The organism is Streptomyces sp. NPDC055013, assembly GCF_053608645.1.
On sequence record NZ_JBSGVW010000030.1, the window covers coordinates 68,057 to 124,834 of the forward strand.

The window sequence follows — 56,778 nt, forward strand, 5'->3', positions numbered from 1 at the left end:
CACCCGCAGTCCCCGCCTCAGACCGCCCGGCGTCGGCGGCAGACCCCGCATCCAACCCCCCGAGGCCGGCGGCAGCCCCCGCGCTCGATCGCCCAGGGCCCGCCAGGGTCTCGGGCTCCCCGCCTCCCGGCGCACCCGTGACCGGCGCGGGCCTCATGACCGGCATCGTCGGTGTAGGGGCAGGGAACGCCACCGGCTCCAGGGCCGTTTCCAGGGTGTCCAGGCCGGGGCGGAGGGTCGGGTCCTTGTCCAGGAGGGCGGCGAGGATGGTGCGCAAGGCGCCTGCCGTGGGCGGGAGTTCGGGCTCCTCGTACAGGACCGCGTGCAGGGTCGCGAGGGTCGTGTCGCGGGAGAAGGGAGAGCGGCCGGCGAGGGCCGCGCACAGGGTGGCGCCCAGGGACCAGACGTCGGACGGTGGGCCCTGGGGGCGGCCGGAGATGCGCTCGGGGGCCATGTAGTCGGGGGAACCGACCAGCATGCCGACCATGGTGAGCGCCTTCGCGTCCTGGATCGCCGCGATGCCGAAGTCGGTCAGCACCACCCGGCCCCGCCCGCGCGCCACCTCCGTCTCCACCAGGACGTTGCCCGGCTTGATGTCCCGGTGCAGCACCCCGCGGTCGTGGACCTGGCGCAGAGCCGCGAGCAGGCCGATGCCGATCCGGGCCGTCTCGCACGGGCCCAGCGGGCCCTCCTCCGCCATGATGCGTTCCAGGGAGCGGCCGGCCACCAACTCCATGACGATCCAGAGGCGTTCGCCCTCGTCGACCACGTCGTAGACCCGTACGACGTTGGGGTGGTCGATCCTTGCCGTCGCCCTCGCCTCGCGCAGGGTGCGTTCACGGCGTGTGCGTGTGTCCTCCGGGTCGAGGCCGTCGATGCGCATTTCCTTGACGGCGACCAGACGATCGAGTATTTCGTCGACCGCTCGCCACACACGCCCCATTCCCCCCTGCCCGATACTCTCGACCAGTCGATAGCGCCCCGTCACCAGTAAACCTGGAACCCCACCGCTCCTCGTATTTCCCATATTCCCCGGCAATCCACTGCACCCCCCTCGATGCCGCATCAGACATCCGCCATTGAAACACAATGGTCACACTTCAGGCCGTACCAGCATAGTGCGGAGAAATCTTGTGGTAGCTCTTCAAGTACTGCGAACTCAGGCGCAGGCAAGGGGGACGAACATGAGTTCTCGTCGCACGACGGCCATCGCGGGATCGCTGGTCGCGACATCTTTCTCGGCAGTGATGATCCTTTCCTTCACTGCCAGTGCGGACGACCAGGGACCCGGGAGCAGCAAGGGGGGAAAGGTCATCGACGAGGCACCGGCGGGAGTGAAGCTCACCACCGAACTGCCCGAGAAAATCTCGGTGAACAACAGTTCGCAGGAAACCGAGATCACTGCCACCGTCAAGAACGAAGGGACCAAGGACAGCGGAAAGATCCAGCTTCTGGTCGTCGGGTTCGACGGCCTGACGGTCAAGAATGTCGAGGGCTGCTCGGCAATCGAGAAGAACAATCTTCCGGAGGGCTCGAACAGCGGTTTCGCCTGCCCCGTCGACAATCTCCCCGCCGGTGAGTCGAAGTCGTATGCCGTGGACGCGACCTACGACCTGGGCAAGGAGGGCAATATCTGCCTCCCCGTCCAGACCGGTGACGGCAAGAAGACGTACTGGCAGCAGGGCCCGGTGCCGTTCGGTACGACGAACCCGTCACCGGACGCTCCGGCCACCCCCCTGCTGCTCGGCACCGACAACAAGCCGGTCGCACCGGGTGCCGACGAGCTGCCCAAGACCGGCCTCGGCCGGGACGTCCTGCCGCTGGGCGCGGCCGGCGCGACGCTGATCGCGGCGGGCGCGGCCGGGCTGTGGTGGTCTCAACTGCGCCGCCCGCGGCGGTCGCAGGAGGGCTGAGCCGACGGGCCCTGTCCGACGCGGAACGGGCCCTGTCCGACGCAGAAGCACGTAGAAACATGAAGAGGCTCGCCGGGTGCGGTACTTACCCGGCGAGCCTCTTCCGCGAGGACCGCGGCGTCAGCGGTTGGCGAACTTCCAGGCGGTGGGCAGCGCGCCCATCGCGAGAGCCGCCTTGAGGGCGTCGCCGATCAGGAACGGGGTGAGGCCCGCCGCGATCGCGGCGGTCGCCGACATGCCGGTGGCGAGGGCCAGGTAGGGGACGCCGACGGCGTAGATGATCGCCTCGCCCAGCAGCATGGCGCCCGCGGTGCGCAGGACCGTGCGGTCGGCGCCGCGGCGGGCCAGGGCGCCGACGACGGTGGACGCGAGGATCATGCCGAGGATGTAGCCGAAGGACGGGGCCGCGGCGCCGGAGGTGCCCTCCGCGAACCACGGCACGCCCGCTATGCCCGCCAGCGCGTACAGCGCGAGGGAGAGGAAGCCGCGACCGGCACCGAGGGCCGTGCCGACCAGCAGCACCGCGAGGGTCTGGCCGGTCACCGGCACCGGGGAACCGGGCACGGGCACGGCGATCTGGGCCGCGAGGCCGGTGAGCGCGGCACCGCCGACGACGAGCGCGATGTCGCGGACGCGGGAGGCCGGGAGCAGGTCGGCGAGGACCTGTCCGGTGCGGGCGGGGGCGGCGGCAGCGGTGCTCATGGGGACTCCGCGAGGTGAGGGTGGTACGGGACGCTGTGACGCTATCCCAGCGTGTGCATGCCCATCACCGTCAGTGGTCGACAAAGGGCGGATCACGGGGTTGGTGGGCTCCGGACAAAGGATGGGGGTTACACCGGGTACGAGGTGATGCCGGTCACTGAGTCGAGGACGCCCAGCTCACAGGCCGGTCGGCCGTCTCGCCCGTCGGTCTGCCGTCTCGCCCGTCGGTCGCCGTCTGGGCAGCGGTGGGCCGTTTTGCTAGCTTCGAGCGCATGGTCGCCCAGTCCCGGAACTTCTCGTCGCGTCGCCACGTCGACCTGCGACGCGTGGGCGCGGCCGCCTGTCGCCGTCCTGGGTGAGTCGGCCGTCGGTTCGACTCGCCCGCATCAGACGGCGCAGTGTCGGACCGGCTCCCGAGGAAGTTCCCCATGCCCCGTATCGCGGCACCCACCCTTTCGACTCCAAGCTCGACCTCGACCTCGACCTCGACCTCGACCTCGACCTCGACCTCGACCTCGACCTCGACCTCGACCTCGACCTCGACCTCGACCTCGACTTCGTCTCCGATCCCCCGTGTCTCCGACAGTGACCGGCGCCGTACCAGCGCCAGCGTCATCCTCCGGTCCGTCCTCGAGCACGGGCCGGTGGCGCGCAGCACCATCGCCCGGCTGACCGGCCTGTCACCGGCCTCGGTGACCGACCACTGCGCCCGCCTCACCGAACTCGGGTTCGTCCGGGAGGCCGCCGCGCCCCGGCGGTCCAAGGGCGTCGGCCGGCCGCACGTACCCATCGACCTGGACCACTCGCGCTTTGTGGTGGGCGGGGTGCATGTGGCGGTGCCGTACACCACCGTGGCGCTGCTCGATCTGCGGGGACGGGTCGTCGTCGAACGGGAGTTGAAGCACTCGGGGGCCACGGATCCGTACGCCGTCCTGGCCCGCGCCGCCGACGGGCTCGCCGCGCTGCTGGACGCGGCGCCGGGCAGCCTGCCGCTCGGCGTCGGCTTCGCCGCGGGCGGCTGGGTGGACCGGGATTCCGGGACCGTCGTCGAGCACCCGATGCTGGGCTGGCGCGAGGTGCCGGTGCGGGAGGTCCTCGGCGCGCACACCGGGCTGCCGGTCCATGTGGACGGGCACGCGCGGGCGTTGGTGAACGCGGAGCGCCTCTTCGGGCGGGCGCGCGGCAGCCGGAGCGTACTGCATCTGTTCGTCGGCAATGTGGTCGACGCGGCCTTCGCCACCAACGACGAGGTGCACCACGGTCCCCGCTCCCAGGCCGGCGCCATCGCCCATCTGCCGGTGCCGGGCGGCACGGAGACCTGTGACTGCGGGCGGGTCGGCTGCCTCCAGGTCGAGCTGAGCGAGCGGACGTTGTGCCGGCGGGCGCGGGCCGCGGGCGTCATCCACGGGGCGAACCCGATGCATGTCGTGCACGCGGCGGCGGGCGGGGACCCGGTGGCGGTACGGCTGTTGACCGACCGGGCGCGGATGACCGGCCGGGCGGTGGGGCTGCTGCAGGACGTACTCAACCCGGAGACCGTCGTCGTCACCGAGATTGGCGTCCTGAGCCGGGAGGACTGTCTCGGCGCGCTGCGCAAAGCGGCCGGGACGGAGCGGGCGGCCGCGGTCCTGCCGACAAGTTTCGCGGATTCCGTCCTTGCCGTGGCGGGCGGATCGGTGGCACTGGACGTGCTCTACCGGGATCCGTTGGCCGCGTCACCTGAGGCTATTTAATTCAGAAACTCGGAATATTGACAGGGACCACCGATGACCAGGAACATCCTGCTCATGAGCCCGTTCGTGAGCTGTCGCACCCACTGTTGCTGACACGTTGCCGCGTGTGAAGCGCTCATTTCCTCCTGCGTGAATTCCCTTTCTCCGGCTTCTCCTGCCCGGAATTCCGCATGCCTTCTTGCCCTTTTTCTCACTCACGGAGTCCTCCCATGTCCTCTTCTCCTGTGCCGGGTGTCGACCGACGGCTCTTCCTCACCTCCCTGCTCGGCGCCGCGGCCGGCGTCGCCGGACTCAGCGGCTGCGCCGACGGCAGCGCGGCCGCCGCCGGCGAGGGCTCCTCGACCGCCCCGCTGGCCAAGAACGTGCCCGCCGGTACGAGCCTGAAGATCGCCTCGTACCAGAACACCCAGCAACTCCAGTTCAGACTGGCCAAGTTGGGCGATCCGCCCTTCAAGGTCGGCAACTGGCTGAACATCGGCGCCGGGCCCGATGTCATCAACGCCTTCCGGGCCAAGTCCCTGGACCTCGCCAACAACGCGGGCATCCCGCCGATCCAGGCGTACTACCAGGGCTTCGACGCGAAGATCGTGGCGATCAACATCACCCGTAAGCCCAACTACCTCTTCGCCACCAAGCCCGGCAGCGACATCCGGTCGGTCGACGACTTCAAGGGCAAGCGGCTCGCCTTCTCGCAGGGCCAGGCGCAGGGCGTCGTCCTGCTGCGCGCGCTGAAGAAGGCGGGGCTGAAGTACGACGACGTGGAGCTGGTCCCGCTGACCAGCAACCAGTTCCTCACGGCCCTGCAGTCCGGGCAGGTCGACATCGCCCCGCTCGGCAACACCCAGGCGCCCGCCTACCTGGCGCAGTACGAGGCCAAGGGCGCCCGCATCATCAACACCGACGTCGTCGACCTGCTCAACCTGCTGTGGGCGCCGGTCTCGGTGCTGAACGACCCCGCGAAGGCAGCGGCGATCGCCGCGTACATCCCGTACTGGGCCAAGGGCCAGGTGTGGGCGTACGAGCACCCCGACGTCTGGAACCGGGAGTTCTACGTCAAGACGCAGAACCTGACCCTCCCCCAGGCCGAGGCCATCACCGAGCTCGCCAACAAGCCCCTGTACCCGCCGAGCTGGGACGAGGCCATCAAGTGGGAGCAGGAGACCGCGGATCTGCTCGCCGAGGGCGGGTTCGTGAAGAAGTTCGACGTCAGCGAGCTCTTCGACCACCGCTTCGAGGGCATCGCCGCGAAGTCCGTACCGGCCGAGTACCGGAAGTGACCGCCATGACCACGACCACCCTGCACAAGGCCGCCGACGTCGTCGTCGCCGACGAGCGGCCCCGTAAACGCCGCCGCGGGCTCGCCCCCGGCAAACGCCTTCCCGCCGCCCGGCTCACCGGGCCCCTGCTGGTGCTCGTCCTGTGGGCCGTCGCGTCCGCAGCCGAGGCGCTCGACCCCGCCGCGATTCCCGCACCCTGGACGGTGGTGGAGACCGGCGCCCAGCTGTGGAGCGACGGGACCCTGATCACCGACATCCTCACCTCGTTGCAGCGGGCCGCGTCCGGCTTCGCGATCGGTCTGACCGCCGGCATCGTGCTGGCCCTGGCCTCCGGGCTCACCCGCACCGGAGAGGCGCTGATCGACGGCACGGTCAACCTCAACCGGGCCATCCCGACCCTCGGTCTGATCCCGCTGTTCATCCTCTGGCTGGGCATCGGCGAGACCTTCAAGATCGCGATCATCGCCATCGTCGTCTACATCCCGATCTACCTCAACACGCATGCCGCGCTGTCCGGCATCGACAACCGGTTCGTCGAACTCGCCGAGGTGCAGGGCCTGTCGAAGCTGCGCTTCATACGGGAGATCGTCATCCCCGGCGCGCTGCCCGGGTTCTTCGTGGGACTCCGGCTCGGCGTGACCGGCTCCTGGCTGGGCCTGGTGGTCCTGGAGCAGATCAACGCCACCAGCGGCCTCGGCTACATGATGTTCCAGGCCACGAACTACGGCCAGTCGGACGTCATCCTCGTCGGCCTGGTCGTCTACGGCATCTTCGGCCTCGCCTCGGACAGCACGGTCCGCCTCATCGAACGGAGGGTGCTGTCGTGGCGCCGCACACTGAGCAGCTGACCCGTCCGGCCGTCCAACTCCGGTCGCTGACCCGTTCGTTCGACCGGCGTGTCGTTCTCGACGGCATCGACCTGGACATCCCCGCCGGCCAGTTCGTCGCCCTGCTGGGGCACAGCGGCTCAGGCAAGAGCACCCTGCTGCGTGCGGTCGCCGGTCTCGACCACGAGGTCACCGGCAGCGGACAGCTCACCGCCCCGGACCGAGTCTCGGTCGTCTTCCAGGACTCCCGGCTGCTGCCCTGGCGACGCATCCTCGCCAACGTCCTCCTCGGGCTCGACGGCCGGGAGGCGGAGCGCAAGGGCCGCGAGGCCCTCGCCGAGGTCGGGCTGGAAGGCCGCGAGGGCGCCTGGCCCAACGAGCTGTCCGGCGGCGAGCAGCAGCGTGCGGCACTGGCACGCTCGCTGGTCCGCGAGCCCGAACTCCTGTTGGCCGACGAGCCGTTCGGGGCGCTGGACGCGCTCACCCGGATCAAGATGCACAACCTGCTGCGGGAGCTGTGGGAACGCCACCGCCCCTCCGTCCTACTCGTCACTCACGACGTCGACGAGGCGATCGTGCTCGCGGACCGGGTGCTCGTGCTGGAGCGGGGGCGTATCGGGCTCGACCTGGCCATCGATCGCGATGCGGGGGCGCGCGGCGAGTACCGGTCGCGGCTGCTGGCGGCGCTGGGGGTGACCGAGGACGTCAGGTGACCGCCGGTCGCCGTGCATTTCTCGCCCCCGCCGCCCCTACCCGTCCCGTACCTGGGGGCTGCCGCCCCCAGACCCCCGCTTCGGCCTGAACGGCCTCGTCCTCAAACGCCGGACGGGCTGAAATGCCTGGACCGGCGCTCAATAGGCCTCCCCGACTGCCACCGTGAAGGACACGCATGCCCCGGCAACTCCACCTCAACGCCTTCCTCATGAACACCGGCCACCACGAGGCCTCCTGGCGGCTCCCCGAGAGCGACCCGTACGCGCACGTGGACCTGGCCCACTACGTCACCCTGGCCCGCGTAGCCGAACGCGGCACCTTCGACTCCCTGTTCCTCGCCGACGGCCCCCAGCTGTGGAACAACCTCGCCCAGCGCCCCGCCGGCGCCCTGGAACCGCTCACGCTGCTCACCGCGCTGGCGACGGCCACCGAGCACATCGGGCTGATCGCCACCGCCTCCACCTCTTACAACTCCCCCTACAACCTGGCCCGCAAGTTCGCCTCGCTCGACATCATCAGCGGCGGCCGGGCGGGCTGGAACATCGTCACCACGGCGGGAGCGGAGGCCGCCCGCAACTTCGGCCTTGACGCGGAGCCCGCGCACGCCGAGCGGTACGCCCGCGCCTCCGAGTTCCTGGACGTCGCCCTGAAGCTCTGGGACAGCTGGGAGGACGATGCGATCGTCGCCGACAAGGCGGCCGGCGTGTGGGGCGACGACGCCAAGATCCATCCGCCCCGGCACCAGGGGACGTACTTCAGCGTCGAGGGCGCCCTCAACGTCCCGCGCAGCCCGCAGGGCTATCCGCTGCTCGTGCAGGCCGGTTCGAGCGAGGACGGCAAGGGCTTCGCCGCCCGGTACGCGGAGGCCGTGTTCACCGCGCAGCAGACGATCGAGGACGCGCGGGCCTTCTACGCCGACCTCAAGGCACGTACGGCGGCGGCCGGCCGCGACCCCGAGCACATCAAGGTGCTGCCGGGCATCGTCCCGGTGATCGGCTCGACGGAAGCCGAGGCACGGGCGGCCGAGCAGGTCTTGGAGGACCACATCGTGTACACGCACGGGGTGGGCCGGCTGGAGAGCTTGCTGCAACTGCCGTCCGGTGTCCTGGAGCTGGACTCCGAACTCCCCGCCGATCTGCCGCCCGAGGACGCCATCGAGGGCGCCAAGAGCCGCTACACGCTCGTCGTCGAGCTGGCCCGGCGCGAGCGGCTCACCGTGCGGCAGCTGATCGGGCGGCTCGGCGGCGGCCGTGGGCACCTGACGTTCGCCGGTACGCCCGAGCAGGTCGCCGACGCCATCGAGACCTGGTTCACGCAGGGCGCCGCCGACGGCTTCAACATCATGCCGCCGGTCCTGCCCTCCGGCCTCGACACCTTCGTCGACCACGTCGTCCCGATCCTGCGCGCCCGCGGTCTGCTCCGCACGGAGTACGGCCCGCGCCGCACCCTGCGCGAGCGCTACGGCCTCCCGCGCCCCGCCAACCAGTACGTCAGTTCCCCCGCAACCGGCACCCCCGCCCTCGTCTGAAAGGACCGCACATGTCCCTCGAGATCCAGAAGGTCACCGCCAGCATCGGCGCTCGCGTCTTCGGCGTGGACATCTCCCGGCCGCTCGGCCAGGAGACGGTCGCCGCGCTGCGCGAGGCTCTCACCGCCCACAAGGCGCTCGTCTTCGACGACGTGAACCTCGACGACGAGACCCAGCAGTCCTTCGTCCGGCACTTCGGAGACGTCACCACCGCCCACCCGACGGTCTCCTCCGTCGCCGGCACCCCCAACGTGCTGCCCGTCGACAGCGAGCGCGGCCGTGCCGCCAACCACTGGCACACCGACGTCACCTTCGTCCTCAACCCGCCGCAGGCCACCACCCTGCGCAGCATCACGATCCCGCCGTACGGCGGCGAGACCCTGATCGCCAGCTCGGCGGCCGCCTACCGGCAGCTGCCCGAGCCGCTGCGGAAGCTGGCCGACTCCCTGTGGGCGGAACACACCAACGACTACGACTACGCCGTGCCGGACGAGGACGTCGACGAGCAGCAGGCCGCCAGTCGCGCCGAGTTCACGTCGATCAAGTACCGCACGGTCCACCCGGTCGTCCGCGTCCATCCGCTGTCGGGTGAGCGCGGCCTGTTCATCGGCGGGTTCGCGCAGCGGATCGTGGGCCTCTCGCCGGGCGAGTCCCGCAGGATCCTCGACCTGCTCCAGGCGTACGTCACCCGGCCGGAGAACATCCTTCGCCACCGCTGGTCCGAGAACCAGCTGGTCGTCTTCGACAACCGCATCACCCAGCACTACGCCGTCGACAACTACGACGGGCTGCCGCGCCGCCTGCACCGGGTGACCGTCGCCGGTGACGTGCCCGTCGGCATCGAGGGCAAGGAGAGCTACTCGATCGAGGGGGACGCGTCGCACTACACACCCGTCGCTGCGTAGCCGGAGCGTCACAGTAGGTGCGGTAAGTGTCCGCATAGTGGGCAGCCTCTCCTCCTGAACGGAGAGGCTGCCCAGACTGTGGGCGTTTTTGCCCTCCTTCTGCATTGGACGAGCCGCGCCCATGCCCAACAGCACCACGGAGACGCCCCCGCAGGCGGACGACGTCTCCCCCGGACTGAATCACGGCCTCAAGCAGCGCCACCTGTCGATGATCGCCCTCGGCGGTGTCATCGGCGCGGGCCTGTTCGTCGGGTCCGGCGCCGGCATCGCCGCCGCCGGTCCCTCGATCGTCATCGCGTACGTCCTCTCCGGCCTCCTCGTGATGCTGGTGATGCGGATGCTCGGCGAGATGTCGGCCGCGTATCCCTCTTCCGGCTCCTTCTCCGCGCACGCCGAGCGGGCGATCGGCCCGTGGGCCGGCTTCACGGCCGGCTGGTCGTTCTGGGTGCTGCTCTGCACGGCCGTCGGCCTGGAGGGCATCGGCGCCGCGAAGATCGTCACGACCTGGCTTCCGCACACTCCGGAGTGGGCCTGGGTGGCCCTCTTCATGGTCGTCTTCTGCGGTGCGAACCTCGCCGCCGTCAAGAACTTCGGCGAGTTCGAGTTCTGGTTCGCGGCCCTGAAGGTCGGCGCGATCGCGCTGTTCCTGGTGCTGGGCGGGCTGGCGATCGCCGGCGTCCTGCCGGGCACGGACGCGCCGGGCACCGCGCACCTCACCGGTGAGGGCGGATTCCTCCCGAACGGCACCGAGGGCCTGATCATCGGCCTATTGGCATCGGTCTTCGCCTACGGCGGCATGGAGACGGTCACCATCGCCGCCGCCGAGTCGGAGAACCCGGTCAGCGGCGTCGCGAGCGCGGTCCGCACGGCGATGTGGCGGATCGCCCTCTTCTACATCGGCTCCATGGCGGTCGTCGTCACCCTCGTCCCCTGGGACTCCAAGGAGGTCGTCGAGAAGGGCCCGTACGTCGCCACCCTCGACCAGCTCGGCATCCCCGGCGCCGGTCAGCTGATGAACGTCGTGGTCCTGGTCGCCCTGCTGAGCGCCATGAACGCCAACATCTACGGCTCCTCGCGCATCGCGTACTCGCTCGTCCAGCGCGGCCAGGGACCGAAGACCCTGGGCCGGGTGTCGGGCGGCGTCCCGCGCGTCGCGGTCCTCGCGTCCTCGGTGTTCGGCTTCGTGTGCGTGGTGCTGAGCTACTGGCGGCCGGACGACGTCTTCCCCTGGCTGCTGAACATGATCGGCGCGGTCATCCTGGTCGTCTGGATCTTCATCGCCGTCTCCCAGCTGCGGCTGCGCCGCCGGCTCGAGCGCGAGACACCGGAGAAGCTGGTCGTGCGGATGTGGGCGTTCCCGGTCCTGACCTGGGTCGCGCTGGCCGGCATGGCGACCATCTTCGTCCTGATGGCCCGGGAGCCGGACACGCGCGTGCAGCTCTACTCGACCGGCGGCATGACGCTGTTCCTGGCGGTCGTCGGGTTCGCCTGGCAGAAGGCGCGCGCCAAGAGCTGACGCATCACGGACGGCAGTCCGACCGCATCGAAGCCCCCGTGTCATCCACACGGGGGCTTTTTGCTGTTAGCTTGTTGTTGCAAGACACTTGCAACAAGGCGTCCTGCCTCGTGATCGTCTTCTCACCCTTCACGATGCAGGCGGAATGAAGGAAGCCCCCGCGAGGACCTGACTCGCGGGGGCTTTCCCGTGCCGCCGGAGGGCGTCAGGGCTTGCGGCCCAGTCCGCCGTGCTGGCCGATCGGCTGCGGCCCCTCGTCGGACGGCTCCGGGTGCCAGAGCGGGACGGAGACGATGCCGGGCTCGACCAGGTCCAGGCCCTCGAAGTACGCGGTGATCTGGTCGACCGGGCGCAGGAAGTACGGGACGGCGCCGGTCTCGTTGTAGGCGTCCTGGGCCTGCTCGTAGGCCGGGTCGGTACCCCGGGAGCCCTCGTTGAGGGAGAGGTAGCTGCCGGAGGGCAGGCCCGCCAGGAGGCCGCGGACGATGCCGCGGGCCTGCTCGTAGTCGGTGACGTGGCCGAGGATGCCGCTGAGGATCAGGGCCGTGGGGCGGGAGAGGTCGAGGGTGCGGGACGCCGCCTCGAGGATCTTCTCCGGCTCGTACAGGCTCAGGTCCTCGTACGCCGTCACGCCCTCGGGCGTCGAGGTGAGCAGGGCGCGGGCATGGGCCAGGACCAGCGGGTCGTTGTCGACGTAGACGATCTTCGACTCGGGGGCGAGACTCTGGGCGACCTCGTGGGTGTTGTCGACGGTGGGCAGGCCCGTGCCGACGTCGAGGAACTGGCGTACACCCGCCTCCGTGACCAGGTACCGGATGCTGCGGCCCAGGAAGGCGCGGCTGCTGCGGGCGATGGTGACGATGCCGGGGTACACGGCGGTGTAGGCGTCGCCGGCGGCCTCGTCCACGGGGTAGTTGTCCTTGCCGCCCAGCCAGTAGTTCCAGATCCTGGCCGAGTGCGGTACCGAGGTGTCGATCTCCGTCATGGGCACATGGTCCTACGACACGTCCGGCCCGCACGGCACATTGAGGGAGAGAAGTGCCGCAGAACCGTCGGTTTTCATGTGGAGTTCGCTGATCGCCACGTTGCGCAACTTCGGGAACACTCTGCGGTACTCCCCGGCCGGGATCGACAGCAGGGTGCACAGCACCAGTCGGAAGAGGGTGTTGTGGGCGACGACGAGGACGCGTTCGCCGGGGTGGGCGGCGGCGATGCGGCGCAGGGCGGCGGCACCGCGCTCGGCGGCGGCGACGGGGTTCTCGGCGTCCGGGAACGGGTGGGCCACCGGGTCGGCGCGGAAGGCCTCCGCCGCATCGGGATCCTCGGCCGCGAATTGAGCGAGCGTCCGGCCCTCCAGCACGCCGAAGTCGCATTCGCGCAGGCCGGGTTCGCGGTGCGGGGTGATGCCGAGGGCCCGGCAGGCGGGGTCGGCGGTGGCCACGGCGCGGGACAAAGGCGAGGTCCAGATCGCGTCGACCGGATGGGCGGCGGCCCAGCGGCCGAGGGCCTCGGCCTGGGCGCACCCCGTGTCGGTGAGGGGCACGTCGCTGATCCCGGCGTAGCGGTTCTCGGCATGCCAGATCGTCTGTCCGTGCCGGACCAGCAACAGCGTCGTACTCATGACCGGCTCCACACCCATGCCCGTTCCCTTGCCTCTGCTTGCCTGCGCCCGTGTCCGTGCCCGCGTCCGTGCCCGTGCTCATCAAGCCGAAGTATCCGCGTCCAGGCGCGCGAGTGCGTGCGCCGCGACCGGGGGCGGGAGCCAGCCCCGGGCGGTCAGTTCGTCGATCAGGCGGGCGTACGGCTCGGCGAAGCGGGCGGCGCGGCCGGGGCGGGGTTCGACGGTCGTGCCGATGCGGACCATGCCCTCCGCGGCCTGCGCCAGACCGGGCGCCGCGCCCGCTCCGTACGCCGCCAGCGCCGCCATCCCCAGGGCCGGTTCCGTCTGCTGCGGTACGCGGGCCGGGCGGCCCAGGATGTCGGCGCGCAACTGGTTCCAGTACGGGCTGCGGGCGGCGCCGCCCGTGAAGGTGAGGGGGCCGTCGAGGGGTGCGCCGAGGTGGTGCAGATAGTCCAGGCACAGGCGTTCCGTGAAGGCGATGCCCTGGAGCAGCGCGGCCCACAGGTCGGCGTCCGACTCGGGTTCACCCAGGACGATCGCGACGGCCTTCGGGGCCAGGAACGGGAACCGCTCGCCGGGCGACACGAGGGGGTAGGTGATCGCGCCGGACGGCTCGTAGGAGGCGGCCAGCGTGTCCATGGCCGCCGGGTCGGCGCCCGCGAACGCCGCCGTGAGCACGCCCGCGCCCACGCTGGAGGCGCCGCCGGGCAGCCAACTGCCGTCCGGGGCACGGTGGTTGTAGACCACGCCGGTGGGGTCACGGACCAGGGTCGGGGACGCGCCCTTGAGGACCAGCGTGGTGCCGAGCACCGAGTTCCAGGAGCCGGGCCGCAGGGCGGCGGAGGCGATCTGGGCCGCGCAGCCGTCGGTCATCCCCGCGATGACGGGGGTGCCGGCGGGGATGCCGGTGGCCTCGGATGCGGTCGCGGAGACCTCGCCGAGGGGGGTGCCCGGGCGTACGACGTCCGGGATCACCGCGTCGGACAGGCCGAGCCGGGCCGGCATGGCCGGCCAGGCGTCCCGCTCCAGGTCGTAGCCCGTCTTCAGGGCGTGGCTGGAGTCGGCCGGGGGCAGTTCGCCGGTGAGCAGGGAGACCACGAGGTCCGGCTGATGGGTGACCCGCCCCTGCCCGTACGTCTCGGTCAGCCACAGCGCCTTCGGCAGCGCCCAGGTGTCCTGCACCTTGAGCCCCGCCATCCGCGCCCGCGCCGCCTGAGCCGTCGCCCGCCCGTCGTCGTACATCAGCGCGGGGCTCTTCGGCCGGCCCGCCCCGTCCGTCAGGAGCACGGTCCCGGACGTCCCGCACACCGCGAGCCCGCCGATCCGTACCCCCCGCACTGAACCGAGCGCGGCCCGGGACGCCGTACACACCGCGTCCCACCACTCCCCCGGATCCTGCTCGTGCCGCACCCCGTCCCGCCGCCCGCCGAGGGGCGCCGAGCCGCTGCCGAGCACGGCGCCGTCCCCGGTGACCAGCAGGACCCTCACGCTCTGGGTGCCGAGATCGATCCCGAGCCATGCGTCGTCCTGATCGTGCGTCATACGGGGTTGTTCGTGTGCCATACCGGACCTCCAGCACATCTCGATCCGTGAACTTCACACTCTGCACTGAGATTTTCCCTTGCGCGAGGGATTGACGCCCAACTTCCGTCGTTCCACCCTCTGTTAACGAGTCGACTCGCCGTGTTAACCCGAGCACCCGGATGGCCCAACCCCACGTGGAGGTCACGGATGGACATGCACGTGCACGACCGCCGGCGCTTCCTCGCCCTGACCGCCGCGGCCGCGGCGACGCCGCTGCTCGCGGCCTGCGGGGCCGGGTTCGGCGGTGACGACGACAAGAGCGACGGCTCGGCGGCGGACGACGTCACCGGCTCCTTCGACTGGAAGCGGGAGAAGGGCACGACCGTCAAGGCGCTGCTCAACAAGCACCCGTACACGGACGCGCTCATCGCCGACCTGAAGTCCTTCACCGAGAAGACCGGCATCAAGGTCGAGTACGACGTCTTCCCCGAGGACAACTACTTCGACAAGCTCACCGTCGACCTGTCCAGCGGCCGGGCCTCGTACGACGTCTTCATGCTCGGCGCGTACATGGTCTGGCAGTACGGGCCGCCCGGCTGGCTGGAGGACCTCGGCCCCTGGATGCGCAACTCCGCGGCGACCGGCGCCGAATGGGACCAGGCCGACTTCTTCCCGAACCTCCTCCAGGCCGACCAGTGGTCCCTGAAGGCGGGCGCGCCGCTCGGGCAGGGCGGACAGTACGCGCTGCCGTGGGGCTGGGAGACCAACGTCGTCGCCTACAACACGGACGTCTTCAAGAAGCTCGGCCTCAAACCCGCCGAGACCTTCGACGAGCTGCGCGAGACCGCCGGGGCCATCAAGCAGAAGGCGCCGGGCGCGGGCTTCGACGGCATGTACGGGATAGCCGTACGGGGATCGAGGAGCTGGGCGACCATCCACCCGGGCTTCATGACGATGTACGCCCGCAACGGGCTCAAGGACTTCACGGTCGAGGGCGGGAAGCTCACACCGGCCATGAACAGCCCCGAGGCCGTCGCGTTCACCGAGGACTGGGCCGGCATGGTCAAGCAGGGCGGGCCGCCGTCCTGGACGTCGTACACCTGGTACCAGTGCTCGAGCGACCTCGGCGCGAAGAAGGCCGGGATGCTGTTCGACGCGGACACGGCCGCCTACTTCCAGGCGGTCGAGGGGGCGAGCCCGGCCTCCGGGAAGATCGCCTTCCACCCCGGTCCGAAGGGACCGGACGGGTCACTCGCCACCAACATGTGGATCTGGTCGCTCGGTATGAACGCCAAGAGCAAGAAGAAGAGCGCCAGTTGGCTGTTCCTGCAGTGGGCGACCGGCAAGGAGCATCTGCGCAAGAGCGCGATCACGCACAACCACATCGACCCGGTGCGCAAGTCGATCGCCGACGACAGCGCCTACAAGGACAAGATGCGGCACCTGCCGGGCTTCATCGAGACCTTCGAGACCGTCGTCGACCAGACGAAGATCCAGTTCACCCCGCAGGCGCAGTTCTTCGACGCGACCACCAGCTGGGCCGCCGCCCTCCAGGAGATCTACGGCGGCGGCGGTGCCGAGTCGGTGCTCGACGGGCTGGCGGGCGACCTCGCCGACAAGGTGGGCTAGCCGATGGGATGGCGGCTCGCCCTGCGCCCGTACCTCCTGATCGTCCCCGCCCTGCTGTTGACCTGCGGAATCCTCTACCCCTTCGGGCTCGGCCTCTACTACACCCTGTTCGACTTCTCGGCGAGCAAGCCCCAGCCGGACATGGTGCGGTTCGAGAACTACGAGACCGTCTTCACGCAGGAGGCCTTCTGGAACTCGGCGTGGGTGACGGTGCTGTACGCGGTGGGGGCAGCCGCCGTCGAGACGGTCCTCGGGGTCGCCGTCGCCCTGCTGCTGCACCGGTCGTCGCTGGTCGGACGGGTGCTGGAGAAGATCCTCATCCTGCCGCTGATGATCGCGCCGGTGATCGCGGCAATCATCTGGAAGCTGATGCTCCAGCCGTCGGTGGGGGTGATCAACTACCTGCTGAGACCCTTCGGGCTCGGCGGCGTCCAGTGGACGGACACACCGACCGGCGCGCTGCTGTCGTCGATCGCCGTGGACGTCTGGGTCTACACCCCGTTCGTGGCGATCCTCGCCCTGGCCGGCCTGCGTTCGCTGCCGACCTCACCCTTCGAGGCCGCGGCCGTCGACGGGGCGGGCTGGTGGTACACCTTCCGGCGGCTGACGCTGCCGATGCTGTGGCCGTACGTCCTGGTGGCGGTGATCTTCCGGTTCATGGACTCGCTGAAGGTGTTCGACATCATCTACGCCCTCACGGAGGGCGGGCCGGGCGACTCGACCGTCGTGCTCCAGATCCGGGCCTACCTGGAGGCGATCCGCTTCCAGCGGTACTCGTTCGGGATCAGCTACACGATCGTGCTGTGGGCCGTGGTGTATCTGGCCGCGATGGTGCTGGTGAAGCACCTGGGGAAGATCCAGCGGAAGGCCGCGGAAGTCAAATGACCGTCAAGAAACGCCTGTTGGGGTGGCTGGCCGACGCCGCCCTCATCCTCTACTTCGTCTTCGCGCTGTTCCCGATCGCCTGGATGGTGATCCTGTCGCTGAAGCCGACGAACCAGCTCTTCTCCACCTACTTCTCCTTCTCCCCCACCCTCGACGGCTACCGCACGGTCCTCGGCGACAGCGAGGGCATCCCGTTCGTGCGGTTCTTCGTCAACAGCCTGGTGGTGTCGGTGGGAGCGGTCGTGCTGTCGCTCCTGGTCGGGCTGCCGGCCGCGTACGCCTCCGCGCGCTGGCGGTTCAAGGGCTCGGAGAACCTGATGTTCACGCTGCTGTCGTTCCGGTTCGCACCCGAACTCACCGTGATCATCCCGCTGTTCGTGCTCTACCAGAAGCTCGGACTGTTCGACACGTACGTCGGCATGGTGTGGGTGCTCCAGCTGGTCACGCTGCCGCTGATCGTGTGGATCATGCGGTCGTACTTCGCCGACCTCACGCCAGAACTGGAGCAGGCGGCACTGCTGGACGGCTACACCCGCAAGCAGGCGTTCGTGAAGGTGGCCCTTCCGCTGGTGAAGCCGGGAGTGGCCGCCGTGTCCCTGCTCGCCTTCATCTTCGCCTGGAACAACTTCGTCTTCCCGCTGATCCTGACCTCCAACGAGGCGCAGACCGTGACCGTGGGCGCGCTGTCCTTCCTGGGCGGGGACCGGCCCAAGTACAACCTCACGGCCGCCGCCGCGCTCGTGTCCGTCGTACCGCCGCTGCTGCTGGCCCTCACCATCCAGCGGTATCTGGTGCGGGGGCTGTCGTTCGGGGCGGTGAAGTCATGATCCGCCTGCGGCAGATCCGCAAGACATTCGGCAAGGTCACAGCGCTGGACGGGCTGGAACTGGACGTGTCCGAGGGCGAGTTCTTCTGCCTGCTCGGCCCGTCCGGCGCCGGCAAGACCACGACCCTGAAGACCGTCGCCGGGCTGGAGACGCCCGACGCCGGCACGGTCGAACTCGACGGCAAGGACATGCGCGGCATCGAGCCCTACGACCGTGGCGTGGCGATGTGCTTCGAGAGCTACGCCCTCTACCCGCACAAGTCGGCCTACGACAATCTCGCCTCGCCGCTCCGCTCCCCCCGGCACCGCCTCCCCGCTGCGCAGGCCCGGGAACGGATCGGCGAGGTGGCCGAACTCCTGGGCATTTCGGCCCTGTTGGACCGCCCGGTCGGCCGGCTCTCCAACGGCCAGCGGCAGCGCGTCGCCCTCGGCCGTGTCCTGGTCCGTCCGGCCCGGGCCTTCCTCCTGGACGAGCCCCTGTCCCACCTCGACGCCAAGCTGCGCCAGCAGATGCGGGCCGAGCTGAAGGCGATCGGGGCGGTGCGGCGCACGACCACCCTCTACGTCACCCACGACTCCGTCGAGGCACTGGCGCTCGGCGACCGGATCGGGGTCATCCGGGGCGGGCGGATCGTGCAGACGGGGACACGGGAGGAGATCTGGTACCGGCCCCACGACACGGAGGTCGCCCGCGCCTTCGGGCGGCCCCGCATCAACCTGCTGCCGGGAGCCCTCGCGCCCGACGGGCCCTTCCGCTCGGCGGACGGCAAGGTCGAGCTGCCGATGCGTGCCGACGCCGCCCCCGGCACCGAGGTCCTGGTCGGCGTGCGTCCACGGGACATCGAGCTGAACGGCCGGGGACACGAGCTCACCGGCACCGTCTACGTCACCGAGGTGCTCGGCCGGTCCGTCGAGGTCACCGTCCGGCTCGGCGAGCAGCACGTGTCGCTGGTCGCCCCGCGCGGCGACGCGGCCGGCCTTCGACCCGACGATCCGGTCCGGCTGTCGGTCCGGCCTGAGAACCTGCTGCTGTTCGAGGCCGACCGGCCGGAGCGTCCAGGACGACGGATCGAGACACGATGAGCAGCAACCACAGCAGCGGTCTGCAGGGCCCCGCGGCGCGCCAGGCCGCCATGGCCGAGCAGGTCCTCGCGGACGGCTCGGCGACGGCCGCCGAGCTGGCCGAGCGGTTCGGCGTGAGCCTGATGACGATCCACCGGGACCTCGACGAGCTCGAACGGCAGGGAATCGTACGGAAGTCGAGGGGTGGGGTGACCGCGCAGCCGTCCGGTGTCTTCGAGTCCAACGTCCAGTACCGGCTGAAGACCATGCGGGCGCAGAAGGCCGCCGTGGCCGACCGGGCGCTGAAGCTGATCGAGCCCGGCATGGCGATCATGCTGGACGACTCCACCTCCACCCTGGAGATAGCCCGCAGGCTGCGGCTCGGGGAGGTGACCCCGCTGACGGTCGTCACCAACTTCCTGGAGGCCATCAACCTCCTCTCCGACCAGCGCGGCATCCACCTCATGGCCCTGGGCGGCGACTACGACCCGCTGCACTCGTCCTTCCTCGGCGTGTCCTGCGTCGAGGCGATCGAGCAGCTGCGCGTGGACGTCTGCTTCGCGTCGACGTCGGCCGTGCGCGGGGGGTACGCCTACCACCAGGAGCAGCACATCGTGTCGGTGAAGCGGGCCATGCTCGACGCGGCCGCCCGCAACATCCTGCTGATCGACCACACCAAGCTCGCCCGCGTCGCCCTGCACCGGGTGGTCCCCCTCTCCCGCTTCGACCTGCTCCTCGTGGACGACGGGGCGTCGGCGGAGGCGCTGCGGGACCTGGACGAGCACAAGGTCCGTTACGAGGTATGCGCGACGAAGGGCAGCGATGACCGAGCTGGAGCTACGTGATCTGCGCAAGACCTTTTCGGCACGGGGCCGCCCCGCGGTGGACGCCGTGCGCGGCATCGACCTCGCGCTGCGTTCCGGGGAACTGCTCGGCCTCCTGGGCCCGTCGGGCTGCGGCAAGTCCACCACCCTGCGCATGATCGCCGGGCTGGAGACGGTGACCGGCGGGGACATCCTGGTCGGCGGGGCGTCCGTGACCGCGCGACCGGCCCAGCAGCGCAACATCGGGGTCGCGTTCGAGAACTACGCCCTCTACCCGCCGCTGACGGTGGCGCAGAACCTCGCGTTCGGCCTGAGGGCACGCAGACGGGCGGACCGGGCCGACGTCGACCGCAAGGTCAAGGAGATCGCCGAGCGCGTCGACCTCACGGCCATCCTCGACGCCCACCCCGCCGGCCTCTCCAGCGGCCAGAAGCAACGCGTGTCCCTGGCCCGGGCCCTGATCCGCGAACCGGACGTCCTGCTCCTCGACGAGCCCCTGTCCCACCTCGACGCCGCCCAGCGCGACACGACCCGCCGCGAACTCAAGCGCATCCAGCGCGACCTGGGCCATACGACCATCCTGGTCACCCACGACCAGGAGGAGGCCCTGTCCCTCGCCGACCGGATCGCCGTGATGAAGGACGGCGTCATCCAGCAGCTCGGCACCCCGTACGAGATCTACGACAGCCCCGCCAACGTCTTCGTCGCGGACTTCGTGGGCGAGCCCTCGATCAACCTCCTCCCCGGCATCGCGGACACCGACGCCCACGCCCGCCTCTCCGAAACGGTGCGGATCGCACTGCCGGTGCCGGTGGCCGAGGGCCGGGAGGTGACGGTCGGCATCCGCCCCGAGGACCTGACCCTGACCGGCGAGGACGACGGCCTGCCCGCCCGCGTCGTGGCCCACGAACCGCTCCTGGAGTCGGGCATCGCGACGCTCACCCTCGACGGCGTCGACAACCCTCTGGTCGTCCTCACCGACCCCGAGGTCCGCCTCGCCCACGGCGACCGCGTCCACGTCGCCGCCGACCCTCACCTCACCCATGTCTTCGACGCCGAGACAGGAGACTCCCTCCGATGACCAACGGGAACATGCGCGTGGTGGCCGCGGGCGACCACTTCATCCTGCCGTCGCTCATCAGAGAGGCACTGGAGCGCGACCTCACCTGCGAAGTCGCCGAGTTGACCCTCGGCTGGCCACTGGACCCCTTCGGCCCCGTGTCGGAGGTGACGGAGGCCAGTGACGCCGAGGACGAGCTGATCGAGGCGCTCGCCGGGGCGCAGGTGCTGGTCACCCAGATGGGCCCGGTCACGGAACGCGTCCTCGACGCCTGTCCCGACCTCCGTCTGGTCGTCGTCTGCCGGGGCGGCCCGGTGAACGTCAACCTGGACGCGGCCAAGCGGCACGACGTCCGGGTCTGCTACGCGCCCGGCCGCAACGCCGCCGCCACCGCCGAGTTCACGGTCGGCCTGATGCTGGCGGCCCTGCGCCGCATCCCGCAGGCCCACGACCTCCTTGCCCGGCAGGGCAGTTGGGAGGGGGCGACCTACTACACCTACGAGCACAGCGGCCTGGAACTGGAGGACCTGCCGGTCGGCCTGGTCGGCTACGGGGCGGTGGGCAGCCGGGTGGCACGCGTGCTGGGCGCGTTCGGTGCACGGGTCATGGTCCACGACCCCTACGTCCACGGCGAGATCCACGGCCTACGGGTCGCCTCCCTGGACGACCTCCTGAGCGCCTCCCGGGTGATCACCCTCCACGCCCGCCTCACCACCGAGACCCGGGGCCTGATCGGCACCCGCGAACTCGCCCTGCTCCCGCAGGGCGCGGTGGTGGTCAACGCGGCCCGCGGCCCACTCCTGGACGAGGACGCCCTGTGCGACGCACTGGAGAACGGCCACCTGTCGGCGGCGGCCCTGGACACCTACGCCCAGGAGCCGCTCCCTCCGACCTCCCGCCTGCACGCCCTGGCCGACCGCGTCGTCCTGACCCCCCACCTGGGCGGCGCGTCCCGCGCGGTCGCGGAGAAGGCGGCCCGCATCGCCGCCGGGGAAGTGGGCCGCTGGTCACGCGGGGAGCCCCTCGCACACTGCCTGACCTGAGGTGAGGTCCGCCCGGAGGCCCGGCCCCGGGTGCGAGCCCACCAACGTCCACCGGGCCGACGACACCGGCCGTGAGGGAGCCGTAGGGGCGCGCCGGTGTCGAGAGGGCTGGGGGCACCCCCTCTGGGGGAGCGCGGAGGCCCGAAGGGTCGAGCACGATCGCCCTCTCGACACCGGCTGAGGCGCCCCGAAGGCGACCGAACCAGATATTCGGCACGCCAGCTGCAAAAGGCACTGCACGGCCGACCGAGCCAAAGAGGTGGGTTGGAATGTACGTCGGTATCGATGTAGGCACGTCCACGGTGAAGGCCGCTGCCTTCAACGCCACGGGCCGTGAACTGGCCGTCGCCGCCCGCCCGGTGGACCTCGCCCTGCGCGGCGGGTTCGTCGAGCAGGACATGGAGGAGGTGTACGGGGCGGTCGTGGCCGTCCTTCGCGAGGTCACCGAACAGGTGCCGGAGGAGATCGAGCTGGCCGGCCTGACCGGCCAGGGCGACGGCGTATGGCTGGTGGACGCGGACGGACACCCCGTGCGGCCCGCCGCCTCCTGGATGGACGGCCGGGCGCACGAACTGGTCGACCGCTGGCTGGCGGACGGCACGTTCGAGACGGTGTTCCGGCGGACGGGCGGCGCGATGTTCCCGGGGTCTCCGGGACCGCTGCTGGCCTGGCTGGACAGTCACGAGCCGAAGGCTCTGGATGCCGCGGCCGTCGCCCTGTACTGCAAGGACATGGTGTTCCAGCGGCTGACGGGTGCAGCCCCGACGACGGACGTGTCGGACGCCTCGATGCCCTTCCTGGACCCGCGGACACGGACGTACGACAACCGGGTCGTCGAACTCCTCGGCCTGACCCACCGCCGCGGCCTCCTCGCCCCTGTCAGCGACCCGGTCGCGACGGCACAGACGCGCGGCGAGGGCCTCCCGGCCGGGACCCGGATCGCGAACGGCCCGTACGACCTGCCCGCCTGCGCGCTCGGCGCGGGCGTGACGTCTCCTGGCGACGGTCTCCTCATCGTCGGCACCTGTCTGGCCAGCCTGGTCGCGACCACCGACCTGGACCTGACCGGTGAGCCGGCCGGCCTGTTCATCAACACCGACCGCCCGGGCCACTGGCTGCGCGCGATGCCCGCGATGGTCGGTACGGCCGCGCTGGACTGGGTGCTGTCGACGACGGGCGTCCGGCACGAGGAGGTCGACGGGCTGCTGGCCGAGACCCCGCCGGGGGCGCACGGAGTGCGGGTGCTGCCGTACTTCGCGCCGTCGGGCGAACGCGCGCCCTTCGTCGAACCACGTCTGCGCGCCGAACTGACCGGTGTCTCCCTGGAGTCGACCCGCGCCGACCTCGTCCGGGCGACCTGCGAGGGCATCGGCTACGCGGCCCGGCACTGTCTGCAGGCGGCGGGTCTCACGGGGACGCTGGCCGTGTGCGGCGGCGGTACGCGCAGCCCGGCCTGGATGCGGCTGCTCGCCGACGTCCTCGGGCGCCCGCTGCGGGTCGTCGAGGGCGAGGTGGGCGCGCGGGGTGCGGTGCTGTCGGCGGCCGAGCGGTACGGGGTGGCGCTGGACGCGGAGGCGTGGACGCGGCCGACGGCGGTCGTCGAGCCGGACGGAGAGCGGGCGGCGTACTACGCGAGGGCGTACGAGGACCATCTGGCCCGCCTGACCGAGGCGCGCGACCGGGCACGACGTATCTGAAGAGCCGTACGAGGAAAGGGAGTTGCATGCATCCGAGACGTAGATCCCTGCTGCTCGCGGCCGCCGGCACCACGGCGGCCGTGGCCGTACCCGCGCCGGCGGCCGCCGGCCCCCGCCCTTCGACCCGGCCGGTCGTCATCGGCCATCGCGGCGCGGCCGGCTGGCGTCCCGAACACACGGCGGCCTCCTACACGTACGCCGTGCAGACCGGCGCCGACTGGATCGAACCGGATCTCGTCCCGACGAAGGACCACGTCCTGGTCGTCCGGCACGAGAACGAGATCTCGCAGACGACGGACGTGGCGTCGCACCCGGAGTTCACGGACCGCCGTACGACGAAGACGGTGGACGGGCGGTCGGTGACCGGCTGGTTCACGGAGGACTTCACGCTGGCGGAGCTGAAGACGCTGCGGGCGGTGGAACGGCTGCCGCTGGTCCGCAACCGCAACACCGTGTTCGACGGCCGGGAGGAGGTCCTCACCTTCCAGGAGGTGGTGGACCTGGCGCGCCGGCTGTCGCAGGCCTACGGCCGTACGATCGCCGTCTTCCCGGAGACCAAGCATCCGACGTATTTCCGCTCCATCGGCCTGCCGCTGGAGCCGAAGCTCGCGTACGTGATCCGTCGCAACCGGCTCGGCCCGCGCGAGTGCGTGGTGCAGTCCTTCGAGCCGACGAGTCTGAAGCGGATCGCGGCGGAGCGGCTGCGGGTGCCGCTTTGGCAGGCGCTGGGGACGACGGGTGGGCCGTACGACCTGGTCTCGGCCGGTGATCCGACGACGTACAAGGACATGATGAGCCCGGCGGGACTGGCGCGGATCGCCGAGTACGCGCAGTGGATCGGGCCGGACAGGTCGTCGGTCGCCGGTACCTCGCTCGTCTCGGACGCGCATGCGGCGGGGCTGCGGATCGGGCCGTACACCTTCCGCGCGGAGAACCAGTTCCTGCCGGCGGCCTTCCGGCGCGGTAGCGGACCGAACGATTTCGGGGACGCGTTCGCCGAGTACGCGCTGTACTACGGGCTGGGGGTCGACGCGGTCGTGACCGACTTCCCCGATCTGGCGGTGATGGCTAGGAGGGGCTGATGTTTTTCCGGGACAAGAACTGCCGTACCTGTCGCAGCATGCAGGTGTTCAGGAAGCTCGACGACCGGGAGCGGGCGGCGATCAAGGAGAAGCACGCCTTCACCGCCGACCTGTGGCGCTGCACGGCCGAGGGCTGCCGTTGGTACCAGCCCTGGCACCGGCAGAGCGACGGCGGCCTGCTCCCGGAGGAACTGAAGATCCAGGCCGCCGTCACGGAACCGGGGTGAGCCCGGGTGAGCCCTAAAGGTTGCTGAAGTCCGGCCCCTTCGTCCGCGTCCGCTTGATCTCGTAGAAGCCCGGCACGGAGGCCACGGCGAGGGTGCCGTCCCAGAGCCTGGCGGCGTCCTCGCCCTTGGGGGCCGGGGTGACGACGGGGCCGAAGAAGGCGATCTGCTCGCCGTCGGCGCCGGGAACGGCGATGACGGGGGTGCCGACCTCCTGGCCGACCTTGTCGATGCCCTCCTTGTGGGAGGCGCGCAGCTGCGGCTCGTAGGGGGTGCCGTCCCAGTGCTCCAGGAGGGACTCGGGCAGGCCGACGTCCTTCAGGGCGGCGGCCACGGTCTCCTTGCCGGGGCCCTCCTCCTGGTTGTGGATGCGGGTGCCGAGCGCGGTGTAGAGGTCGCCGAGCACCTCGGCGCCGTGCTCCTCCTGCGCGGCGATGACGACCCTGACGGGACCCCACGCCTTGGTCTCCAGCAGCTCGCGGTACTGCTCGGGCAGGTCGTCCAGCTTGTCCTCGTTGAGAACGGCCAGGCTCATCACATGCCAGCGGACCTCGATGTCACGGACCTTCTCCACCTCCAGCACCCAACGGGAGGTCATCCAGGCCCAGGGGCACAGCGGGTCGAACCAGAAGTCGACGGGGGTCTTCTCCGACATGTCTCTCCTCATGAGGCAAGCAGGTCTCAGCCGAATCTCTCGGGCAACACCGCTGCTCGCCCCGCCATTCCCCGGTGCCGTGGATCAGGGGCGCATGGCAGGATCAGGGCTGTCCGCATACTGAACACCACTTGAGGGAGTGCCGCTCGTGCCCGGTGAGAATCTGTCCCGCGACGAGGCCCGGGAGCGGGCCGCCCTGCTGGCCGTCGACGGGTACGACGTGTCCCTCGACGTGCGTTCGGCCCTCGACGAGGGGGACCCCGACGGCGGGGCGCCGCGCACCTTCCGCTCGGTCACCACGATCCGTTTCCGGTGCGCCGAGCCCGGCGCCACCAGCTTCGCGGACCTGATCGCGCCGAGCGTGACGGCCGTCTCCCTCAACGGCAGGGACCTGGACCCGAGCGAGGTCTTCGACGGCTCGCGGATCGTCCTGGAGGACCTCGCCGCGGACAACGAGCTCGTCGTCGACGCACAGTGCGCCTACTCCCGCACCGGTGAGGGCATGCACCGCTTCGTCGACCCGGAGGACGGCGAGGTCTACCTCTACACGCAGTACGAGCCGGCCGACTCCCGCCGCGTGTTCGCGAACTTCGAGCAGCCTGACCTCAAGGCGCCGTTCCGCTTCGAGGTGCGGGCGCCCGAGGGGTGGACGGTGTGGAGCAACGGGGCCGGTGAACTCACCGACGGCACCTGGCGGTTCGCGGAGACCAAGCCGATCTCGACGTACATCACCTGTGTGGTGGCCGGCCCGTACCACTACGTCACGGACTCGTACTCCCGCACGTTCGCCGACGGCACGACGCTGCGGATCCCGCTCGGCGCGATGTGCCGCAAGGGCCTCGCCCCGTACTTCGACGCCGACGACGTCTTCCTGGTCACCAAGCAGGGCCTGGACTTCTTCCACGACCACTTCGACTACCCGTACCCCTTCGGGAAGTACGACCAGGCGTTCGTGCCCGAGTACAACCTCGGCGCGATGGAGAACCCGGGGATGGTGACCTTCCGGGAGGAGTTCATCTTCCGCGGCAAGGTGACGCGGGCGTCGTACGAGGGCCGGGCGAACGTCGTCCTGCACGAGATGGCGCACATGTGGTTCGGCGACCTGGTCACCATGGAGTGGTGGGACGACCTGTGGCTCAAGGAGTCCTTCGCGGACTTCATGGGCACGTTCGCGAATGTCGGCGCGACCCGCTTCAAGGACGCCTGGATCACCTTCGCCAACCGCCGCAAGGCGTGGGCTTACCGCGCCGACCAGCTGCCGTCCACGCACCCGATCACCGCGGACATCCGCGACCTGCAGGACGCGAAGCTCAACTTCGACGGCATCACGTACGCGAAGGGGGCCTCGGTCCTGAAGCAACTCGTCGCGTACGTCGGCCAGGACGCGTTCCTGGAGGGTGCGCGGCGCTACTTCAAGCGGCACGCGTACGGCAACACGCGGCTCGGTGATCTGCTGTCTGTGCTGGAGGAGACCAGCGGCCGGGACATGGGCGTCTGGGCGCGCTCCTGGCTGCAGACGGCGGGCGTGAACTCGCTGACCCCGCAGGTGCTGCTGGACGCCGCGGGCCGTGTCGACGAGCTGGCGGTGGTGCAGGAGGCGGCCGAGTCGCACCCCGAACTGCGCCCGCACCGGGTGGCGGTGGGCCTGTACCGGCGGGGCACGGACGGGGCGCTGGAGCGGTACGCGCAGGCCGAGGTGGACGTCGACGGGCCGCGGACGGTCGTGGCGGAGCTCGCGGGGGCCGAGGCGCCGGAGCTGGTGCTGGTCAACGACGACGATCTGACGTACTGCAAGACCCGCTTCGACGAGACGTCCCTGGCCGCCCTGCGGGAGCACCTGGGCGCGCTGACCGACCCGCTCGCCCGTGCCCTGTGCTGGTCGGCGCTGTGGAACATGACGCGGGACGCGCTGTTGCCGGCGCGGGACTTCGTGGCGCTGGTGCTGCGGTTCGCGGGGCGCGAATCCGACATCGGCGTGCTGCAGATGCTGCATGCGTGGGCGAACTCGTCGCTGGTGAACTACGTGGCGCCCGGGTGGCGCGAGACCGGTGAACGGCTGCTGGCCGAGGGCGCGTTGCGGGAGCTGCGGGCCGCCGCGCCGGGCAGCGAGCAGCAGTTGGCGTGGGCGCGGTTCCTCACGTCGGTGGCGTCGGGGCCTGAGGACCTGGGGCTGCTGAGGGGTCTGCTGGAGGGCACGGAGAAGATCGAGGGGCTGGACGTCGACCAGGAGCTGCGCTGGGCGTTCCTGGAGCCGCTGGCCGCACATGGGGCGGCGGACGAGTCGGTGCTGGCTGCCGAACTGGCCCGCGACGACACGGCGTCCGGCAGGCGCCACCAGGTCCGCTGTCTCGCGGCCCGGCCGTCGGAGGCGGTGAAGGCGCAGGCCTGGGCGCAGGTCGTCGAGTCGGACGCGCTGTCCAACGCCCTGGTCGAGGCGACCATCTCCGGCTTCGCCCAGCCGTCCCAGCGGGAGCTGCTCGCGCCGTACGCCGGGAAGTACTTCGCGGCGATCGAGCGGGTGTGGACCGAGCGGTCCATCCAGATCGGCATGGACGTGGTCCGGGGCCTGTTCCCGGCGCTCCAGCAGTCGCAGGCCACGCTGGACGCGACCGACGCGTGGCTCGCGGCCCACGAGGACGCGGCGCCGGCGTTGCGGCGGCTGGTGCTGGAGGCGCGGGACGATCTGGCGCGGGGGCTGCGGGGACAGGCGTGTGACGCGGCGGCCGCCGACGCGTCAACCGCCGGATGACCTTTGGCCAACGATCACGGCCGTCCGTGACCGTTACGGAATTCAGGCAATAGCAGCCGTAACCCCTGGCCCCACCCGAACGGACCAGGGGTTTTCCGTGCCTACTCGGCATCCGAACACGCGTCCTTTAGTGCCATGTTGTCCGTATTTGTCGACGAGCGTGTAACAGCGGTTAAAGGGCTGATCCGACGCGGGAACCTCCCGGTCATGAACAACACCCCGGTCCCCCCGCTCTCCCCCCGCCCCCTCCGTCACCTCTCCGACGTACACCGCCGTGTCATGACGGCCGCACAGCTGAAGTCGCACGGCGTCGCGAACGCCGAGATGAACGAGCAGTGCCGCCCGGGCGGCCCCTGGCGGCAGATCCTCCCCGGCGTCTTCCTGCTCCACCCCGGCCGGCCGACCAGCGAGGAGCGCCTGCACGCGGTGCTGATGTACGCGGCACGGGAGCGGACCCCGGGTGTGCCGTCCCAGCCGAACGCGGGCGAGGAGCACGCCGCCCCCGGCTACCCCGATGCGGTGCTCACGGGCCTCGCGGCGCTGACCCTGCACGGCTTCTCCGCGACGCCGCCGCTCACCGCGCTGGACACGATCGACGTCCTGGTCCCTCGGATGCGCCGGCTGCGCTCCACCGGCTGCGCCCGGATCCTGCGCACCCCCGCGCTTCCCACGCCCCAGCAGGTGACGGGCCTCCCGGTCGCCCCGGTGCCGCGCGCCCTGGCCGACGCGGTGGCCGAACTGACGGACGCGGGCGCCGTACGCCGGCTGCTGACCGAAGCCGTCCGGGGCGGCCACTGCGAACCGGCCTCGGTGGTACGGGAGTTGAACCAGGCGAAGCTGCTGTCCCGCCCGCACGTCGTGGACGCGGTGGACTCCCTGCTCGCCGAGGGCCGCGCGATCGCGGAGGACCGCCTGTACGAGATGGTCCGCGACCACGGCCTCCCCGACCCCGTCTGGAACGTCGACCTGCGCCTGCCGGGCGGCCCCCACCTCGGCGGCCTCGACGCGTACTGGCCGGAGCACTCGGTGGCGGTCGAACTCGACACCCGGGCCCCGCGCCAGGGCGACCGGCAGGACGACGACGCCCTCTGGTCCGAGTACGCCCGCAAGCGCGAGCATCTGGAGCGCCTCGGCATCACGGTCGTCCACATCACCCCGAAGAAGCTGCGGGAGTCGATGGAACAGCAGGCGGCAGTGATCCGTACGGCACTGATGGCCGCGGTCGACCGTGATCCGGCCGCGTATGTCGTGGTGCTGCCCCGGTAGTGACGGACCGGGAAGGCAGCACCAGGAGGGGAGAGGAGGGGCCGCGGGGCCGGGGAGCCCGGCGGCCCCTCCTCATGTCGTCAGGTGAGGTTCGGCCCGCGCGTCCCGGTGCGTCCGGCCGCCGTGCCCTCTCCCGCCCCCTTGCCCGTTCCGCAGAACTCGGCCTCGACCACCGCCGCCGTGTCCCCCGACCAGTCGCCGTTGAAGTTGAAGGCGAGGGCGTGGCGGCCGTCGCGGGTCGTGACCCCCTCGGATATCGAGCCATGGATGCCTCCGCCATGGCCCCAGACCGTGACGCCGCAGGTCAGCTTGGTCTTCATCAGGCCGAGGCCGTAGCCGTTGGCCTCGTCGACGGGGATCGTCGTGGTCATCTCGGCCAGCTGCTCGCGCGGCAGGAGCTTGCCGCGCAGGAGGGCCGAGTAGAAGCGGTTGAGGTCGGCCGAGTTGGAGATCATCTCGCCGGCCGCGTAGGCGAGCGACGGGTTGATCTTCGTGACGTCGTACGTCGGGCCCGTCGCCGTCTCCGCCAGCTTGGAGTAGGCGCGGCTGCTGGGTCCCGGGACGCTCACGCGGGTGCCGGGGACGGACGTGGCGGTCAGGCGCAGGGGCTCGATGATGCGGTCGCGGACCTCCGCGCCGTAGGGACGGCCCGTGGCCTTCTCGATCACCATGCCGGCGAGTACGAAGTTGGTGTTGGAGTAGTTCCAGGACGTCCCCGGCTCGAAGTCCGGCTTGTGGGTCATGGCGAGCGCGACCAGTTCCGCGGGCTTCTTGGTGTCGTAGCGGTGCTCGAAGAAGCCGTCCTTGAGGAAGTACGTACGGCCGAAGTCGTCGTCCGCCGTGTAGTTGTAGATGCCGCTGGTGTGGTTGAGGAGCTGGCGCAGGGTGACCCGGCCGCCGTCGTGGCCGTTGCCCCGCACCACGCCCGGCAGCCACTCGTCCACGGTGTCGTCCAGCGACAGCGTGCCCTCCGCCTCCAGCTGGAGCAGCACGGTGGCGACGAAGGTCTTGGTGATGCTGCCCACCCGGTAGCGGTCGTCCGCCGAACGCGGCTTGCCCGTCTTGAGGTTGCCGACGCCCGCTGTCGCCGACCAGGTGCCGCGGCCGTCCTTCGCGGTCACCGTCACGCCGGGCACACCGGCGTCGACGGCGGCCTGCACGGCCTTGCGGGTCGGGCCGTGCCCCTCTCCGGCGGGCGCGGCCGCCATCGCGGGGGCCGCCAGGGCCACGGACAGCGTCACCGCCGTCGCCGCCACGAGGGCCATGCGGGTCGTACGTACGCTCATGTCTCTCCCCCATCTGTCCGCTCACTGCGAGCGTGGTCGGGGGGAGAGACCGGGCGGGTGCTGCGGAGGTTGAGGACGGGGCGGCGGTTGAGCGCCTTTCGGCCGTTGTGCTCAGGCCTTCCCCGGAACCGGTTCAGGCCTTCTTCAGGACCAGTTCCGTGTTGCGGTCCCCGCGCTCACCCGCGAGCGTCGAGCGCGCGCCGGGGGCGTTGAGGGACAGCTCGCGGTAGAGGGCGGCCAGGCCCGTCTGGGAGAGGTCCGTGAAGTCGGTGGCGTGCGGGGCCGAGGACTCGATCAGGGTGGTGAACAGCGAGATCGTGCCGTCCTTGTTGTCCACCACCTCGATGATCCGGGCGAGTTGGGGGAAGTCGACGTGGGAGGCGGTGGAGATCTCCCAGAAGGAGCGGCCGCCGGAGGCCGGGTGCGGGGTGATGACGTTCTTGTGGATGTGGCCGTTCACCCAGGCCAGGACATTGCGGTGACCGCCCAGCAGCTGGACCAGCTCGGCGCCGCCCACGCGCCGCTCGTTCGGGCGGGCCGGGTCGCGGCGGAGGTTGCCCATCGTCTTGCTGGTGTGGTGGCTGAAGATGATCGCGTACGAGTCCTTGTTCTCCCGCAGCGTCCGGTCCAGCCAGTTGAACTGGGCCGCCCCGATGGACCCTTCGTAGTGGCCGCCCGGGTCGGTGGTGTCGAGGCTGATGCCGATGACGTCGTCCGCGATCCGGAAGCTGTAGTACTGGGTGCCCGCGTCCAGGTTGGCCGTGGAGTAGCCGTGGCCGACGGGGCCGAGGCCGCGGAAGGCCGGGTCCAGGTGGGCCCGCACATAGTCCTTCGGCGTGAACGGCGCCCGCTTCTCGTCCGGCGTGACCGAGCGCATCGAGCGGGCGTGGGCCTTGAGGAAGTCCTTGAAGACGGTGCCCCGCGGGTCCTTGTCCTGCTTGAGGGAGTCCTGGAGCTTCTTGGCGTCCGCGGCGGAGACGTTCATCAGCTTCTTGCCGCCGACGGCCAGGTCGGTCAGGTAGGAGTCGCTGTGCGAGGCGTACGTGCCGAGCGGCATCGCGTCGTGGTTGCCGACCGTCGAGTACCAGGGGATGTTCAGGCCGGGGCTGCGTGTCTCGCGGATCGCGGCGGCGAGGAAGCCCTCGATGTGCGGGAAGCCGACCTGCTTGTCGGCGTCGCGGACACTGTCGTCGGCCTGCCAGTACAGCTTGAGGCCACTGTTCTGGACGCCCTCGTACTGCCGCGGGTCACCGGTGTTCGGGGTGACGCGGCCGCCGCTCATCACCGTGAGGAACCACTCCAGCTCGGACTTGCAGTTGTTGTCCGTGTTGTCGCCGGTGGTCATCGCGAAGTGGAGCGGGGCGCCGGTGACGGGGCCGCCCCGCAGCGCGTTGAGCCGCTCGACCAGCGCCACCGCGCCGGGCACGGTCAGCGCCTCCTGCGGCCGCCAGGCGTGCACGTCCGTCGAGCGCAGGTACTCCAGCCGCAGCGGGTGCTGGGCGTCGATCACGTGCAGGTCGGTGAGCTGCACGAAGGCGGCGAGCGCCGTACGCCGCTTCGCGCGGTCCGCCTTGGGGGCGGCCAGGTCGTCACGGACGACGCGGCGCCAGCCGGGGCCGTCACCGAGCCGGCGGAAGCCGGAGGTGCCGCGCGGGGTGGCGACGTTCGCGAGGGTGGTGCCCCGCGTGTACGGCGCGAGCGCGACCGGCAGCTTGCGGGAGGCGCCGACCGGGGCCTCGGCCGCGGCGTTGCCCGCACCGGCGCCCTGTGCGCTCGCGGGGCCGGCGGTGGTGGCGGCCTGGCTGTCGGTGGGCCGCAGGGTGTAACCGACCCCCGCGGAGAGGGTCACCGCACCGGTGGCGGCGAGCAGAGTACGGCGGTGGACCCCCAGCGCGGAGCTGGCGACAGAGCGTATGCGCGACATGGCGCGATCTCCCCGAGTGCGAACGCGTCGGCAGTGGTCGCGGGGCGCTCGCCGAAGCGAACATCCCGCTCACTGTGGATCGTTGGCACCGGGAATGACCTGCGCATGAACAGGGCGGCAACGCGCAGCGCCGATCACCGTACGTGGATCTTGGGGCACCCTCCGCGTTCACGGCCGCTCCTCGAACGGCCGGGACGCGGTCACTCCGTGTTCATCTTGCGGGGTACTGAAGCTACTTACCCGCCCTTCGGACGCGCCCCGCCGCCGGCCGTTCGCGCCACAGTGCCAGCCCCTTGTCGACCATGGAGACTCGGGTCAGGCCGGGCACGTCGTCCAGGGGATGCCAGGCCGCCATGTCGGTGGAGCCGTTGGCCTCGTAGCACAGGTCGCCGCCGGTGACGCGGGCCTCGTAGACGAGGCGGACGCCGTGGTGGTCGACGCTGCGGCCGAAGCGGGCCGGGAAGACGCGGTGGGAGGAGTCGAGACCGAGCAGGCCGGTCGGTTCGACGAGGTAGCCGGTCTCCTCCTCCACCTCCCGCACGACGGTGTCGTAGGGATCCTCGCCGTGTTCCATGCCGCCGCCGGGCAGCACCCATTCGAAGCCGCCGCCGGGGGCCGGGGACCGGGCGAGGAGGAGTTGTCCGTCACGCACGCAAATGGCGTAGGCCGCCACCCTCAACTTCTTCGGCACGTAGGGACATTAGAGGGCCGGGCCCGGATCGGCAGGCGATTATTCGGCTTGCGGGCAGCTTGCCCCTTGCGGGCGACTTGCTCACTTAAGCCCCTCTTGCCTCGAATGAACAGCGGGTTTCCCCCATACCTCCATTTCGATTGGGTCAACTCTTCCCAAACATCCTTCCCTTGCGTAAGGCTGTGCGGTCGTCCGGGTTCACATACCGGACGACCCATGCTCCTTATCTGCAAGGGATGCCGATGACCCTCACCCCCCAGCGCGAACCGAAGCCCGGCGCGAGACGCGTGGCCCGCATAGCCGTGGCCGCCGGTCTCGTCGCCGCGCTGTCCGCAGCAGGGCCGATACCCATGGCCCTCGCCGCGGACCCCGCGCCCGCCGCGGACCCGAGTGTCAAGTCCGCGCACGACAAGCTCGGTTCGGACGACGCCGACCTGCTCGCCGAGGCGAAGTCCGACGGCGACAAAAACGTCACGATGATGATCGCGACCGCGCCCGGCCAGACCGAGAAGGTCGCCGAGCAGCTGGACGCGGTCGGCTCTGTGGGCCGCACCTACGACAAGCTCGGGTACGTCCGGGCCACCGTCCCCACCGGCAAGGCCGACTCGGCCATCGCCGCCGCGACGAAGCTCTCCTCGGTGCACGGCATCGACCTGCGCGAGGAGATACCCCTGGACGACCCCGCCGTCGACACGAAGAAGTCGACGGCCGGCAGTACCTCGTACGCCGCTCCCTCCAAGAGCACCCCGGCCGAGAACCCGTACAACCCGTCCTTCGAGACGGGCTCCGTCGACTTCGTGAAGAAGAACCCGAAGGCGGACGGCCGCGGCATCACCATCGGCATCCTCGACAGCGGTGTGGACCTCGCCCACCCGGCGCTGCAGAAGACCACTACCGGCGAGCGCAAGATCGTCGACTGGGTCACCGCGACCGACCCGCTGGTCGACAACGACCGCACCTGGCGCCCGATGGTGACCTCCGTCTCCGGGCCCACGTTCAGCTACGGCGGCAAGACCTGGACCGCGCCTGCCGGTGCCTACCAGGTCAGCACCTTCCTGGAGTCGTACACCACCGGCGGCGACGCGGCGGGCGACGCCAACCGCGACGGCGACAAGACCGACTCGTGGGGCGTGCTCTACGACGCCGCGAACGGCACGGTCCGGGTCGACCTGAACAACAACAACGACTTCGGTGACGACACCCCGATGAAGCCGTACAAGGACGGCTTCCAGATCGGGTACTTCGGCACCGACAACCCGGCCACCGACGTCGCCGAGCGGCAGCCGTTCGTCGTGCAGATCCGCAAGGACGTGCCGATGGACCCGCTGGGCGGCGACTGGGTCGGCCAGAAGCGCGATTTCGTCAACATCGGCGTCATCGAGTCCGAGCACGGCACCCACGTCGCCGGCATCACCGCCGCGAACGGCCTGTTCGGCGGCAGGATGAACGGCCAGGCCCCCGGTGCCAAGCTCGTCGCGTCCCGTGCCTGCACCTGGACCGGCGGCTGCACCAACGTCGCACTCACCGAGGGCATGATCGACCTCGTCGTCAACCGTGGCGTCGACATCGTCAACATGTCCATCGGCGGTCTGCCGGCGCTGAACGACGGCAACAACGCCCGCGCCGAGCTGTACACGCGCCTGATCGACACCTACGGCGTCCAGCTCGTGATCTCGGCCGGCAACTCCGGCCCCGGCGCGAACACCATCGGTGACCCGGCCCTGGCCGCCAAGGTCATCTCGGTCGGCGCGACCGTCTCCAGGGAGACCTGGGCCGCCAACTACGGTTCGGTCGTGGAGAAGAAGTACGCGATGATGCCGTTCTCCTCACGCGGTCCGCGTGAGGACGGCGGCTTCACCCCGACGCTGTCGGCGCCGGGTGCCGCGATCAACACCATCCAGACGTGGCTGCCGGGCGCACCGGTCGCCGAGGCGGGCTACACCCTCCCGGCCGGCTACGGCATGCTCCAGGGCACCTCGATGGCGTCCCCGCAGGCCGCGGGCGCGTCCGCGCTGCTGCTGAGCGCCGCCAAGCAGAAGGGCATCGATCTGACGCCCGCGAAGCTTCGCACCGCGCTGACCTCGACCGCCGACCACATCAAGGGCGTTCAGGCGTACGAGGAGGGGGCCGGCCTCATCAACGTCCCGGACGCCTGGGACTCCATCCGTGACGGCGCGACCGCCCACGAGTACACGGTGAAGGCGCCGGTCGACACCGCGATCGACCAGTTCCTGAAGACCCCGGGCTTCGGCACGGGCGTCTACGACCGCGAGGGCGGCCTCAAGGCCGGGCAGAAGAAGACGTACGACGTCACGATCACCCGCACGTCCGGCGCGGACAAGGCGATCCGGCACGAGCTGCACTTCGAGAACAACGCCGGAGGCACCTTCAAGATCGTCGGCTCCGACGAGATCAGACTCGGCCTGAACAAGCCGGTCACCGTCCAGGTCTCCGCGAAGTCCTCCTCGGCGGGCATCAAGAGCGCGATCCTGGAGGTCGACGACCCGCGCACCGAGGGCATCGACAAGCTGGTCCTCAACACGGTCGTGGTCTCGGCGCCGCTGAAGTACACGTACTCCGCGTCCGGTACGACCCAGCGCAACAGCAACAAGTCGTACTTCGTGACCGTCCCCGAGGGCGCGAAGTCGCTGGAGGTCGCGATCGGCGGGCTCAAGGACAAGAGCCAGACCCGGTTCATCGCCATCCACCCGTACGGCGTCCCGTCGGACACCACCGGCACCCCGTACTGCTACAACAACTACCTCGACGGCAACGGCTGCAAGCCGGACGTGCGTTCCTACGCCGACCCGCAGCCCGGCGTCTGGGAGATCGAGGTCGAGTCGCGCCGTACGTCGCCGCTGCTCGACAACCCGTTCAAGCTGGACGTCACCGTCCTCGGCGCGGCCTTCGACCCGGAGACCGTGACCGTCCCCGAGGCCAAGGTCGGCACCCCGGCCGCCGCCTCCTGGAAGGTGACCAACAACTACGCCGCGATCGACGGCAAGCTGGCCGGCGGCCCGCTCGGCTCGTCGAAGGCGGCCCGTCCGACCATCGCCGAGGGCGCCACGCAGACCACCACGGTCGAGGTGCCCGAGGGCGCGACCTCGCTCGACGTCTCCATCGGCAACGTCTCCGACGCGGCCGCCGACCTCGACCTGGCCGTCTACGACGCGGCCGGCACCGAGGTCGGCAGCTCCGCCGACGGCGACTCGGAGGAGGCGGTCTCGATCGCCAAGCCGGCCGCCGGGAAGTACAGCATCGAGGTCATCGGCTACTCGGTGCCGGCGGGCTCGACGGCGTACGACTACCTGGACGTGTTCTTCTCCCCCGCGCTCGGCTCCGTCACGGTGGACGACTCGCCGGTGAAGCTCGGCACGGGTGCCACGGCCACGGTCGCCGGCAGCGTCACCGCGCTGGCGCCCGCGCCGGAGGGCCGTGAGTTCTTCGGCCAGGTCCAGCTGCTCAACGCCCGTGGCACGGTCGCGGGCCTGGGCAACGTGAAGATCGAGAAGGTCACGCCGTAGTGGCGTAGTACGGCTGCCGTACGGCGGTGAGGGCGGGCGTCCGGTTACGGGCGCCCGCCCTTCGCCGTCAGCAGGTGAGCCCCCGCGACTCGGCCAGCGAGCCGGTGATCCAGGCCCGTTCGGGGGCGATGTTCTTCTCGCCCACGGCCCAGAAGTCGGGCTGTCGGGCGCCCTGCGGGATGCCGATGAGCACCCGGTCGCCCTCGCGCAGGCCCGGGACGACGTTCTCGTCGACGACGAAGGCCAGCTCCTGCTCGCCCTTGCCCGGCTTGTAGTAGCGGGTCATGTGCAGGGTGACGCGGATGGAGCCGGATCCGGCGAGCTGTTCGACGGAGGTGGCCCTCCCCTCGGCCACCAGGCGGGAACAGGCGAGGTAGCGGGGGCTGCCGAAGGCGTAGCCGGCGGCAGCGGAGGCGTCTTCCTTCGCGGCGCTGCCGGAGTCCGCCCCCGAAGACATGCTGTCGCCGCCGCCGGCCTGTGTCAGCAGCCAGCCCATGCCGACCAGCACGGACGCGGCGGCCGCCACGGCGAGGCTGCCGAGGGCGACGGTGAACACGCGGCGCCGGGTGCGGGAGGGCTGTCGTGCGGGGGCGGGTTCCGGGGCCGGTTCGGGCGCCGGTGCCGCGGGCACCGGCTCGGTGAGCGCGTGCCCGATGATCCCCAGCTGCTCGCGCAGCAGCGCCACGTCGGCCGCCGCGGACCGGTGCTCCGCCATGAAGGCGGCGTCCACGCGGGCCTCGTCGGTGAGCGGCTCGCCGGTGATCGCGGCCATCAGCGCGTCGACACCGCCGCGCCCGTCGTCGTAGCCGTCGCGGCCGGTACGGCCTTCGTTCTCGGCGGTCACGTCACACCACCTCGTCCTCGTGCAGGCGGGCGCGCAGAGCCCGTACCGCCGTGTGCAGCCTGCTCTTGACCGTGCCCTCCGGGATGCCGAGCTCCTCGGCGATGTCGCGGACCGGAAGGTCGCCGTAGAACCGCAGGACCAGGACCTGGCGCTGGTTGTCGGGCAGTTCGTCCAGGCCCCGGGCGACGGCGAGGGAGAGCAGGCTGGTGTCCTCGCCGGAAGGGTGTTCGAGCTGGCGCAGGGAGGCGAGCCGCTCCCCGAGCCGCTCCTGGCGCTTCTTGGCCCGGTGCCAGTCCATGGCGAGGTTGGAGGCGACGACCGCCGCCCACGCCGACACGTCGCGCGGCGCCTCGCGGCCACTGGCGGCCCGCTCCAGCAGCCGCAGACGGACCTGCTGCACCCCGTCCGGCAGGTCCGTCTGCGGTACTCCGCCCAGGGCGAGCACTGCCCGCACCCGGCGCTCCTGGGCCGCGTCCAGCGGATCGTCCGGTACGTCCCGGACGGCACCGCCCCCCTGGTCGCGGCGGGCCCTTCTGCGCAGCACAGCCACCCCTCCCCTCCCCGTGTGGTGACTGTGACGCCGTGGTGCGCCAAAACGTTCGGCCGGATGCCCGGCAATTTTTCGGCGTCGGACGGAGTTGTACGTCACACCGCCGCGTAGCCCGGTCGCCGGTGGGCAGGCGAGCTTGCGGCGCCGGGCGGCCGTAGGGCGAATTTCTCCAGCTCAGCATGGGTGTGAGCCGTAGAACCGGTGCCGCGCCCGGTGCCCGTCGCGTCCCATTGGCCGGTCATCAATGCCAAACAATTGGACAGGCGGACCGAGGCTGACCGCATGATGGAAACGCCTCGGCCATGCAGCAGTCACAGACAAGCCACGTAGAAGGAGTCGCCGTGAGGGTCGGAATCGTCGGAGCCACCGGTCAGGTCGGCACGGTCATGCGCAGGATCCTCAAGGAGCGCGACTTCCCGGTCACCGAGCTGCGCCTGTTCGCCTCGGCCCGCTCGGCCGGCTCGCAGCTCGACGGCGTCACCGTGGAGGACGCGTCGACGGCCGACTACACCGGCCTGGACATCGTCCTGTTCTCGGCGGGCGGCTCGACCTCGAAGGCCCTCGCCCCGAAGGTCGCCTCGCAGGGCGCCGTCGTGATCGACAACTCCTCGGCCTGGCGCCGCGACCCCGAGGTCCCGCTGGTCGTCTCCGAGGTGAACCCGCACGCGATCACCGACCGCCCCAAGGGCATCATCGCCAACCCGAACTGCACCACGATGGCCGCGATGCCCGTGCTGAAGCCGCTGCACGCCGAGGCCGGCCTGGAGGCGCTGGTCGTCGCCACGTACCAGGCGGTGTCGGGCTCGGGTCTCGCCGGCGTCGACGAGCTGTTCGAGCAGGTCAAGAAGGTCGGCGACGACGCGCCCAAGCTGACCCACGACGGCTCCGCGGCGGAGTTCCCCGAGCCGCACAAGTACGTCGCACCGATCGCGTACAACGTCCTGCCGATGGCCGGCTCGATCGTCGACGACGGTCTGCACGAGACCGACGAGGAGCAGAAGCTCCGTCACGAGTCCCGCAAGATCCTCGAGGTCCCGGAGCTGAAGGTCTCCGGCACCTGCGTGCGCGTCCCGGTCTTCTCCGGCCACTCCCTCCAGGTCAACGCCCGCTTCGCCCGCCCGATCAGCGTGGAGCGCGCCAAGGAGCTGCTGGCGGGCGCCCCCGGCGTGGCCCTCTCCGAGGTCCCGAACCCGCTGCAGGCGGCCGGCCAGGACCCGTCGTACGTCGGCCGCATCCGTGCCGACGAGACGGTCGAGCACGGCCTCGCCCTCTTCCTCTCCAACGACAACCTCCGCAAGGGCGCCGCGCTGAACGCGGTGCAGATCGCGGAGCTGGTGGCGGCGGAGCTGAAGGGCTGACGCCCGGACCCACGTCGAGAGGGGCGCCCACCGGTGGACGGTGGGCGCCCCTCTCGTTGTGCTGCTTCCGGTGGCTACCCCCTGCGCACCTCGTAGAGGAAACACCCGTACTCCACGGCCCGCACATGGATGAACGCCACACCCGGGTCGGCGAACGCCTCCGCGAACGCCCTCTCGAAGTCCCCCGGCTCCACCAGCCGCCCCCCGAGGATCCGCCCGTCCGCCGAGTAGCGGCGGACGGTCCGGTGGGCGTTGGCGAAGGGCAGCGCGTCCCCGTCCGGGCCCCCGCACTCCTCGGCGTGGATGAACACCGGCCCCTGCTCGTCGTAGGCCCCGGGATCGACCCCGTTCTCGGCCGCCCGGCGCCGCTGCGGGGCGTACGAGACGAGGGCGATGCGCTCGCCGGGGGCGCTGCGGCGCAGGCAGCAGCGCAGCGGCGCCCCGCCCTCCTCATCGGTCACGGGAACCGTCCGGCGTCCCGCGTCGTCAGCAGAGCGAAGCTCCTTCAGGGCCGTCGGATCGATGGGGCGTGCCGGATAGGTCGTCATGCCTCCAGCGTCACGCGCGTACGTCGTGCCCACCGGCGGTAAACGGACATCGCGCTCCGTGCAGGTCCCATGGAAGGATGACCGAACCCACACATATCGAGGAGATGACCGCGTGCCTGGCACAAACCTGACTCGCGAAGAGGCGCAGCAGCGGGCGAAGCTGCTGACCGTTGACTCGTACGAGATCGATCTCGACCTCTCCGGCGCGCAGGAGGGCGGTACCTACAGGTCCGTGACCACGGTGCGCTTCGATGTCGCGGAGAACGGCGCCGACTCCTTCATCGACCTCGTGGCCCCGGCCGTCCACGAGGTGACCCTCAACGGCGACGCGCTCGACGCGGACGCCCTCTTCGAGGACTCCCGCATCGCGCTGCCCGGCCTGCTGGAGGGCCGCAACGTCCTGCGGGTCGTCGCCGACTGCGCGTACACCAACACCGGCGAGGGCCTGCACCGGTTCGTCGACCCGGTCGACCAGCAGGCGTACCTGTACACCCAGTTCGAGGTTCCGGACGCCCGCCGCGTCTTCGCGTCCTTCGAGCAGCCCGACCTGAAGGCCACCTTCCAGTTCACCGTGAAGGCCCCCGAGGGCTGGACGGTGATCTCCAACTCGCCCACCCCGGAGCCCCAGGACAACGTCTGGTCCTTCGAGCCGACGCCGCGTATCTCGTCGTACATCACGGCACTCATCGTCGGCCCGTACCACTCCGTGCACAGCGTCTACGAGAAGGACGGCCAGTCCGTCCCGCTCGGCATCTACTGCCGGCCCTCGCTCGCCGAGTACCTCGACTCGGACGCGATCTTCGAGGTCACCCGGCAGGGCTTCGACTGGTTCCAGGAGAAGTTCGACTACGCGTACCCGTTCGAGAAGTACGACCAGCTCTTCGTGCCGGAGTTCAACGCGGGCGCGATGGAGAACGCGGGCGCGGTGACCATCCGCGACCAGTACGTCTTCCGGTCCAAGGTGACGGGCGCGGCGTACGAGGGGCGTGCGGAGACCATCCTGCACGAGCTGGCCCACATGTGGTTCGGCGACCTGGTCACCATGGAGTGGTGGAACGACCTGTGGCTGAACGAGTCGTTCGCCACCTACACCTCCATCGCCTGCCAGGCGCACCACCCCGAGTCGCGCTGGCCGCAGGCGTGGACGACGTTCGCGAACCAGATGAAGACGTGGGCGTACCGCCAGGACCAGCTGCCGTCGACGCACCCGATCATGGCGGAGATCCGCGACCTGGACGACGTGCTCGTCAACTTCGACGGCATCACCTACGCCAAGGGCGCCTCGGTCCTCAAGCAGCTCGTGGCGTATGTCGGCCAGGACGAGTTCTTCCGCGGTGTCCAGGCGTACTTCAAGCGGCACGCGTTCGGCAACACGCGTCTGTCCGACCTGCTGGGCGCCCTGGAGGAGACCTCCGGCCGTGACCTGAAGACCTGGTCGAAGCAGTGGCTGCAGACGGCGGGCATCAACGTCCTGCGCCCCGAGATCGAGACGGACGCCGACGGTGTGATCACGTCCTTCGCGATCCGCCAGGAGGCCCCGGCGCTGCCGGCCGGCGCCAAGGGCGAGCCGACCCTGCGCCCGCACCGCATCGCGGTGGGCCTGTACAACCTGGACGCCGGCACCGGCAAGCTGGTGCGCGACGAGCGCCTCGAGCTGGACGTGGACGGCGAACTCACCGCCGTACCGCAGCTGTCGGGCACGCGCCGCCCGGACGTCGTCCTCCTCAACGACGACGACCTGTCGTACGCGAAGGTCCGCCTGGACGAGGAGTCCCTCGCGTTCGTGACGGACCACCTCGGCGACTTCGACGCCTCCCTCCCCAGGGCCCTGTGCTGGGCGTCCTCCTGGGACATGACGCGCGACGCCGAGCTCGCCACCCGCGATTACCTCTCGCTGGTCCTGTCGGGCATCGGCAAGGAGTCCGACATCGGTGTCGTGCAGTCACTGCAGCGCCAGGTCAAGCTGGCGATCGAGCTGTACGCCGCCCCGGGCACCCGCGAGGCCCTGCTGACCCGCTGGACGGACGCCACGCTGGCCCATCTGCGCGCCGCCGAGGCGGGCAGCGACCACCAGCTGGCGTGGGCACGGGCGTTCGCGGCGACCGCCCGTACGCCGGAGCAGCTCGACCTGCTGGAGGGCCTGCTGGACGGCTCCCAGACGATCGAGGGGCTGGCCGTCGACACGGAGCTGCGCTGGGCCTTCGTCCAGCGTCTGGCGGCCGTGGGCCGCTTCGACGAGGCGGAGATCGCGGGCGAGTACGAGCGGGACAAGACGGCCGCCGGCGAGCGCCACGCCGTCACGGCCCGCGCCGCCCGGCCGACCGCGGAGGCCAAGGCCGAGGCATGGTCGTCGGTCATCGACTCCGACAAGCTGCCGAACTCGCTGCAGGAAGCGGTCATCGTCGGCTTCGTCCAGACCGACCAGCGCGAGCTGCTGGCTCCCTACGGGGACACGTTCTTCGAGGTGGTCAAGGACATCTGGGACGCCCGCTCCCACGAGATGGCCCAGCAGATCGCCATCGGCCTGTACCCGACGATCCAGGTCTCCGAGGACACCCTCCGCAAGACGGACGCCTGGCTGACCTCGGCCGAGCCGAACGCGGCCCTGCGACGCCTGATCTCCGAGTCCCGGTCGGGTGTTGAGCGCGCGCTGAAGGCGCAGGCCGCGGACGCGGCGGCGGAGCTGTAACCGACGTCGTACGACCGTTTTTAGGGGGCGCCCGGTACAACACCGGGCGCCCCTGGTCGTCCCGCCCTCAGCCGAGCCCCGCGGCAGCGGCCTCCAGAGCCGACAGCACCCTCCCCACCGCGGCCCCCGCCTCGCTCCCCCTGCGCACCGCGGCCACCACGTGCCGCACCGGGCGCTGCTCCCCCAGCACCCGCATCACGACCCCGTCCCTGGCCACCGCGGCCATCCGCGGCACCAGCGCCACCCCCATTCCCGCCTCGACCATCGCCAGGATCGCCGTCCACCCGGCGGCCGAGTGCCCCTGCCGGGGGCTGAACCCGGCGGCCTCGCACGCGCCGCGCGTGATGTCCGACCACGGCCCGCTGCCGCCGAAGATCCACTCCTCCGCGGCGAGATCGGCGAGCCGCACCTGCTCGGCCTGCGCCAGCCGGTGGCCCGGGGGCAGGGCGACGTCCAGTGGGTCCGCGAGCAGCGTCACCCGGGTGAAGCGCGCGTCGCCCACCGTCGGTGCCTGGGCCGCGAGGGACAGGGCGAGGTCCACCTCCCCGCCGGCCAGCAGCTCGTACGCCTCCTGTGCCTCGGCCTCGCGCACCCGTACGGTCACTCCGGGATGCGTCTGACGCAACGCCCGCACCGCCGGTACGACCAGCGCCGGCACGGCCGTGGAGAAGGCGCCCACCCGCACCTCCCCGACCTCACCGTGCACGTACGCCGCCAACTCGGCGTCCGCCCGCTCCAGTTGCTCGAACACGGCCTCGGCGTGCCGCAGCACCAGCCGGGCCGCGTCCGTCAGCCGCACCCGCCGCCCCTGTGCCTCCAGCAACGGCACCCCGACCTGCCGAGCGAGATTCGTCAGCTGTTGCGACACCGCCGACGGCGTCATCCGCAGCGCCTCGGCGGTCGCCGTCACTGTGCCCCGCTCCCGCAGCGTCCGCAGGATCTGCAGCTTGCGGATGTCCCACTCGACCATGGCGGCAACCTATGTCACCGCCGCGACGCCGCTCCCAGGACGACTCCGCCGAGGATCAGCCCCATGCACACCATCTGCGTCCAGCCGGTCGCCTCGCCGAGGACCGCCCAGGACAGCAGGGCCACGCACACCGGCTGGAGGTAGTAGACGACCCCGGCACGGCTCGGGCCGACCAGCGCGATCGCCCGGTTCCAGGCGAAGAAGGCGACGGCGGAGGAGGCGACCCCCACGTAGAGGATCGGCAGCAGCGTCCCGGCGGTGGGCTCGAACCCGCCCTGCACCGCCAGGCTCACGCCCTGCGCGGGCACCAGCAGGACCGTACCCACCAGGAACGTCGTGAACAGGAAGGCCGCACCGCCCAGTTCGGCCGGCCGCCGCCGCAACAGCCCGCTGTACGACCCGAAGCAGCAGGCCGCCGCCACCATCCACAGATCCCCGGCCGCGAACCCTGCGCCGCCCGCACCACTGCCGATCAGCAGCAGGACGCCCGCGCAGGCCACCAGCAGCCCGACCACCCGGCGCGCGCCCAGCCGTACCCCCGCGGCCCGCTCGAACAGCGCCATCAGCACCGGCGAGGCGGCCATGATCATGCCCATGTTGGCGGCGGGAGTGGTCACGCCGGCCTGGTTGACCAGAGTGTTGTAGGTGGTGACGCCGAGCAGCGAGGCGAGGAGCACGAAGCCGAGGTGCCTGCGGATCAGCTCCCGCTGCCGCCAGGCCTGCCGGGCACCGAACGGAGCCACCGCGACCAGCGCCACCAGCCATCGCCAGAAGGCGTGCTGCACCGGCGGCACGCTGTCGTGCAGCGCCCGTGAGGTGACGAAGCTGCCGGACCAGACGACCGTGGCGAGAGCGGCGAGAGCGACCCCGAGGACGGCGGCCGTCCTCGGGGTCGGGGTGGTGGAAGGGGATGTCGTACGGGCGGTCCGGTTCAGGACGGCGGGCACAGAGGTCCTTTCGATGGGCGGTGACGGTGACGGGTCCACCGTCGCAGCGCGCAATCTGTCGCGTCCATCGAAACTTTCCGAGCGTTCCTTTCAGGAGAGCTGAAAGGTTGCGGGAGGGGCTTCACTCACCCACGTGCTCGGCGACCGCCGCCTCGACCGACCGCGCGTCGGTGGCGTCCGCGGCCCACGCCACGTATCCGTCGGGCCGCACGAGCATGGCCGTACGGCGGTCGCTCGCCCAACGCTCCACGGCGAGCCGGTCCTTGCGGCCGCCCTGCACCTCGGGCGCCTCCCCGGCCGACGGGAGGACCAGCACGAACCGCCCGCCCCGCAGGGCCTCGTACAGGCGGCCACTCCCCAGAGCCACATCCGGGACGCGGGTGCCGGCCAGGCGGTGGGAGCCGCGCGGGGCGGCGTACCCGTACCCGATGCCCGAGATCTGGGCCAGGGCCTTCGCCTGGGCAGGCCGGGCGGCGTTGACGAAGGCGGAGAAGACGGCGCGGACGGCGCGCAGGGCCGGGCTCTGCGCCCGAGCCAGCCGGACCAGCCCGCCACTGCTGCGCAGTACCGCCTTGCCGACGGGGTGACGTTCGGCCTGGTAGGTGTCCAGCAGGGTCTCGGGCTGTCGGCCGTTGACGACCGCGGCGAGCTTCCACCCGAGGTTGGCCGCGTCCTGCAGGCCGGTGTTCATGCCCTGACCGCCGGCCGGTGAGTGGACGTGCGCGGCGTCGCCGGCGAGGAAGACCCGCCCGATCCGGTACTGCGGAGCCTGCCGCTCGTCACTGTGGAAGCGGGAGAGCCAGCGCGCGTCGTGCATGCCGTAGTCGGTGCCGAGGGCACGGCGGGTGACCTCCTTGACCTCGGCGAGGTCGAGCGGGGCGTCGTCGGGGACCTCGTGGCGGCGGTTCCAGCCCATGACGCGGTACCAGCCGTCGCCGAAGGACGCGATCATCGCGAAGGAGTCACCCGCGCCGTCGACGGTGAGCACGCTCGCGGGCTGCTCGGCGAGCCGGACGTCCGCCAGGAACAGGGACTTGATGACGGAGACTCCGGGGAAGGGCTGGCCGATCGCCCGCCGTACGGCGCTGCGGTGGCCGTCCGCGCCGACGACGTAGGCCGCGCGGTGCGTGACGACCGCCCCGTCCGGACCGCGCACATCGAGGTCGACCCCGTCGTCGTCCTGTCGCAGTCCCACGACCTCGCTCTCGAAGAGGAACTCGACCCCGAGCTCGCGCGCCCGCCGCTCCAGCAGCCGCTCCACCTCGTACTGCGGGGTGATGAGCAGGAACGGGAAGCGCGACGGCAGCGTGCCCAGGTCCAGCGAGAGGCGGCGGAACAGTCGCAGCTCGGTGATGGTGCTGCCGGTGGCGATCAGCTCGTCGGCGAGGCCGCGGGCGTCGAGCTGCTCCAGGGTGCGGGCGTGCACACCGAAGGCGCGGGAGAGGTTGCTGATCCTGTGCGGGCGCCGCTCGACGAGGGTGACGCGGACCCCGGCGGCGGCGAGGTCTCCCGCGAGGAGGAGACCGGTGGGGCCGGAGCCGACGACGAGGACGGGGTGGGTGGAGCCGGTGCCGGTGCCGGTGCCGTTCTTGGCGGTCATGGAGGCCTCCCGATGCCGATGCCAACGCTTGTTGGCCAACGAACGTTGGTCAACGCTTGTTGGCAAACATAGAACCGCCCTCCACCCCTGTCAACACTTGTTGGCCTACACACGTTGGCATACGATTGTTGGCATGACGCAGAGCAGCAGCCCCGGAGGCACCGCCCCTCGCCGCTCCGACGCCACGCGCACGGCGATCCTCGACGCGGCCCGCGAGCGCTTCGCGGCGGACGGTTACGAGCGCGCCACCATCCGCGCGATCGCCAAGCACGCGAACATCGACCCGTCGATGGTGATGCGCTATTACGGCAACAAGGAGGGGCTCTTCGCGGCGGCCATCGCCATCGATCTGAAGCTGCCGGAACCGGCGTCGCTGTCCCGCGACGGCGTCGGCCGGGCCCTCGTGACCCACTTCCTGGCCATGTGGGAGGAGAACGAGGTGCTGACGGCCCTGCTCCGGGTCGGCGCGACCAACGAGGCCGGGGCCGAGCGCATGCAGGGCATCTTCGCGGACCAGCTGCTGCCGGTGGCCCGTCGGGTGTGCCCCGATCCCGAGCAGGCCCCGGCGCGGGCCGCGCTGGCGTCGTCGCAGTTGCTCGGGCTGGCGCTCACGCGCTACGTCCTGCGGTTCCCGCCCGCCGTGGCACTGGCCCCCGAGGAGATCGTGGCCTGGCTCGCGCCGACGGTGCAGCGGTATCTGACCGCGCCGTACCCGGCGTGAGAGTCAACCGCCACGCGCCGCCCGGAGAGCACCGCAGAACGCATCGAGGGCGCCGGCTTCGTCCACGTACGGCGGATGCGCGTACGTACGACGGGGCCGGCGCCCTCGACAGAAGCGGGGGGCGGTCGGGACCGCGCGGATCAGGCCTTCGCCTTGGCCTTCGCCTTCGGCTGGCGGTCCGTGGAGCGGTCGAGGACCATCACGAGGCCCACGATGACCGCGAAGATCACGATCGGGGCAATGACGAACTGGGCCAGCGTCTCCATGACGCTCAGGCCCTGACCCGGGTCGTCGCCGTCGTCACGCGTGAGCGCGAGCGCGGGGGACGACATCAGCAGCATCATCAGCGTCGTACCGGAAGCCAGGGCGCCGGCGCGCAGGGCGTTCTTCTTGTCCACGGGGCCAAAAGTACCGAACGCCGCCGGGGCCCGCGCGTCCGGGGGGTGCCGTAAGGAGCACCCGGCCCCGCGGACGCCGCCCGCCGCGGGGCCCGACCGTGCCGGTCAGCCGTGCCGGCGGGCGTCTCCCCGCAGCACCTCCAGCAACGCCCGCATCCTCGGCGACGCCGCCAGTTCCTCCAGCGTCATCGCCTTTCCCTGCGCGTCCGCGATCGGCAGCCGCCAGTTCGGGTACTGGTCCCACGTGCCCGGCAGGTTCTGCGGGCGGCGGTCGCCCACGCCGTCGGGGAGCCAGATGCCGACCATGCGGGCCGGGGTGCGCAGCAGGAAGCGATGCACGGCCTGGATCTCGGCCTCCTCCTCCGAGGCACAGTGCCCGCCGTGCGTGCCGCGCATCAGCCCGAGCCGGGACAGCAGCTCCAGCCACTCGCCGGTGTCGGCCGCGGCCTCCGCGCGCTCCTGCTCCACGGGGCGGGTCAACAGGCCGAGGCCGTCACGGAGTTCGACGTGTTCGCCGGTGAGGCGGGCCGCGGTGGACGGCAGGTCGTGCGTGGTGGCGGTGGCGAGGCAGTCGGAGCGCCAGGACTCCGGCGGCAGGGGGCGGCCGTCGCCGTCCCAGTCCCGCTCGAACCACAGCACCGAGGTGCCCAGCACACCCCGCGAACGCAGCGCCTCCCGCACACCGGGCTCGACCGTGCCGAGGTCCTCCCCGATCACCACCGCTCCGGCCCGGGAGGCCTCCAGCACCAGGATGGCGAGCATGGCCTCCGCGTCGTGGCGGACGTACGTCCCCTCCGTCGGCGCATGCCCTTGCGGCACCCACCAGAGCCGGAACAGCCCCATGACGTGGTCGATCCGCAGCGCGCCCGCGTACCGGAAGAGCGCTCTGAGCAGCCGGCGGTACGGCTCGTACCCCGACTCGGCCAGCCGGTCCGGCCGCCAGGGCGGCAGCCCCCAGTCCTGGCCGCGCGCGTTGAAGGCGTCCGGCGGGGCGCCCACCGACATCCCGGCCGCGAAGTACTCCTGCTGCGCCCAGGCGTCCGCGCCCTCGGGATGCACCCCGACCGCGAGGTCGTGCACGATCCCGACCGGCATCCCCGCCTCCCGCGCGATCCGCTGGGTGGCGGTCAGCTGGGTGTCGGTGAGCCAGGCGAGCCGGCAGTGGAAGTCGACCCGGTCCATCAACTCGCGCCGCGCGCGGTCGGTTTCGGGCGAGCGGGGATCCCGGAGCCCCTCCGGCCACCGCCGCCAGTCCGAGCCGTGCAGCTCGGCCAGTGCGCACCACGTGGCGTGGTCCTCCAGCGCCCGTCCCTCCCGTGCGAGGAAGTCGACGTAGGCGGCCCGCCGCCCGGGCCCGAGCGGCACCTCACGCACCAGTTCCAGCGCCTCCCGCTTCGCCTCCCACACGGCGTCCCGGTCGATCAACTCCCCCTTCTCCAGCACCGCTTCCCGCAGCCGCCCGGCCCGCTCCAGCAGGGCCCGCACGCGCTCGCGGTCCTCGACATGGGCGAACTCGGGCACGTCCTCGACCCGCAGATGCACCGGGTCGGGGAAGCGGCGGGAGGACGGGCGGTAGGGCGAAGGGTCGGTCGGGGCTCCGGGTACGGCCGCGTGCAACGGGTTGACCTGCACGAATCCGGCGCCGAGCGCCCGGCCGGCCCAGGCGGCCAGCTCGCCGAGGTCGCCGAGGTCACCCATGCCCCAGGAGTGGCGGGACAGGAGGGAGTAGAGCTGGACGAGAAGGCCGTACGACCGCGCGGTGGGCGTGGGCAGCCTGGCCGGGGCGACGACCAGGTGACTCGTCGCCGTACGGCCGTCAGGTGTGGTGACGGTCAATCGGTGGACGCCGGGCGGGAGTTGGCCGGCGGGCGGGAGCCGGTCGACCGCGGCGCGGGTGTCGCCCTGTTCGGTCTCGATGTGCAGCCGGGTGCCGGGCGGCAGCGCGCCCGGCGCCAGGGGCTCGGCGCCGGGCCGGCACACCACTGTCGGCGGCAGCAGCCGCTCGCGCAGCTCACGCTCCCGCGCGGCCAGTGCGGCACCGACGGACGCGGGCGTGCTCGCGTCGACGTCGAGGGCGGCCAGGGCGAGGGTGAGCGCGGTGGCGGAGGCCGTGACCGTGCGGTCGGCGGACGGCTGGTAGGAGGTGGCGACGCCGTGCAGCTCGGCGAGCCGCGACAGGTCTTCGGAGAGGGGACCTTCGGGACCCTCCGGGTCTTCGGCAGGGGCTTCGGCCGACCGCTGTCCTGCCATCTACGGCCTCGTGGAGTACATGTCCATGTCCATACCGATGTCCATACCCATGTCCCAGGTCGCCGCCTCACTCGTCAGCGGTGCGGCATCCGCGAGCGGCGGTTCGCTGGTGAGGGGCTCGGCGTCGGGCAGGGGTGGTTCGCTGGTGAGCGGGGTCTCGGTGCAGGCGCCCTCGGAGCTGAAGACACAGGCGTACATCTCGGGTTCGGTGAAGACGCCTTCGTACATCTCGGTCTCGCTGGGCGCCTCGGGTTTGGAAAGGGCCGATGCTGTGGCCACGGGGGCCTCCTCTTCGAGTACGGCGTGCGGGTTACCGCCGTCCCTACCCAGCGGGCGCGGTGGCAGACGTACAAAGGCGAACAACGTGCCGCTCATCACATTCTGTTCCGCACATCCTGTTCCGCTCCTGCGGATTTCCGGGTTTTCTTGCTGATCACTATTCACTCAGTACATGTACTCAGTACATAATGATCCGCATGAGCACCCGCCACATCCTGCTGGGGCTGCTCGCCACGGGGCCGAGCCATGGCTACGACCTCAAGCGACGCCACGACGAACGTTTCCCGCAGGCCCGCCCGCTGGCCTACGGGCAGGTCTACACGACCTTGCAGCGGCTGGTCCGCGACGGACTCGCCGAGGTCGACGGCACCGACTCGGACGGCGGCCCGGAGCGCACCATGTACCGCGCGACGGACGACGGCGCGCTCGAACTGGCCCGGTGGGCCGGGGAGATCGCGCCGCCCGCGCCGTTCGTGACGAACGAGATCTTCGCCAAGGTCGTCGTGTCGATCCTGTCCGGCGGCGACCCCGAGGCCTATCTGCGCGCCCAGCGTGCCGCCCACATGGAGCGGATGCGGCAGCTCACGGCGGTCAAGACCGCGCCGGGCACCGATCTCGCGACCGTGCTCTCGGCGGACTACGCCCTCAACCACCTCGACGCCGACCTCCGTTGGATGACGACCACGGCGGCCCGGCTCACCACTCTGACCGCGGAGGTCGACGCAGTATGAGCAACCCAGGGGGAAACCCGGTGCCGCTTCTTGCGGCCCGTGACCTCGTCAAGGCGCACGGCAGGACGCAGGCCCTGCGCGGTGCCTCCGTCGAGCTGCGGGCCGGCGAGATCCTCGCCGTGACCGGCGCCAGCGGCAGTGGAAAGTCGACGCTCCTGCACTGCCTGTCCGGCATCGTCCGCCCGGACACCGGCTCGGTGACATACGACGGGGAGCGGCTGGACCGGTTGTCCGAGCAGCGGCTGAGCGAGCTGCGGCGCACGGAGTTCGGCGTGGTCTTCCAGTTCGGACAGCTGATCCCCGAGCTGACGGCCCTGGACAATGTCGCGCTGCCGCTGCTGCTCGCGGGTGCCCGTCGGCAGGAGGCACAGGCGACGGCCGGTGAGTGGCTGGAGCGGTTCGGGGTGCGCGGGCAGGAGGAGCTGCGGCCCGGCGAGATGAGCGGCGGCCAGGCCCAGCGGGCGTCGCTGGCGCGGGCCCTGGTCACCGGTCCGAGGGTCGTCTTCGCGGACGAGCCGACCGGGGCGCTGGACTCGCTCGCGGGCGAGCAGGTGATGACGGCCCTGGCCCACACGGCCCGCGAGTCGGGCACGGCGGTGCTGCTGATCACGCACGACGCCCAGGTCGCGGCGTACGCGGACCGCGAGGTGCGGCTGGCCGACGGCACCGTGACGCCGCTGGAGGTGGCGGCATGAGAACCCGCCTGAGCGCCGACCTCCGGCTGGCCTGGCTGCTCACCCGGGGGTCCGACCGGCGGGAGTGGTGGCGGGTGACACTCACGGCGGTCGGGGCGGCGCTCGCGACCGGGATCGGGCTGGCGGTCGCGGCGATCGCCACCGTGGAGGGGCAGTACTCGGTGTCCGTCGGCGGCGGACTGCTCAACCACTCCAGCGACCGACAGGGGGTGATCACCGCGCTGTTGATGCTGCAGGTGGCGGTGCTCGGGTTCCTCGCCCAGTGCGCCCGCGTGGGGGCCGTACACCGCGACCGGCGCCTTGCCGCGCTGCGACTCGCGGGGGCCACGCCCGCGCAGGTGCGGCGGATCGCGGCACTGGAGGCGGGGCTGGCCTGCCTGACGGGCTCGGCCACGGCCACGGTTTTCTGCGTCCTGCTCCTGCTGCGCATATGGCAGCGCCCCGAGCCCCTGACGTGGCTGGGTATCGCCCTGGTCGCCGTGGCCGTCCCGGTGCTGGGGGCGGCCGTGAGCGCACTGTCGCTGCGCCGGGTGGTCGCCTCGCCGCTGGGCTGGGTACGGCGGGTGCGCCCGACCCGGGGTCCGGGGCGGGCGTTCCTGGCGGCGACCGTGCTGATAGTGGCGATGACTCTGTGGATCGGCTGGAGCATCTACTTCGGCACGGGCGTCGGGTTCGCCCTCGCCCCGCTGACGGTGTTCGCCCTGTGCCTGCTGATCGGCGTCTCGGCCGTGTGGCTGGCGGGCTGGTCGTCCCGGCGGCTGGGCGGCGCGATCGCCGACCGCGCCCGGCGCCCGGCACTGCTGATCGCGGCGGAGCGGCTGCGCGACGACCCGTGGGCGGCGGCTCGCACGCATGCGGCGGTGCTGCTGCTGACGGTGGTGGGCACGGCGTTCGTCGGCATCCGCGCGGTGCTGCTGCACATCGTGAACAACACCGAGTACCTCGCCGAGCGCAGGTCGTACTACACGAACGGCCTCGATCTCTCGGGTGCCGCGGTACTCGGCGCCCTGGCGCTGACCCTGTCGGCCCTGGCCGTGGGCACCGCCGAGTCGCTGGCCACCCGGCGCCGGGGACTGGCCGCGCAGGCCGCGGCAGGAGTGCCGCAGAGCGTGCTCGGCCGGGCGCTGCTCCTGGAGACCGCACTGCCGCTCGCCCCGGCGGTACTGCTCGCGGGCGCCGGCGGGACGGCGATCTATGCGGGCTGGGCCAGGATGATCGACGACGCCGTCGGGCCGATACCGCTCGTGCCGGTCCTGGTCCCGGTCGCCGTCTACGCCGCCTGCCTGCTGGCCGCGGCCACGTCCCTGCCGTTGCTGCGGCGCACGGTGCGGCCGGCGGAGCTGCGGTACGTGTGACAACGGCCGTACGGCCGCGTGAACGGACGGCCCCGGGGGCACGGGGGACCCTCGGGGCCGGACGCCTGCCGCCGCACGCCAGGTATGCGAAGGCCCGGGTCGTCAGGCGGAAATGCCGTCGATCCGGGCCATGGCGTCCTCGGCGCCGTACGGTTGCAAGTACGGCAGCCAGCGCGGGTCCCTATGCCCGGTGCCGATGATGCGCCAGGCGAGACCGGTGGGTGGAGCGGGTTTGTGGCGCAGCCGCCAGCCGATCTCGAACAGATGTCGGTCGGCTTTCACGTGGTTGCAGCGGCGGCAGGACGCCACCACGTTGTCCCAGACGTGCTTGCCCCCGCGGCTGCGCGGAATGACATGGTCGACGCTGGTTGCGACGCCACCGCAGTACATGCACCGGCCCCCGTCGCGCGCGAAGAGCGCCCTACGGGTAAGAGGAACGGGCCCCCGATAGGGAACCCGGACGAATCGCTTGAGCCGGACCACGCTGGGTGCGGGGACTGTGACGGTTGCGCTGTGCATGAAGGCGCCGGACTCCTCGAGGCATACGGCCTTGTTCTCGAGGACGAGGACGAGCGCGCGGCGGAGCGGTACGACGCCGAGCGGCTCGTACGACGCGTTGAGGACCAGGACATGCGGCACGGATGCCTCCTTGGGCGTCGGCGGCGCGTGGCTCGCGCCGGGACGATCTGTAGTCAGTCTCCCCTCTCGCCTGGTGAAAGCGCCACCATGTCCCGGTAACGGGCTGAGAGTGTTTTCGACCACATCTGATTCATCCCCTGGGCGATGAACGGTTCATCCCACCAGTTCATCCCCACGTGGGCACGATTCCTCCCTCGAACATGGCGACGATCCACACACGATGCCCCGTTAGTGTGGTGGGTCTGCCCCGCCGGTGACCCTTTCGTGACCTTGACCATCTACCGACGGGGCGGGCCGCTGCACTGGAGGTACCTGCCGTGTCCCTGTCCGCCGTCCTACTGGCTGCCGGTCCGACGCCGTCACCAACGCCCTCGGGGACGACCACCCCGGCGGTTCCCACGATCAAGGACGCTCACGAGAGTGCGACCCAGGCCGCGACCTGGGTCGAGCAGAACTGGTCGACCTGGCTCGCGATAGGCCTCAGGGTCCTGCTGATCCTGGCCATCGCGGCGGTGCTGAGAGTGGTGATCCGGCGGGCGATCACCAAGCTCATCGACCGGATGAACCGCACCGCCCAGGCGGTGGACGGCACGGCCCTCGGCGGGCTGCTCGTCAATGTCGAGCGCCGCCGCCAGCGCTCGCAGGCGATCGGCTCGGTGCTGCGTTCGGTGGCCAGCTTCGTGATCATGGGCACGGCCGCCCTGATGGTCCTGTCCGCCTTCGAGATCAACCTCGCCCCGCTGCTGGCCTCCGCCGGTGTCGCGGGCGTCGCGATCGGCTTCGGTGCCCGCAATCTGGTCACCGACTTCCTCTCCGGCGTCTTCATGATCCTGGAGGACCAGTACGGCGTCGGCGACACGATCGACGCGGGCGTCGCCGCCGGCGAGGTCATCGAGGTCGGCCTGCGCGTGACCAAGCTGCGCGGCGACAACGGCGAGATCTGGTACGTCCGCAACGGCGAGGTCAAGCGCATCGGCAACCTGTCCCAGGGCTGGTCGACGGCCGGGGTGGACGTCACCGTCCGCTCCTCCGAGGACCTGGACAAGGTCAGGGCCACCATCGACGAGGTCGCCGAGCGGATGAGCAAGGAGGAGCCCTGGAACGAACTCCTCTGGGGCCCGATCGAGGTCCTCGGCCTGGACAGCGTCCTGCTGGACTCGATGGTCGTACGGGTCTCGGCGAAGACCATGCCGGGCAAGGCCCTGACCGTCGAACGCGAACTGCGCTGGCGCATCAAGCGCGCCTTCGACGCCGCCGACATCCCGATCGTCGGCCGGGCTCCCCTGGCCCTGGAGGAGGAGGCCGCGGCCGACCCGACGGCGGGCATGGCGGCCCCCTCGGCCTACGCCAGCACCACCTCCCCGCAGTCCGTGGCGGCCACGCCGCTGACGCCGCCGAGCGTGACGAAGTAGGGCCGAGATCGCGGGAACGGTTCAGCACACTCGTTCGAGTGAACGGTCGAGGCATTCCGGCGCGGGGAGCGCCCGGGGTGCCCCATCGTTCAGCCGGGGCACCCGGTGCGGGCTTAGCCTGGCATCAGCATGACGAGGAGAACCAGGGATGAGTGCCGAACCCATCATGGAGACGGTCATGACGCAGGACCCCATCGATCTGTTGATCGCGTTCGAAGAAGCGTCCGTGGCGCCGATTCGACCCGAGTACGTCGAGGGGACGGTCATCGCGCCGCCGCAGCCGGACTACAACCACAGCAAGGGTGCTGTCGGACTCACCCTCCAGTTCCACATGGCCGGACTTGACTTGGCAGGCATGGGCATGGGATTCCGTGCCGCTCACCACGACGGCAGCACCACGGCCCTGGTGATCCCGACTTCTACGTCCTGCGCCGGGAGCCCACCGAGCTGGACAACTCATACCTGAAGATGCAAAAGGGCTGGTACCCCATCGACATGGTCGCTCTGGTCGGCGAGGTCACATCGACCAACCATTCGATCGACACCGGCGCCAAGCCGGCCGCATACGCCGCCGTGGGGATCTCCGTCTACGCCCTCATCAACCGCAACACCAAGACGGCCCACTGCTACACGGACCCGATCCTCCCCAGCGGCGACCCCACCCAGGCCTACTACGACTCCGACACCAAGGTCGACCTCGGCGACCCCCTCCCCCTCCCCGCCCCGTATCCCACCCTGGACACCTCCCCCTTCCTCCAGGACTGAACGGCCCCGAACAGACCGCCACCGGCCTGGAGTAGGGTCCGGACGGTGACGGGCGGGCGGGGGCTGGGGCGGGCGTTCGGGTGGCTGTGGGCGGCGTACGCGGTCAGCGCCTTCGGGACACGGCTGGCCTTCGACGCCTTCGCGCTGATCGCGGTCGTCGTGCTGCACGCCGGGGCGAGTGAGGTCGCGTTGCTGGCGGCGTCGGGCCTCGCGGTGGGGGCCGTGGTCGCTGTGCCGCTCGGGGCGTGGGTGGAGTTCCGCCGGAAGCGGCCGGTGATGATCGCGGCGGACCTGATCCGGTGCGCGGCACTGCTGAGCATCCCCGCCGCGTTCGCGCTGGACGCACTCTCCCTCGGCCAGCTGCTGGTGGTGTCGGTGGTGGTCGCCACGGCGGACATCACGTTCGGCGCGGCGAGCGGCGCGTATCTGAAGTCCCTGGTGCCACCGGAGGACCTGCTCGCGGCGAACGGCCGCTTCGAGGCCACGACCTGGACGACCACCGCACTCGGCCCACCGCTCGGCGGGGTCGCGGTCGGTGTGTTCGGCCCGATGACGACGGTACTGGTGGACGCGGCCAGCTATCTGCTGTCGGCGCTGGGGATCCGGGCGATCGGCGACAAGGAGGGGCAACGGGGCGACAGGCAGCGGGCGGGACGGCACCAGCCGCTCCCCGACACCCCCTCGGGCCTGCGGATGAGCGACCTCCCGGCCGGCTGGCGGCATATCCTCGGCCACCCCACGCTGCGCCCGCTGTTCCTCAACACGGTCCTGGTCAACGCCCTGATCATGGCACCGGCCCCGCTGCTCGCCGTCCTGATGCTCGGCCGACTCGGCTTCCCCCCTTGGCAGTACGGCCTCGCCTTCGCCGTGCCGTGTCTGGGCGGCCTGCTGGGCTCACGCCTGTCCCGGCGCCTGGTCGCCCGGCACGGCCGGCGCCGGGTCCTGCTGACCGCGGGGACCCTGCGCGCGGTCTGGCCCGTCGGCCTGGCCTTCATCGGGCCGGGCACGCCGGGCCTCCTCCTGGTCATGGCCGTCGAGTTCGGCCTGATCACCTGCATCGGCGTCTTCAACCCGGTGCTCTCCACCGCCCGCCTCGACCAGACCCCGCCGGACCGCACGACCCGCACCCTGACGGCCTGGTCGATCACCGGCAAGACGGCGACCGCGGCGGCGACGGCACTGTGGGGCCTGCTGGCCGCGCTGACCGGCACCCGCGCGGCGATCGCCCTCGCCGGGGTCCTGCTGCTGGCGACCCCGCTCCTGCTCCCGCGGCACGAGTTCGCGCCCGACCGCAGCGCCCTCAAGTAACGACTCGGTTGCCTGCCGGACCACCTCTCTTG

Annotated in this window: 51 protein-coding genes; 32 read left to right on the forward strand and 19 right to left on the reverse strand. The window is 71.0% G+C overall.

Annotated features, from left to right (window positions below; translation table 11 throughout):
• The coding region (locus ACWGDB_RS30545; RefSeq protein ID WP_453825378.1) for a serine/threonine-protein kinase at positions 1-943 on the reverse strand (943 nt) is incomplete at its 3' end.
• Between the two features lie 241 nt (positions 944-1,184).
• On the opposite strand from ACWGDB_RS30545, the gene ACWGDB_RS30550 reads away from it, so the two are divergent.
• Positions 1,185-1,913, forward strand: a complete 729-nt coding sequence (locus ACWGDB_RS30550; protein ID WP_451166697.1) for a hypothetical protein — start codon at positions 1,185-1,187, stop codon at positions 1,911-1,913.
• A gap of 120 nt (positions 1,914-2,033) precedes the next feature.
• On the opposite strand, the gene ACWGDB_RS30555 is transcribed toward ACWGDB_RS30550, so the two are convergent.
• Complete coding sequence (locus ACWGDB_RS30555; protein ID WP_453825379.1) at positions 2,034-2,615, reverse strand: biotin transporter BioY; 582 nt, start codon at positions 2,613-2,615, stop codon at positions 2,034-2,036.
• Between the two features lie 355 nt (positions 2,616-2,970).
• Between ACWGDB_RS30555 and ACWGDB_RS30560 the strand changes: the two genes are divergently transcribed.
• The 8 genes from ACWGDB_RS30560 to ACWGDB_RS30595 all read left to right on the forward strand — a co-directional run bounded on the left by ACWGDB_RS30560 (position 2,971) and on the right by ACWGDB_RS30595 (position 11,115).
• Positions 2,971-3,204 (forward strand): hypothetical protein, encoded by a 234-nt coding sequence (locus ACWGDB_RS30560; protein ID WP_453825427.1) that lies wholly within the window; start codon positions 2,971-2,973, stop codon positions 3,202-3,204.
• Positions 3,182-4,348, forward strand: coding sequence for an ROK family protein (locus ACWGDB_RS30565; RefSeq protein WP_453825424.1), 1,167 nt, complete (start codon positions 3,182-3,184; stop codon positions 4,346-4,348). The genes ACWGDB_RS30560 and ACWGDB_RS30565 overlap by 23 nt, the downstream gene beginning before the upstream one ends.
• Before the next feature lie 209 nt (positions 4,349-4,557).
• Positions 4,558-5,625: an ABC transporter substrate-binding protein gene (locus ACWGDB_RS30570; RefSeq protein ID WP_453825380.1), complete on the forward strand. Its 1,068-nt coding sequence runs from the start codon at positions 4,558-4,560 to the stop codon at positions 5,623-5,625.
• A gap of 5 nt (positions 5,626-5,630) precedes the next feature.
• Positions 5,631-6,473: an ABC transporter permease gene (locus ACWGDB_RS30575; RefSeq protein ID WP_453825381.1), complete on the forward strand. Its 843-nt coding sequence runs from the start codon at positions 5,631-5,633 to the stop codon at positions 6,471-6,473.
• Positions 6,449-7,165 carry an ABC transporter ATP-binding protein gene (locus ACWGDB_RS30580; RefSeq protein WP_453825382.1) on the forward strand — a complete coding sequence of 239 codons (717 nt, stop codon included), beginning with the start codon at positions 6,449-6,451 and terminating at the stop codon, positions 7,163-7,165. The genes ACWGDB_RS30575 and ACWGDB_RS30580 overlap by 25 nt, the downstream gene beginning before the upstream one ends.
• Positions 7,166-7,341: 176 nt before the next feature.
• On the forward strand, positions 7,342-8,694 hold the full coding sequence (locus ACWGDB_RS30585; protein WP_453825383.1) for an LLM class flavin-dependent oxidoreductase: 1,353 nt from the start codon (positions 7,342-7,344) through the stop codon (positions 8,692-8,694).
• Between the two features lie 11 nt (positions 8,695-8,705).
• Positions 8,706-9,599, forward strand: a complete 894-nt coding sequence (locus ACWGDB_RS30590; RefSeq protein WP_453825384.1) for a TauD/TfdA dioxygenase family protein — start codon at positions 8,706-8,708, stop codon at positions 9,597-9,599.
• 121 nt (positions 9,600-9,720) lie between these two features.
• Positions 9,721-11,115, forward strand: coding sequence for an amino acid permease (locus tag ACWGDB_RS30595; protein ID WP_453825385.1), 1,395 nt, complete (start codon positions 9,721-9,723; stop codon positions 11,113-11,115).
• Between the two features lie 205 nt (positions 11,116-11,320).
• On the opposite strand, the gene ACWGDB_RS30600 is transcribed toward ACWGDB_RS30595, so the two are convergent.
• From ACWGDB_RS30600 to ACWGDB_RS30610, 3 genes are all read right to left on the reverse strand, one after another.
• Positions 11,321-12,100, reverse strand: coding sequence for an SAM-dependent methyltransferase (locus ACWGDB_RS30600; RefSeq protein ID WP_453825386.1), 780 nt, complete (start codon positions 12,098-12,100; stop codon positions 11,321-11,323).
• Positions 12,101-12,112: 12 nt separating this feature from the next.
• Complete coding sequence (locus tag ACWGDB_RS30605) at positions 12,113-12,736, reverse strand: histidine phosphatase family protein (RefSeq protein ID WP_453825387.1); 624 nt, start codon at positions 12,734-12,736, stop codon at positions 12,113-12,115.
• A gap of 81 nt (positions 12,737-12,817) precedes the next feature.
• Positions 12,818-14,278, reverse strand: coding sequence for an FGGY-family carbohydrate kinase (locus tag ACWGDB_RS30610; RefSeq protein WP_453825388.1), 1,461 nt, complete (start codon positions 14,276-14,278; stop codon positions 12,818-12,820).
• Positions 14,279-14,467: 189 nt separating this feature from the next.
• On the opposite strand from ACWGDB_RS30610, the gene ACWGDB_RS30615 reads away from it, so the two are divergent.
• The 10 genes from ACWGDB_RS30615 (at position 14,468) to ACWGDB_RS30660 (ending at position 24,595) form a co-directional block, all read left to right on the forward strand.
• Positions 14,468-15,889 (forward strand): ABC transporter substrate-binding protein, encoded by a 1,422-nt coding sequence (locus ACWGDB_RS30615; RefSeq protein ID WP_453825389.1) that lies wholly within the window; start codon positions 14,468-14,470, stop codon positions 15,887-15,889.
• A gap of 3 nt (positions 15,890-15,892) precedes the next feature.
• Positions 15,893-16,774: a carbohydrate ABC transporter permease gene (locus tag ACWGDB_RS30620; protein ID WP_383613317.1), complete on the forward strand. Its 882-nt coding sequence runs from the start codon at positions 15,893-15,895 to the stop codon at positions 16,772-16,774.
• Positions 16,771-17,601, forward strand: a complete 831-nt coding sequence (locus ACWGDB_RS30625) for a carbohydrate ABC transporter permease (protein ID WP_383613320.1) — start codon at positions 16,771-16,773, stop codon at positions 17,599-17,601. Before ACWGDB_RS30620 ends, ACWGDB_RS30625 begins: the two co-directional genes overlap by 4 nt.
• On the forward strand, positions 17,598-18,683 hold the full coding sequence (locus ACWGDB_RS30630; protein ID WP_453825390.1) for an ABC transporter ATP-binding protein: 1,086 nt from the start codon (positions 17,598-17,600) through the stop codon (positions 18,681-18,683). The genes ACWGDB_RS30625 and ACWGDB_RS30630 overlap by 4 nt, the downstream gene beginning before the upstream one ends.
• Complete coding sequence (locus tag ACWGDB_RS30635; protein WP_453825391.1) at positions 18,680-19,507, forward strand: DeoR/GlpR family DNA-binding transcription regulator; 828 nt, start codon at positions 18,680-18,682, stop codon at positions 19,505-19,507. The genes ACWGDB_RS30630 and ACWGDB_RS30635 overlap by 4 nt, the downstream gene beginning before the upstream one ends.
• Positions 19,485-20,567 carry an ABC transporter ATP-binding protein gene (locus ACWGDB_RS30640; protein ID WP_453825392.1) on the forward strand — a complete coding sequence of 361 codons (1,083 nt, stop codon included), beginning with the start codon at positions 19,485-19,487 and terminating at the stop codon, positions 20,565-20,567. The genes ACWGDB_RS30635 and ACWGDB_RS30640 overlap by 23 nt, the downstream gene beginning before the upstream one ends.
• On the forward strand, positions 20,564-21,589 hold the full coding sequence (locus tag ACWGDB_RS30645) for a 2-hydroxyacid dehydrogenase (protein WP_453825393.1): 1,026 nt from the start codon (positions 20,564-20,566) through the stop codon (positions 21,587-21,589). The genes ACWGDB_RS30640 and ACWGDB_RS30645 overlap by 4 nt, the downstream gene beginning before the upstream one ends.
• 269 nt (positions 21,590-21,858) lie before the next feature.
• A complete protein-coding gene (locus ACWGDB_RS30650) occupies positions 21,859-23,286 on the forward strand; it encodes an FGGY family carbohydrate kinase (protein WP_453825394.1) in 1,428 nt (475 codons plus the stop codon).
• A gap of 26 nt (positions 23,287-23,312) precedes the next feature.
• Positions 23,313-24,368, forward strand: a complete 1,056-nt coding sequence (locus ACWGDB_RS30655; protein WP_453825395.1) for a glycerophosphodiester phosphodiesterase family protein — start codon at positions 23,313-23,315, stop codon at positions 24,366-24,368.
• Entirely contained in the window at positions 24,368-24,595 is a 228-nt protein-coding gene (locus tag ACWGDB_RS30660) for a hypothetical protein (RefSeq protein WP_453825396.1), read from the forward strand. The genes ACWGDB_RS30655 and ACWGDB_RS30660 overlap by 1 nt, the downstream gene beginning before the upstream one ends.
• A gap of 13 nt (positions 24,596-24,608) precedes the next feature.
• Here the strand turns inward: ACWGDB_RS30660 and ACWGDB_RS30665 are convergent, their stop codons facing one another.
• Positions 24,609-25,247, reverse strand: a complete 639-nt coding sequence (locus ACWGDB_RS30665) for a mycothiol-dependent nitroreductase Rv2466c family protein (RefSeq protein WP_427840983.1) — start codon at positions 25,245-25,247, stop codon at positions 24,609-24,611.
• 148 nt (positions 25,248-25,395) lie between these two features.
• Between ACWGDB_RS30665 and pepN (ACWGDB_RS30670) the strand changes: the two genes are divergently transcribed.
• Both pepN (ACWGDB_RS30670) and ACWGDB_RS30675 read left to right on the forward strand, forming a co-directional pair.
• Positions 25,396-27,996: an aminopeptidase N gene (gene pepN, locus ACWGDB_RS30670; protein WP_453825397.1), complete on the forward strand. Its 2,601-nt coding sequence runs from the start codon at positions 25,396-25,398 to the stop codon at positions 27,994-27,996.
• A 207-nt stretch (positions 27,997-28,203) separates the two neighbouring features.
• Positions 28,204-29,262, forward strand: coding sequence for a hypothetical protein (locus tag ACWGDB_RS30675; RefSeq protein ID WP_453825398.1), 1,059 nt, complete (start codon positions 28,204-28,206; stop codon positions 29,260-29,262).
• Positions 29,263-29,342: 80 nt separating this feature from the next.
• Here ACWGDB_RS30675 and ACWGDB_RS30680 read toward each other — a convergent pair whose 3' ends face one another.
• The 3 genes from ACWGDB_RS30680 to ACWGDB_RS30690 form a co-directional block, all read right to left on the reverse strand.
• On the reverse strand, positions 29,343-30,548 hold the full coding sequence (locus ACWGDB_RS30680) for a serine hydrolase domain-containing protein (RefSeq protein ID WP_453825399.1): 1,206 nt from the start codon (positions 30,546-30,548) through the stop codon (positions 29,343-29,345).
• Between the two features lie 133 nt (positions 30,549-30,681).
• Complete coding sequence (locus ACWGDB_RS30685) at positions 30,682-32,472, reverse strand: TIGR03767 family metallophosphoesterase (RefSeq protein ID WP_453825400.1); 1,791 nt, start codon at positions 32,470-32,472, stop codon at positions 30,682-30,684.
• 232 nt (positions 32,473-32,704) lie between these two features.
• Complete coding sequence (locus tag ACWGDB_RS30690; protein ID WP_453825401.1) at positions 32,705-33,163, reverse strand: NUDIX hydrolase; 459 nt, start codon at positions 33,161-33,163, stop codon at positions 32,705-32,707.
• 242 nt (positions 33,164-33,405) lie between these two features.
• Here ACWGDB_RS30690 and ACWGDB_RS30695 point away from each other — a divergent pair, with 242 nt between their 5' ends.
• Positions 33,406-36,687, forward strand: coding sequence for a S8 family serine peptidase (locus ACWGDB_RS30695; protein ID WP_453825402.1), 3,282 nt, complete (start codon positions 33,406-33,408; stop codon positions 36,685-36,687).
• 67 nt (positions 36,688-36,754) lie between these two features.
• Here the strand turns inward: ACWGDB_RS30695 and ACWGDB_RS30700 are convergent, their stop codons facing one another.
• Together ACWGDB_RS30700 and ACWGDB_RS30705 are read right to left on the reverse strand one after the other, a co-directional pair.
• A complete protein-coding gene (locus tag ACWGDB_RS30700; RefSeq protein WP_453825403.1) occupies positions 36,755-37,531 on the reverse strand; it encodes a hypothetical protein in 777 nt (258 codons plus the stop codon).
• 1 nt (position 37,532) lies between these two features.
• A complete protein-coding gene (locus ACWGDB_RS30705) occupies positions 37,533-38,081 on the reverse strand; it encodes an RNA polymerase sigma factor (protein WP_383624813.1) in 549 nt (182 codons plus the stop codon).
• Between the two features lie 341 nt (positions 38,082-38,422).
• Here ACWGDB_RS30705 and ACWGDB_RS30710 point away from each other — a divergent pair, with 341 nt between their 5' ends.
• Positions 38,423-39,439, forward strand: a complete 1,017-nt coding sequence (locus ACWGDB_RS30710) for an aspartate-semialdehyde dehydrogenase (RefSeq protein ID WP_453825404.1) — start codon at positions 38,423-38,425, stop codon at positions 39,437-39,439.
• 74 nt (positions 39,440-39,513) lie between these two features.
• On the opposite strand, the gene ACWGDB_RS30715 is transcribed toward ACWGDB_RS30710, so the two are convergent.
• Entirely contained in the window at positions 39,514-39,987 is a 474-nt protein-coding gene (locus ACWGDB_RS30715; RefSeq protein WP_453825405.1) for a DUF1203 domain-containing protein, read from the reverse strand.
• Between the two features lie 112 nt (positions 39,988-40,099).
• On the opposite strand from ACWGDB_RS30715, the gene pepN (ACWGDB_RS30720) reads away from it, so the two are divergent.
• Positions 40,100-42,676: an aminopeptidase N gene (gene pepN, locus ACWGDB_RS30720; RefSeq protein WP_453825406.1), complete on the forward strand. Its 2,577-nt coding sequence runs from the start codon at positions 40,100-40,102 to the stop codon at positions 42,674-42,676.
• A gap of 67 nt (positions 42,677-42,743) precedes the next feature.
• Here pepN (ACWGDB_RS30720) and ACWGDB_RS30725 read toward each other — a convergent pair whose 3' ends face one another.
• From ACWGDB_RS30725 to ACWGDB_RS30735, 3 genes are all read right to left on the reverse strand, one after another.
• The gene (locus ACWGDB_RS30725; protein WP_453825407.1) at positions 42,744-43,646 is read right to left on the reverse strand and encodes a LysR family transcriptional regulator; all 903 of its coding nucleotides are present in this window, start codon (positions 43,644-43,646) and stop codon (positions 42,744-42,746) included.
• A 14-nt stretch (positions 43,647-43,660) separates the two neighbouring features.
• Positions 43,661-44,593, reverse strand: a complete 933-nt coding sequence (locus ACWGDB_RS30730; protein ID WP_453825408.1) for a DMT family transporter — start codon at positions 44,591-44,593, stop codon at positions 43,661-43,663.
• Between the two features lie 121 nt (positions 44,594-44,714).
• Positions 44,715-46,193 (reverse strand): FAD-dependent monooxygenase, encoded by a 1,479-nt coding sequence (locus ACWGDB_RS30735; protein WP_453825409.1) that lies wholly within the window; start codon positions 46,191-46,193, stop codon positions 44,715-44,717.
• Positions 46,194-46,326: 133 nt separating this feature from the next.
• On the opposite strand from ACWGDB_RS30735, the gene ACWGDB_RS30740 reads away from it, so the two are divergent.
• Positions 46,327-46,914 carry a TetR/AcrR family transcriptional regulator gene (locus ACWGDB_RS30740; RefSeq protein ID WP_453825410.1) on the forward strand — a complete coding sequence of 196 codons (588 nt, stop codon included), beginning with the start codon at positions 46,327-46,329 and terminating at the stop codon, positions 46,912-46,914.
• A 140-nt stretch (positions 46,915-47,054) separates the two neighbouring features.
• On the opposite strand, the gene ACWGDB_RS30745 is transcribed toward ACWGDB_RS30740, so the two are convergent.
• The 3 genes from ACWGDB_RS30745 to ACWGDB_RS30755 all read right to left on the reverse strand — a co-directional run bounded on the left by ACWGDB_RS30745 (position 47,055) and on the right by ACWGDB_RS30755 (position 49,790).
• Positions 47,055-47,312, reverse strand: coding sequence for a hypothetical protein (locus tag ACWGDB_RS30745; protein ID WP_453825411.1), 258 nt, complete (start codon positions 47,310-47,312; stop codon positions 47,055-47,057).
• A gap of 105 nt (positions 47,313-47,417) precedes the next feature.
• A complete protein-coding gene (malQ, locus tag ACWGDB_RS30750; RefSeq protein ID WP_453825412.1) occupies positions 47,418-49,562 on the reverse strand; it encodes a 4-alpha-glucanotransferase in 2,145 nt (714 codons plus the stop codon).
• The gene (locus ACWGDB_RS30755) at positions 49,563-49,790 is read right to left on the reverse strand and encodes a hypothetical protein (protein ID WP_383614355.1); all 228 of its coding nucleotides are present in this window, start codon (positions 49,788-49,790) and stop codon (positions 49,563-49,565) included.
• A gap of 248 nt (positions 49,791-50,038) precedes the next feature.
• On the opposite strand from ACWGDB_RS30755, the gene ACWGDB_RS30760 reads away from it, so the two are divergent.
• From ACWGDB_RS30760 to ACWGDB_RS30770, 3 genes are read left to right on the forward strand one after another with little or no spacing between them, the layout of a single operon-like run.
• Positions 50,039-50,572 carry a PadR family transcriptional regulator gene (locus ACWGDB_RS30760; protein WP_453825413.1) on the forward strand — a complete coding sequence of 178 codons (534 nt, stop codon included), beginning with the start codon at positions 50,039-50,041 and terminating at the stop codon, positions 50,570-50,572.
• Positions 50,569-51,267 (forward strand): ABC transporter ATP-binding protein, encoded by a 699-nt coding sequence (locus tag ACWGDB_RS30765; RefSeq protein WP_453825414.1) that lies wholly within the window; start codon positions 50,569-50,571, stop codon positions 51,265-51,267. Before ACWGDB_RS30760 ends, ACWGDB_RS30765 begins: the two co-directional genes overlap by 4 nt.
• Positions 51,264-52,622, forward strand: coding sequence for an FtsX-like permease family protein (locus tag ACWGDB_RS30770; RefSeq protein WP_453825415.1), 1,359 nt, complete (start codon positions 51,264-51,266; stop codon positions 52,620-52,622). Before ACWGDB_RS30765 ends, ACWGDB_RS30770 begins: the two co-directional genes overlap by 4 nt.
• Positions 52,623-52,724: 102 nt before the next feature.
• On the opposite strand, the gene ACWGDB_RS30775 is transcribed toward ACWGDB_RS30770, so the two are convergent.
• Positions 52,725-53,261, reverse strand: coding sequence for an HNH endonuclease (locus tag ACWGDB_RS30775; protein WP_031476758.1), 537 nt, complete (start codon positions 53,259-53,261; stop codon positions 52,725-52,727).
• A gap of 317 nt (positions 53,262-53,578) precedes the next feature.
• On the opposite strand from ACWGDB_RS30775, the gene ACWGDB_RS30780 reads away from it, so the two are divergent.
• The 4 genes from ACWGDB_RS30780 (at position 53,579) to ACWGDB_RS30795 (ending at position 56,746) form a co-directional block, all read left to right on the forward strand.
• On the forward strand, positions 53,579-54,673 hold the full coding sequence (locus ACWGDB_RS30780; protein ID WP_453825416.1) for a mechanosensitive ion channel family protein: 1,095 nt from the start codon (positions 53,579-53,581) through the stop codon (positions 54,671-54,673).
• 148 nt (positions 54,674-54,821) lie between these two features.
• Positions 54,822-55,139 carry a hypothetical protein gene (locus ACWGDB_RS30785; RefSeq protein ID WP_453825417.1) on the forward strand — a complete coding sequence of 106 codons (318 nt, stop codon included), beginning with the start codon at positions 54,822-54,824 and terminating at the stop codon, positions 55,137-55,139.
• 2 nt (positions 55,140-55,141) lie between these two features.
• A complete protein-coding gene (locus ACWGDB_RS30790) occupies positions 55,142-55,438 on the forward strand; it encodes a Uma2 family endonuclease (protein WP_453825418.1) in 297 nt (98 codons plus the stop codon).
• 45 nt (positions 55,439-55,483) lie between these two features.
• Positions 55,484-56,746 (forward strand): MFS transporter, encoded by a 1,263-nt coding sequence (locus tag ACWGDB_RS30795; RefSeq protein ID WP_453825419.1) that lies wholly within the window; start codon positions 55,484-55,486, stop codon positions 56,744-56,746.
• Positions 56,747-56,778: the final 32 nt, after the last annotated feature.

Excerpts from the sequence above, each read along its gene's own strand:
- ACWGDB_RS30550 (WP_451166697.1), top strand. The coding sequence starts at position 1,185 with ATGAGTTCTCGTCGCACGACGGCCATCGCGGGATCGCTGGTCGCGACA.
- ACWGDB_RS30555 (WP_453825379.1), bottom strand. The coding sequence starts at position 2,615 with ATGAGCACCGCTGCCGCCGCCCCCGCCCGCACCGGACAGGTCCTCGCC.
- ACWGDB_RS30570 (WP_453825380.1), top strand. The coding sequence starts at position 4,558 with ATGTCCTCTTCTCCTGTGCCGGGTGTCGACCGACGGCTCTTCCTCACC.
- ACWGDB_RS30575 (WP_453825381.1), top strand. The coding sequence starts at position 5,631 with ATGACCACGACCACCCTGCACAAGGCCGCCGACGTCGTCGTCGCCGAC.
- ACWGDB_RS30585 (WP_453825383.1), top strand. The coding sequence starts at position 7,342 with ATGCCCCGGCAACTCCACCTCAACGCCTTCCTCATGAACACCGGCCAC.
- ACWGDB_RS30590 (WP_453825384.1), top strand. The coding sequence starts at position 8,706 with ATGTCCCTCGAGATCCAGAAGGTCACCGCCAGCATCGGCGCTCGCGTC.
- ACWGDB_RS30595 (WP_453825385.1), top strand. The coding sequence starts at position 9,721 with ATGCCCAACAGCACCACGGAGACGCCCCCGCAGGCGGACGACGTCTCC.
- ACWGDB_RS30600 (WP_453825386.1), bottom strand. The coding sequence starts at position 12,100 with ATGACGGAGATCGACACCTCGGTACCGCACTCGGCCAGGATCTGGAAC.
- ACWGDB_RS30605 (WP_453825387.1), bottom strand. The coding sequence starts at position 12,736 with ATGAGTACGACGCTGTTGCTGGTCCGGCACGGACAGACGATCTGGCAT.
- ACWGDB_RS30610 (WP_453825388.1), bottom strand. The coding sequence starts at position 14,278 with ATGACGCACGATCAGGACGACGCATGGCTCGGGATCGATCTCGGCACC.
- ACWGDB_RS30615 (WP_453825389.1), top strand. The coding sequence starts at position 14,468 with ATGGACATGCACGTGCACGACCGCCGGCGCTTCCTCGCCCTGACCGCC.
- ACWGDB_RS30620 (WP_383613317.1), top strand. The coding sequence starts at position 15,893 with ATGGGATGGCGGCTCGCCCTGCGCCCGTACCTCCTGATCGTCCCCGCC.
- ACWGDB_RS30625 (WP_383613320.1), top strand. The coding sequence starts at position 16,771 with ATGACCGTCAAGAAACGCCTGTTGGGGTGGCTGGCCGACGCCGCCCTC.
- ACWGDB_RS30630 (WP_453825390.1), top strand. The coding sequence starts at position 17,598 with ATGATCCGCCTGCGGCAGATCCGCAAGACATTCGGCAAGGTCACAGCG.
- ACWGDB_RS30635 (WP_453825391.1), top strand. The coding sequence starts at position 18,680 with ATGAGCAGCAACCACAGCAGCGGTCTGCAGGGCCCCGCGGCGCGCCAG.
- ACWGDB_RS30640 (WP_453825392.1), top strand. The coding sequence starts at position 19,485 with ATGACCGAGCTGGAGCTACGTGATCTGCGCAAGACCTTTTCGGCACGG.
- ACWGDB_RS30645 (WP_453825393.1), top strand. The coding sequence starts at position 20,564 with ATGACCAACGGGAACATGCGCGTGGTGGCCGCGGGCGACCACTTCATC.
- ACWGDB_RS30650 (WP_453825394.1), top strand. The coding sequence starts at position 21,859 with ATGTACGTCGGTATCGATGTAGGCACGTCCACGGTGAAGGCCGCTGCC.
- ACWGDB_RS30655 (WP_453825395.1), top strand. The coding sequence starts at position 23,313 with ATGCATCCGAGACGTAGATCCCTGCTGCTCGCGGCCGCCGGCACCACG.
- ACWGDB_RS30660 (WP_453825396.1), top strand. The coding sequence starts at position 24,368 with ATGTTTTTCCGGGACAAGAACTGCCGTACCTGTCGCAGCATGCAGGTG.
- ACWGDB_RS30665 (WP_427840983.1), bottom strand. The coding sequence starts at position 25,247 with ATGTCGGAGAAGACCCCCGTCGACTTCTGGTTCGACCCGCTGTGCCCC.
- ACWGDB_RS30675 (WP_453825398.1), top strand. The coding sequence starts at position 28,204 with ATGAACAACACCCCGGTCCCCCCGCTCTCCCCCCGCCCCCTCCGTCAC.
- ACWGDB_RS30680 (WP_453825399.1), bottom strand. The coding sequence starts at position 30,548 with ATGAGCGTACGTACGACCCGCATGGCCCTCGTGGCGGCGACGGCGGTG.
- ACWGDB_RS30685 (WP_453825400.1), bottom strand. The coding sequence starts at position 32,472 with ATGTCGCGCATACGCTCTGTCGCCAGCTCCGCGCTGGGGGTCCACCGC.
- ACWGDB_RS30695 (WP_453825402.1), top strand. The coding sequence starts at position 33,406 with ATGACCCTCACCCCCCAGCGCGAACCGAAGCCCGGCGCGAGACGCGTG.
- ACWGDB_RS30715 (WP_453825405.1), bottom strand. The coding sequence starts at position 39,987 with ATGACGACCTATCCGGCACGCCCCATCGATCCGACGGCCCTGAAGGAG.
- ACWGDB_RS30725 (WP_453825407.1), bottom strand. The coding sequence starts at position 43,646 with ATGGTCGAGTGGGACATCCGCAAGCTGCAGATCCTGCGGACGCTGCGG.
- ACWGDB_RS30735 (WP_453825409.1), bottom strand. The coding sequence starts at position 46,193 with ATGACCGCCAAGAACGGCACCGGCACCGGCACCGGCTCCACCCACCCC.
- ACWGDB_RS30740 (WP_453825410.1), top strand. The coding sequence starts at position 46,327 with ATGACGCAGAGCAGCAGCCCCGGAGGCACCGCCCCTCGCCGCTCCGAC.
- malQ (WP_453825412.1), bottom strand. The coding sequence starts at position 49,562 with ATGGCAGGACAGCGGTCGGCCGAAGCCCCTGCCGAAGACCCGGAGGGT.
- ACWGDB_RS30755 (WP_383614355.1), bottom strand. The coding sequence starts at position 49,790 with ATGTACGAAGGCGTCTTCACCGAACCCGAGATGTACGCCTGTGTCTTC.
- ACWGDB_RS30760 (WP_453825413.1), top strand. The coding sequence starts at position 50,039 with ATGAGCACCCGCCACATCCTGCTGGGGCTGCTCGCCACGGGGCCGAGC.
- ACWGDB_RS30765 (WP_453825414.1), top strand. The coding sequence starts at position 50,569 with ATGAGCAACCCAGGGGGAAACCCGGTGCCGCTTCTTGCGGCCCGTGAC.
- ACWGDB_RS30770 (WP_453825415.1), top strand. The coding sequence starts at position 51,264 with ATGAGAACCCGCCTGAGCGCCGACCTCCGGCTGGCCTGGCTGCTCACC.
- ACWGDB_RS30785 (WP_453825417.1), top strand. The coding sequence starts at position 54,822 with ATGAGTGCCGAACCCATCATGGAGACGGTCATGACGCAGGACCCCATC.
- ACWGDB_RS30790 (WP_453825418.1), top strand. The coding sequence starts at position 55,142 with ATGCAAAAGGGCTGGTACCCCATCGACATGGTCGCTCTGGTCGGCGAG.